Below are 52993 nucleotides of genomic sequence, written 5' to 3' on the forward strand. Positions count from 1 at the left end.
ATTCGCTCTCTAGAAACCGAGGTATCTTCCAAATGTAATCTGATAGAGCCTCAAACTCCGACTGAGCCTCTAATGAAAGAGCATGAAGAAGGCCCGACCCCTCGTTCCAATAAGCGGAGTGCTCGCTTCTCATCGATGGCAACCGTTCTAGACGTAAATGCCGGTCGTCCGGTCTTCTAGGAGCGCTTCAAGGACATAGATCGTGTCGTGATCTGGCTCACCGTCGAAACTTTTTAAGGTATGCAACGCGCTAGCCGCAACCATCTTTACTTGTGACAAGCGGCCCGGAACACCATTGGCAATGTTCTGAAGAGCTAATGCAGCGTGATAGAATACGAATGGTGCTTCCTCGGTGAAGCGCCGTGCCAGCCATCCCAAATCCGCCTTCTCAGGTTGAATTTGCATCATGGCAATTGCTGCAAGGCGGCTGCCAGCCGATCCTGAAGACATATAATTCACGATATACTTCGACATCGCGGGGCCCAGGATTCTCATCCTGACCAATATCTGCGTCAGAGTTCGAGTGCGCTCTAAGCTGGGGGGCATAATACGTCTGACTGTATCGTACTCAACGCAAAGTCTATCTAGCTGAGAGGCTAGGTTTTGCTCGCCAATCTCTTCAATGTCCTCTGCAATCTGTTCAGCGACTATAATCTCGCTTGGGCTAATGGTGCCCTTTGCATCCTCGCCACTTGTCGCCTGATTGGCCAGCTTTTCCAGCTGCGCCTCAAATTCTAAAACTTTCACAGACTTCATGCGATCAATGAGGCCGGGTAATTTTGCGATTACAGACCGAAGTTCCTTTCTGAATAGCCACACACCAAGAAACACTGCCGCAGGCCACGCGAAGGATGCGACCAGAGCCGCGACGGCCGTGATCAGAGAAGCGATTTAGGTGAGGTCCATAATGCTACGCTAGGCGAGTGGGACTTATCTAACAACCGGAAATGGTGTCGCCGCCCTCACACTTTCACCTCCACCACCCCGCCGCCGGCCCTGAACTTCGCGCTCATCTCCGCCATGCCGGCTTCGGCCTCCGTCAGGGAACCGCCCGCGTCGTTCTGGGCCTGGGCGTCGCGGCGGATGTCCTGGCTGATCTTCATGCTGCAGAACTTGGGGCCGCACATGGAGCAGAAGTGGGCGGTCTTGTGGGCCTCCTTGGGCAGGGTGGCGTCGTGGTATTTGCGGGCGGTTTCGGGGTCGAGACCCAGGTTGAACTGATCCTCCCAGCGGAACTCGAACCGGGCGCGTGACAGGGCGTCGTCGTGCAGGCGGGCGGCGGGGTGGCCCTTGGCCAGGTCGGCGGCGTGGGCGGCGATCTTGTAGGTGATGACGCCGTCCTTGACGTCCTGACGATCCGGCAGGCCCAGGTGCTCCTTGGGCGTGACGTAGCAGAGCATGGCCGTGCCGAACCAGCCGATCATGGCCGCGCCGATCGCGGATGTGATGTGGTCATAGCCCGGCGCGATGTCGGTGGTCAGCGGGCCAAGCGTATAGAAGGGCGCCTCGTGGCAGTGCTTCAGCTGCTCGTCCATGTTCTGTTTGATCTTGTGCATCGGCACATGGCCGGGGCCCTCGATCATGACCTGGCAGCCCTTGGCCCAGGCGATCTTGGTCAGTTCGCCCAGGGTGCGCAGCTCGGCGAACTGGGCCTCGTCATTGGCGTCGGCGATGGAGCCGGGGCGCAGGCCGTCGCCCAGGCTGAAGCTGACATCATAGGCGCGCATGATGTCGCAGATGTCCTCGAAATGCTCGTAGAGGAAGCTCTCCTTGTGGTGGGCCAGGCACCACTTGGCCATGATGGAGCCGCCTCTGCTGACGATGCCCGTCACCCGCTTGGCCGTCATCGGCACGAAGGGCAGGCGCACGCCCGCGTGGATGGTGAAATAGTCCACGCCCTGTTCGGCCTGTTCGATCAGGGTGTCGCGGAACACCTCCCACGTCAGATCCTCGGCGACGCCGTTCACCTTCTCCAGCGCCTGATAGATGGGCACGGTGCCGATGGGGACGGAACTGTTGCGGATGATCCAGTCGCGGATGTTGTGGATGTTGCGGCCCGTCGACAGGTCCATGACGTTGTCGGCGCCCCAGCGGGTGGCCCAGACCAGCTTGTCGACCTCGTCGTCGACGGAGGAGAGGACGGCGGAGTTGCCGATGTTGGCGTTGATCTTCACCAGGAAGTTGCGGCCGATGATCATCGGCTCGACCTCGGGGTGGTTGATGTTGTGCGGGATGATGGCGCGGCCGCGCGCGATCTCCTGCCGCACAAACTCGGGCGTCACGAAGTCGGGGATGGCGGCGCCGAAGTCCTCCCCGTCGCGGATGCAGGGGCTGTTCTGCTCGCGGCGCAGGTTCTCGCGGATGGCGACATATTCCATCTCGGGGGTGATGACGCCGGCCTTGGCGTATTCATACTGGGTGACCGGGCGGCCCGCGACGCCCTTGAAGACGCGGTGGTGGGAGGTGTCGAAGCGCGGGGCCAGGTGGCGGCCCGACGCATGGCCGTTGTCCTCGGGCTTGACCTCGCGCGGATTGGCGACGGGGGCGATGTCGCCGCGATCCAGCTGCCAGCTGGATTTGACGTGAGGCAGGCCGCGCTTGATGTCGATGGTCACGGTCGGGTCGGTGTAGGGGCCCGATGAATCATAGATGGTCACCGGCGGCTCGTTGGCGGATGCGTGGACGGCGACCTCGCGGAAGGGGACGCGGATGTCGGGATAGAGTTCGCCGGCGACATAGACCTTGCGGCTGCCGGCCCGTTCGCCGGTCGGGATGGTTCCGGTCTCGCGCATGACCTCCTCGCGCGCGTCCTTGAGAGCGAGGTCGACGTTGGGCTCTTCAGGCAGGGCGGGCGGGGTGACTTGGATGTTCATGACGGCCTCAAACGGTTTGAGGTCCGCCGACGTCGGGCGCGAGGGTCCTGTAGCGTCAGGACCGATAGCGTTACTCATCCCTTCGCCGGCATGACCCGGATCAGGTTCGACGGGTCAGAGGAGAAACCTCTATCTCAGCCGCTCGATTGCGACCCCCCGGAGAACGCCTGCAGGCTAACCCGCGCCGCAGCGGATGTCGAGTTGTCCGAAACCGCACATAAGTCCTTGTAGGCGCGGTGGATTTATTGGGCTATGCGCAAAGCTTGGGCCGGATGCCGGCGTCGGCGGAGTGAAACGAGGATATGAGCCTGAACCTGGAACGCATCCTCTACACCAGCCGCGCGCGCGGCAACGCCGACAGCCTGCTGATGCAGGTGGACATCCTGGCCACGTCGCAGCGGAACAATGCGCGCGACGACCTGACCGGCGCGCTGCTGATCCACGACGGACGGTTCCTGCAGGTGCTGGAGGGCGCAGCGCAGGATCTGGACCGGCTGATGACGCGGCTGGCGGGCGATCCGCGTCATGACGAGGTGGTGGTGATCGAGCGCAAGCCGATCCCGGCGCGCGGCTTTTCCGGCTGGGCCATGGCAAGCGTGCGCGTGACCCCGGCGCTGGAAGAGACGCTGCGGGCCACGGTGGACGGCGCCGGCGCGCCCCAGCAGACGGTCGAGCGGATGCAGGACGCGGTACTGGCCCAGGCGGCCTGACGTTCTACAGTAGGATGCAGTGCGCCTTGCGCAGAGTATCTCGCGTTTCGGCGGGAAGGTTGTGCGGCAATAGCGTCGTTTCCTGTCGAATGAGCCGTAGGGCTGCGTCGACGCTAGGGCGATACCAAATCAGATAGCCGCACTCGTCCTGAACCGCCCGCGAAGCGACGTAATCCACCGCGCCGTAATGGCCGAATGGCGCGTTGGGAGGATTGGAATACCAAGTCAGTCGACCGATCCGGCGTTCGGTGACGGCGCCGGCGGAAGCCTGAAATCGCTTCTGCTGCTCACTCCAATCTGACAGCGTAGCGCCACCAGTCATCGCATCATCAGCGGTGGCGAAGGCGTCAGAATATCGGCCCTCGTCCAAGGCTGAGAAGTAGTTCGTTGTCAGCGCTTCAAGCTGATCATTCAGGGCTAGAGCTTCCTCGTCGGTTAGAGCCGGTGCCGGCAGGGGCTCAGCAGCCACAGCCGGCAAAGGTCCGCAAATGACATCTTGAACCAGAGTCATCTTGTCACTCTGTTTGGCAGAGCTTTGACGTTCCGGCATCCGCTGATCGAGCGTGAAAGTATAATGATCGAAATAGAACCCCTTTGCCCCGCAGAGATTGGCAGCGCCGGGTCGAAGGCGTTCAGCTAAACGGAGCGGATCAGTTTCATCTGAGGCGGTGATCGTCATGCGCCAACGGCCAACACCGTCCGGCTCCACCTTCACTGCGTCCGGTGCAGCAAGAAGCAAGAAAACAACAAAAGCCAGCAATCGACGCCCTCCCGCAGCACGAAGGTAGAGGGGGGAATTGCGTCAGGTGAGTCAAGGCGCCGACCAGCCCTTGACCGAGACGGCCGCCGCGCGCGGATCGGCGTCGAAGCGGAGGTAGGCCTTGGCGTGGCCGTGGCCGGGGACGTAGTCCAGGCTGGCGGTCGCGGTCTGGTCGCCCAGAACCCCTTCGATATCCACTGCGGCGGCGGTGTCGTCGCCGTCGTTCTGAACCCGGACGGTCGCGACCTGGCCTGCGGCGGTGACGTCCACGGCGACGATGCGGGCGCTGAGCGCGGGCGAGGCTGTGGGCTGGAGCGCCTCCCACACCACGATGCCGATGGCGGTCAGGGTGATGACGGCGCCGAGCAAGGCCATGCCCCATTGCAACAGAGGGCGGGTCGATGCGGCGGGCTTCTTCTTCGTGGGCATGGGGTCAGACCAACAGACGGGCGGCGGCGGCGCCGATGGCGGCGGGGAAGCCCAGGACGACCATGGTCTGGACCACGCCGGCGACGGCATGGCCGTCGGTGCGGCCGAACAGGAACAGGGTGAACAGGCTGACGGCTAGGGCGATGGCGTAGCCGGGCAGGGTGAAATGCAGGAAGGCCTTGATCGGATGATCGGCCTCTTCCTGACCGGCGAAGCCCGCCTTGAAGACGATCAGGTGGAGCAGAAGGATGGAGACGGCGATCAGGGCCAGGATGTGGGCGGGCGTCGCCTTGTAGGCGATCAGGATCATCTCTTCGGTCGGGGCGACGTTCAGGGCGAAGAAAAGGGCGCCGGCCGCCATCAGGAACAGTTCGCCGAAATAGGAAGCCTGATCCTCGTCGGTGTCGCCTCCGCCGTCGCCGCTGAGCTGACGCCGGGCCAGAAGCGCGCCCATGGCGCCGGGAATGGCCTGAAGCGCGACCATGCCCAGGCCCTCGCGCGGCGGCGCGTCCCATTCGACGACGCCGAACAGGATCAGCAGCACCGAGGCGGTAATGAAGCCGACGGCCAGGGCCACGGCGGTGTCCAACGCATCGTTGATCGGCCCGCGCCGTTTGGAGAAGCCGGCGTAATAGGCCAGGCCGTAAAGCAGCGGCAGGCCGGCGACGATGAAGGTCAGCAGCCGCCAGCGGTCCATGATCACGCCTTGCGCCCACATCTCCATCGTCATCAACAGCGGAATGTTGAACACCAGGGCGCCGGCGAAGGCGCGGCCCAGATCGCGGACATAGGCGCGCTCGCGTTGCAGATCCAAAGGGGGCGCGGCGGCCGTCATGCGGCGGCAACGCTTGGGCGCCGGCTTTGGCTCCGGACCGCTTGTCGAACGGCGTTCAGGCGGCGTTCATTCGCAGCCAAGCTTGGTGTCAGCTCTAGGGAGAGGGAACGATGAAACAGATCAAGACGACCGCCGTGATCGCGGTTCTGGCGTGCGCGGGCTTGGCGGCCTGCGCCTCGGTGGAGGTCGGCGGCGCGCCGATGGCCCTGTCGCCCGCCATGGCCGAGCAGGCGCGGATCGGCGTCGTCACAACCACGACCGGCTGGCTGGACGCCGAGGATGACTTCGCCGACACCTTCAACGACGAGGTGCTGAACGAAATGGGGCTGTGCGCCGGCGGCCGGCATCGGCTGAACCTGAGCATCCATGTCGAGGCGCTGAGCCGGGCGCCGCGCCTGGCCATTCTGGCCGGCGATCGCGCCGAACACCGGATGCGGGCGACGGCGGAACTGCGCGATCCGGCGCAGGGTGGTCAGGTGGTCGGGCGTTATCCGCTGGTCGTGACGGTGGATGCGGGCGCCGGGGTGCTGGACGCCTTGATGGATCGCCAGGCGGTCACGTCCCACGCCTTCGCCCAGGCCCTGTGCGACGCCGCCTTCGTCGCGCCGACGCGTGTGGCCGAGGCCGGCGCGCCGGGCTGAGGTCGAGGGCGGAGCGTAGGGGCCGCCAGCTTGGGTCTGGCGCTTTTGAATGTCACGGGCGCGGGCTATCAAGACGGCGAACAGGAAACCGTCCCATGCATCTCGCCCGTTTCGCCCATATCCGCTTGGCCCATCTGCCGACGCCGCTGGAGCCGCTGCCCCGCCTGTCGGAAGAGTTGGGCCTGGATCTGTGGATCAAGCGCGACGACTGCACCGGCCTGGCCGGCGGCGGCAACAAGACCCGCAAGCTGGAGTTCCTGCTGGGCGCGGCGTTCGAAGAGGACGCCGACACGCTGGTGACGCAAGGGGCGGTGCAATCGAACCATGTGCGCCAGACGGCGGCGGCGGCGGCGGCCCACGGTCTGGCGTGCGAGATCATTCTGGAAGAGCGGACGGGGTCCAAGGCGACGGACTATGTCGGCAACGGCAATGTGCTGCTGGACCGGCTGTTCGGCGCGACCCTGCGCACCGTGCCGGGCGGGACGGACATGGTCGCCGAGCTGGAGAAGACGGCGGCCGAGGTGCGGGCGCGGGGCGGCAAGCCCTATGTCATTCCCGGCGGCGGATCGAACCCTACGGGGGCTTTGGGCTATGTCGATTGCGCGCGCGAGATCGTGGTCCAGGCCGATGATTTGGATCTGGAGGTCCACCGCATCGTGACGGCGACTGGCAGCGCGGGCACCCATGCGGGCCTGGTCGCCGGGCTGGCGGTCATGGGGGCGGACATTCCCGTACTGGGCATCGGAGTGCGGGCGCCCAAGGAAAAGCAGGAGGCGAACGTCTTCAAACTGGCCGAGGAGACGGCCGCCCTGCTGGGCCAGACGGGACGGGTGACGCGCGAGCAGGTGATCGCCGACTGCGACTATGTGGGCGAAGGCTATGGCCTGATCGACCAGGGGGTGATCGACGCCCTGACCCTGGCCGCGCGTCTGGACGGGATCGTGCTGGACCCGGTCTATTCCGGCAAGGCGATGAAGGGGCTGATCGCCCTGGCGCGCGCCGGCCGGTTCAAGGGTGAGACGGTGGTGTTCCTGCACACTGGTGGAGCGCAGGGGCTGTTCGGCTATCAGACCGAGATCGAAGGGGCGCTGTAGAGGCCGCGCGTCATGGACCCGCGCGAGGCGACGCTGGCGCTGCTGGCCGCCCGGGCCGAGGACGCCACCGTCTGCCCCAGCGAGGTCGCGCGGGTGGTCGCGGGCGAGGGCGGCGCGTGGCGCGAGGCGATGCCACAGGTTCACGCCGCGGTGGACGCCCTTGTGAACGAGGGCGCGGTGCGACTGAGCTGGAAGGGGCGGCCGCTGGCGATGCGTGCGGGGCCCTATCGGATCGCGCGGGGCGTTGGCTGACGCGGTATCCGAAGGTTGTGTTTTCCCGGAATGCCGATAACGGATGTCTATGGTTGAGCTTTCCAGATATTTCGCGCGACTACACCCCACGGTCCTTACCGCCGTTCTTATCGCTGCGATGGTCGTGCAGATTGTGCTGTCAGGGCTGCACGTAACCCCACTGATACGGGCGATTGTGACGGCCTTGCCGATCGCCGCCACCTGCCTTTGGTGCTGGTCGATTTTCAGGGTGGCGAAAGCCTGCGGAGCGCCTGGTGCTGGGGTGACCTGGGGATGGTTGTTTGCCGTCCCCCCGATGATGCCGATTATTGCGATATTGGCCGGTTGGTCGATGCAGAACAGCCCCGCCGCCTTGGCGTTCTTTATCGTATTTTTTGTCGCCCTCTGGTTTGCCGCTCAGGCGCTGGAAAACGCTGACGCCCTCAACGGCCAAGCATCGGCGGGACAGATCGTTGTGACAATGTTCCTCATGTTCTTTGCTCTGATCGGTGTTTGGATTTTGAGACCGAAGATCCAGCGATTGGAAGCAAGGATGGCAACTTCCGCCGACTAGCCTTTGTCGCCGACGGTTTGGGCGAGATCAGGTGATCAAATGACAGTGCGCGAGATCGAACCTGTCCCGCCGGCGCTGTCTTTGGCGGCGGTGTTTCTGCGGTTCTTGCGGTTCGGGCTGCTGGCGTTTGGCGGGCCGGTGGCGCAGATCGCGATGATCCGGCGCGAGCTGGTCGATCAGGACCGTTGGATGTCCAGCGCGCGGTTCAACCGGCTGCTGGCGGTGTTGCAGGTCCTGCCGGGGCCGGAGGCGCACGAGTTGTGCGTGCACATGGGCATGCGGGCGCGGGGGCGGATCGGCGGCCTGCTGGCGGGCCTGGGGTTCATGCTGCCCGGGCTGGTCCTGATGCTGGGGATCGGCTGGGCCTATGTGGCGCTGTCGCCGGTCGTGGGCCTGCTGGCCGGGGCGTTCCTGGGGGTTCAGGCGGCGGTGGTCGCCGTGATCGTGCGCGCCGTCTGCAAGATCGGATCGCATATCCTGGAGGATCGCTGGCTGTGGGCCGTCGCCGTCGTCGGCTTTGTGGCGACCCTGGCCGGGGCGGCGTTCTGGATCGTGCTAGCGGCGGGCGGGGCGGCCTATGTGCTGGTCCGGGCCGGGCGGGTCGGCCTGGCCGTCGGGGTCGTGGTGCTGGCGGTCGTTGCAGCCTTGGCGATGCACGGGCTGGGGGACGGCGGGCCGGTCTTGGGACAGGCGTCGGGGCAGGGGGGCGACGCGGGCGCAGCCGCGATGTTCTGGACGGGGCTGAAGGCGGGGCTGCTGACGTTCGGCGGCGCCTATACCGCCATTCCCTATGTGCGCGCCGATACGGTGGGGCGCGGGCTGATCGACGATGGGGCGTTTCTGGACGGGATCGCCTTTGCGGGGGTGATCCCGGCGCCGCTGGTGATCTTTTGCACTTTCGTCGGCTTCGTGGTCGCGGGCTGGGGCGGGGCGCTGGCGATGACGGCCGGGGTGTTCGCGCCGGCCTTCGCCTTTTCGATGATCTTATATGAGCGGCTGGAGGCGGTGGTCGAGGACCGGCGGCTGCACGATCTTCTGGCCGGGGTGGCCGCCGCCGTCGTGGGGATCATCGCCGCGACCAGCGTGGAGCTGGGCTGGGCGACCTTGCAGCGGGCGCCGTCGATGGCGGCGGCTGCAGCGATCTTTGCGGGCGCCCTGGCGGTGGCGTGGGCCTGGAAGAGCCGCTACGCCGTGCCGGCAGTTCTGGCCGCCGCGGCGGTCGTGGGATGGGGCGTGATGCGATGAGCAAGATCCTGGGCGTGATCGGCGGCATGGGACCGGCGGCGACGGTGGCGTTCCTGGCGCGGGTGCAGGCGCTGACGTCGGCGGACGGCGACGCCGATCACATCCGGGTGGTGATGGACCTGAACCCCCAGGTTCCCGATCGCAACACGCGGCCGGGCGAGGCCGAGGTCGTGCTGGGACAGATGGCCGAGGGGCTGGCGGCGGCGGGGGCCGAGGTGATCGCCATGCCCTGCAACACCGCCCACGCCCAGGCGGGCGGGATCCGCGCGGCGTGTGAGGCGAAGGGCCTGGGCTTCATCGACATGATCGCGGCGACGGCGGATGCGGCGGCGGCGTCAGGCGCCAAGCGGATCGGCGTGCTGGCGACGCCGGGGGGCGAGCGGCTTTACACGCAGGCGCTGGCGGCGCGCGGGCTCGATACGGTGCTGCTGGAGGGCGCGGACCGCGAGGCCTTCATGGGCCTGGTCTATGGGGTCAAGCGCGGCGATGTCGGCGAGACGGCGCGGGCAGGGATGTCGCGGCTGGCTCATGCCCTGGCGGATGCGGGCGCGCACGGGCTGATCGCCGGCTGCACCGAGGTGCCGCTGCTGCTGAGCGCCGAAGACGCCGCCGCGCCCCTAACGGATTCGGCCGAGGTGTTGGCCCAAGCGTGCGTGGAGGCGTGTCGGGTGTGATGCGCGGTTGCGGCTTGCTCCGCGCGGCCGGCCTGCCTAGTCATGGGCGGTGTCTATTCAGTCCCTGATCATCGATTGCGACCCCGGCGTGGACGACGCCGTGGCGCTGTTTCTGGCCTTCGCCGCGCCCGAGCTGGAGCTGCTGGCCGTCACCACGGTCGGGGGCAATGTTCCCGGCGCCAAGACCCAGCGCAATGCGCGCATCATCCGCCAGATCGCCGGGCGCGAGGACGTGCCGGTGTTCGGCGGGGCGGAGCGGCCGCTGAAACGTCCGCCGGCGGGCGCGGGCGCGTTTCACGGGGTCGAGGGTCTGGGCGATCTGGAGCCGTTCGAACCGACGGGGATCGTCGGCGACGGGCCGGCCGCCAACGCCATCGTCGATCTGGTGATGAGCCGGCCTGAAGGCTCGGTCTCCATCGCCGTCCTGGGGCCGATGACCAATCTGGCGCTGGCGATGCGGCGTGAGCGGCGCCTGGCCGAACGGCTGGGGCCGGTGGTCGTCATGGGCGGGGCGCGGTCGGAAGGCGGCAATGTCACCGCATCGGCCGAGTTCAACATCTGGGCCGATCCGGATGCGGCGGCGGTGGTGTTCGGATCGGGGTGTCAGGTCGTCGCCTTCGGCCTGGACGCGACCCATCAGGTGCGCGCGACCGAGGCCCGGATCGTGGCGATAGAGGCCATCGACAGCGAGGCCGCGCGGGCGGCGGCGTCGACGCTGCGGTTCTCGCAGCGGGTGGAGCGCGAGATCGTGGGGTGGGATGCTGCCCCGTTGCATGACCCGTGTCCCATCGCCTGGCTGATCAAGCCCGACCTGTTCGAGACGAAGCCTTGCCGGATCGAGGTGGAGACGGGTTCGGACCTGACGCGCGGGCATACGGCGGTGGAGTTCCGGATCGATCCGGCGACGGCGCGGCACCGCTGGGCGGTCGCGGCGGACGCGCAAGGGGTGTTCGATCTGATCGTCGCCAAGCTGAAGGCTCAGGCGCTGGAGGCCGCCGCATGAGGGTGACCGTCGTCGGCTCGATCAACCTGGATCTGGTGGCCACCGCGCCCCAACTGCCGGCGCCGGGTGAGACGGTGACCGGGGCGACCCTGGCGCGGCATCCCGGCGGCAAGGGCGCCAACCAGGCGCTGGCGGCCGAGAAACTGGGGGCCGAGGCCAGCCTGATCGGGCGGGTCGGCAATGACGCCATGGCCGGCGAGGCCCTGGCCCTGATGGAGGATCTGGGCGTCGATCTGGCCGGGGTGGAGGTGGATGTTGCGGCCCCGACGGGCGTCGCCCTGATCGCCGTCGATCCGACCGGCGAGAACCAGATCGTGGTCGCGGCCGGCGCCAACCACATGGTCACCCCTGAACAGCTGCCGCAGCGGATCGAGGGCGCGCTGATCGTACAGCTGGAGCTGCCGATCGAGACGGTCGAGGCGGCGGTGGGCCGGGCGACGGGCTTCGTCTGCGCCAATCTGGCGCCCGCCGCGCCGGTGTCGGAACTGCTGCTGCGCCGCGCCGACCTGATCGTCGTCAACGAGACCGAGGCGGCCTTCTATGGCGACGGCCTGCACCGGGGCGGGGGACGGGTCGTCGTCACCAAGGGCGCCCGAGGCGCGGCCATGTACCAACGCGGCGTCGAAATGGCCTGGGCGACCCCGCCGGCCGTCGAGGCGGTCGATGCGACGGGCGCGGGCGACGCCTTCGTCGCCGCCATCACGGTGGCTTTGCTGGAAGGCATGGACCCGGCCGAGGCGCTGCGCTTCGCCTGCGCCGCCGGAGCCTTCGCGGCGACCCGCCCGGGCGCGCAGCCCTCAGCGCCGGAGCGGGATCAGGTCGAGGCGCTGCTGGCGGGGTAGCGACGCGGTCTGCGCCTCTTCATCGTGGTCAGACCCCTGGCGGCGGACCGGTGGGCGTGGGGAAGGCGAGCGGCGCGACGGCGGCGCCGGGAGAACCGGCCGTGACGGTCTGGTAAAGCTGAAGGCCGAGCGGCGACCAGGTGAGGGCTTCGGTCGCCGCGATCATGGCGATCTGAACCCCCAGACCCCAGAACCAGGCGGGGTGGATCCGGCGGGTCTTCGCAAGATCGATGATCATGCCGATGACTGGAAACGCCAGGGTGACGAGCGTGGTCGCCTCCCAGGCCCAAGGGATCAGCAAGGGCATGGGCAAAAGCCGACCGACGGCCGGCCCCAGCAGGATCGCCATGGCGGAATAGTGCAGGCGGCGGTGCCAGTCCGTTGACCGACGAAGCCACACCGCCGCGACGGTGAGGCCGACGAAGGTCGCGAGCGAGAGGGGATCGAAGACCAGAAACTGCAAGGGTCGGAAGAAGAAGGGCACGTCGCCCCGACGCACCATGGCCTCGGTGACCAGCCAGCCCAGGATCAGCATGGGCGCCAGCCATGCGGCCGCCAGCCAGCCCAGCGGTCGGTGCCAACGCAGCTGGCCCGTGGCGATCAACAGATTCTGAACCAGGAAGATGACGACCCAGCCCATGGAGACCACGGCGTGGGCGTGCACCAGCAGCGGAGCCTCGAAGCTGGAGCGGCCCATGGCCAGCTGAAGCGAAAAGCCCGCCACGACGACAAGCGCCATGACGACGGCCAGCCCCGGAAAGACGCGGTCCGGAGTGCGGTCGGCCCCGCCCATCCTGTTCGCACTCACCATGACACACCCCCCGATGTTTCCGGCGAAACTTAACGCCGAAGCCCGAAAGCGGCAATCTGGAATATCAGCGATATGTCTAGGATCGACTGGGCCAGGCGCAGGCGTCGCCGCGCCAATGTGACACTGTAACGCCGAAACGGGTTGTCGGCGGTGGAAAGGCGGGGTTAGGTCTGGGGTTCGGGATTTGTGGGGACTTCAGACGATGATGATGCGTGGACGTGGGGTTGGGCTGGTTCTGGCGGCGGTGCTGCTGAGCGGCGTGGCGGGTGGGGCGTTGGCCCAGAATGCGGGGGCCCAGAATGCGGCGTCGGCTGCGGGGCCGATGGTCTATCAGCAGCCGCCGGCGCCGATCGCGGACATCCTGGACGCCAAGCCGACGCCGTCGTCGATGTTGAGCCCGGATCGGCGGACGCTGGTTCTGATGGATCGGTCCAACCTGCCCAGCATCAAGGCCCTGGCCGAGCCGATGCTGCGGCTGGCGGGGACGCGGATCAATCCCAGGAACAACGGCGCGGCCGAAAGCCGGGTGGCGTGGCTGACGGGTCTGAGCCTGCAGGCGGTGGACGGGGGGCAACCTCGCGTCGTGGCCCTGCCCGACGGCGCGCGGTTCACGGCGCCGCGGTTCTCGCCGGACGCCAAGTCGCTGGCCTTCGTGCTGGACCGGCCGACGGGGCTGGAGCTGTGGGTGGTGGACGTGGCCTCGGCGCGGGCGCGCAAGCTGACCGATCCGGTGGTCAATATGACCGGCGGGACGGGTTATGAGTGGCTGCCCGACAGTTCGGGCCTGCTGGTCGAGGCGGTGCCGGCGGGACGCGGTCCGGCGCCGGACGTGACGGCGGCGCCCACGGGGCCGAACATCGAGGAGACGGCCGGGCGGGTCGCGCCGGTGCGGACCTATCAGGACCTGTTGTCGAACCCCGGCGACGAGGCCCTGTTCGACCATTATTTCACCAGCCAGCTGACGCTGGTTCCGCTGAACGGCCGTGCACGGACGATCGGGGCGCCGGCGGTCTATCTGGACGCGTCGGTGTCGCCGGACGGCCAATACATCCTGCATGAGATCGCCAAGCGGCCCTATTCCTATGCGGTGCCGGACGACCTGTTCCCGACCGAGATCGTGGTGACGGATCTGAACGGTCGCGTGGTGCGCACGGTCGCCGACCTGCCGCTGAGGGACGATGTGCCGACCGCCTTCGACGCCGTGGCGCCGGGGCCGCGCGCGGTCGAGTGGCGGGCCGATGCGCCGACGACCCTGACCTGGGTCGAGGCGCTGGACGGCGGCGACATCCGCCGCGAGGCCGAGTTCCGGGACCGGGTCTTCATGCAGGCCGCGCCGTTCACGAGCGAGCCCGTCAAGCTGATCGACCTGAAGGAACGGTATGGCGGCGTCGTCTGGGGCCGGGACGACCTGGCCATCGTCAACAGCCGCTGGTTCAACACCCGGCACGAGACGCGGTTCGTGGTCGATCCGTCCAACCCCGGCGAGGGCCGGGTGCTGCTGGAGCGGAACTATCAGGCGCGCTACGACAATCCGGGCCAGCCGGTGACCCAGCCGAATGCGCAGGGCCGTTCGGTGATCCGCTTCGATCCGCAGGGGCGCATCCTGATGTCAGGCGCCGGGGCCACGCCGCAGGGTGAGTTCCCCTTCCTGGCCGCGATGGACCCGGCGACGGGACGCAGCGAACGGCTGTGGACCTCGGCCAATACGGACTACGAGGCCGTGGTCGGCTTCCTGGATGCGGACGGCAAGCGGGTGGTGACGCAGCGCGAGACGCGGCTGGATCCGCCCAACCTGCAGATCCGCGACTTGACGACGGGCCAGACGACGCGGCTGACCAACTTCCCCGATCCGGCGCCGCAGCTGGCCGAGGCGACGCGGCAACTGGTGACCTATGAGCGGGCCGACGGGGTCAAGCTGTCGGGGACGCTGTATCTGCCGGCCGGTTACGACAAGGACCGCGACGGGCCGCTGCCGATGCTGATGTGGGCCTATCCCGCCGAGTTCACCGATGCGGCGGTGGCGGGCCAGACGGTGGACGTACAGAACAGGTTCGTACGGCCCGGCGGGTCCAGCCATCTGTTCCTGCTGACCCAGGGCTATGCGATCTTCGACAACCCCTCCATGCCCATCATCGGCAAGGACGGGGCCGAGCCGAACGACACCTATGTCGAGCAGTTGGTCGCCGATGCGAAGGCCGCGGTCGACGCCGTGGTCGGCATGGGCGTGGCGGACCGCGACCGGATCGCCGTCGGCGGCCACAGCTACGGCGCCTTCATGACCGCGAACCTGCTGGCGCACAGCGATCTGTTCCGCACCGGGATCGCGCGGTCGGGGGCCTATAACCGCACCCTGACGCCGTTCGGCTTCCAGTCCGAGCAGCGCAACTACTGGGAGGCGACCGAGGTCTATACCGAGATGTCGCCCTTCACCTATGCGAACAAGCTGAACGAGCCGATCCTGCTGATCCACGGCGAGGCGGACGACAACTCGGGCACCTTCCCGGTCCAGTCCGAGCGCTTCTATGCGGCGCTGAAGGGGCTGGGGGCGACGGCGCGTTACGTCACCCTGCCGCTGGAGGCGCATGGATACCGCGCGCGGGAATCGGTGGGCCACACCCTGTGGGAGATGACCCGCTGGCTGGACCAGTATGTGAAGAACGCCCCGCCGAAGCCGGCGGCGAACTGAGACGCCGCTCTGTCGTCTTTCCGGGGCCGCGCAGCGGAACCCGGAACCCAGGGACGCCGGTCTGATGCCTAGCGCGTCGATGAGCGAAGATGTGGTCCTGGGTTCCGGGTTCGTCCTGCGGACGCCCCGGAATGACGGCTTTAGGGTTTCGGCGCCGCGGCTTCGGCCGCCGCATTGATTGCCGCCAGACGCGCGTCCTGTTGCGACTGAGGCGGGACGGCCAAGGCGGTGCGCAGGCTGTCTGGGATCAGGGCGCGGTCATAGGGTTCGAGCGTGGCGGGCGCGTCGTTCGTCTTGCGGGTCTGGGTGCCGTAAATCTGAGGTTTGCCGGTCGTCTGCAGATAGCGGTCCAGGGTGGCGGCGGCGATCCAAGAGCCGTCCGCGCCGCGAGCCGTGGCGGCGACCGCGAGCGTATGGGCCAGCAGATAATCCTCGGGCGTGGAGCCGTGCTGGAACACGAAGGCGGCGGCGCGATAGTCCTCGCCGGTGCTAAGCGCGCCGGCGTCCAGCAGGGCGCGGGTCTGGACCCGGCGCGCGGCGTCGGCGGCCAGCATCTCGTTGACAAAGGCGCGGTCGCGGAATTTTTCGGGCGCGACCTGACGCACGGCCTGATCGGCGGCGAAGATGGCGGCCATCTCGGCGTTGTTTTGAGGCGAGGTCTCCTGCGCCAGGGCCGGAACGGCGAAGGCGAGGACGACGGCCGACATCGCGGCGGCGCAGGACAGGCGAGACGGGCGCATGGGAGATCTCCGCTGAAGCTTGAGCGGACATTGGTCTGCGGATTTGCGGCCGAAACCGGGCGGCGGGATTACAGTGTCGTCACGGTCGTACGATCAGCCGGACGACCTCGCCGGCGTGGAGGCGGTCGAAGCCGGTGTTGATGTCATCCAGGGGAATGACGCCGCTCATCAGGCGATCCACCGGCAGGCGGCCCTGGCGATACAGGGCGACGTAGCGGGGGATGTCGCGGCTGGGGACGCAGGTGCCGATGTAGGAACCCTTCAACGTGCGCTCCTCGCCGACCAGGGAGACGACATTGACGGCAAGGGCCGCATCGGGCGGCGGCAGGCCGGCAGTGACGGTGGTTCCGCCGCGCCGGGTCATCTTCCACGCCGCCTCCAGCGCCCGGACCGAGCCGGCCATTTCGAAGGCGAAGTCGGCGCCGCCGTTCGTCAGGGCGCGGACCTGATCGACCGCATCGGGGTCAGCGGCGTTGATGGTTTCGACCGCGCCGAGGGTGCGGGCCAGGGCCAGCTTGTCCTCGGAGAGGTCAACGGCGACGACGGGGCTGGCGCCGGAGGCCAGGGCGCCGAGCACGCTGGCCAGGCCCACGCCGCCCAGGCCGATGACGACGACGCTCTGGCCCGCCTTGACGCCGGCGGTGTTCACAACGGCCCCGACGCCGGTCAGGACGGCGCAGCCGAACAGGGCCGCCTCCTCGAACGACAGGTCGGGATCGATCTTGACCAGGGAGCGGCGCGAGACGACGGCCCGCTCGGCGAAGGCGGAGCAGCCGAGGTGGTGGTTGACCGGCTCGCCCTCGCGGAAGATGCGGCGGGCGCCGGACAGAAGCTCGCCCCGGCCGTTGGCGGCGGCGCCGGGCTCGCACAGGGCGGGACGGCCGCCGGCGCACGGGTTGCAATGGCCGCACGACGGCATGAAGACCATGACGACGTGATCGCCGACGACGAGATCGGTGACGCCGTCCCCCAGCGCCTCGACCACGCCCGCCGCCTCGTGCCCCAGGGCCATGGGCAGGGGACGGGGGCGGTCGCCGTTGATGACCGACAGGTCCGAGTGGCACAGGCCCGCCGCCTTGATCGCGACCAGCACCTCGCCGGGGCCGGGCGGGTCCAGCGTGACGGTCTGGACCGACAGGGGGCGGCTATCGGCGTAGGGGCGGGCGGCGCCCCTGTCGGACAGGACGGCGGCGCGAGTCGTGAGGATCATGTGGTCAAGCCTTCGTCATCAACGACCTACCGATAGGCGCTTGACCTAACGTCGTCCAAGCTAGAGCGTCGGGATCGAGAGCGACGGTTCGCGTCGCCGAGGGAGACGACGATGCCGAAACGAGACGAGGGCGCGCTGGCGCAACGGGCGACCTACAAGGCCTTTCACATGGTCTCCACCCGCTGGGCCGACAACGACCAGTACGGGCATATCAACAACGCCAAATTCTACGAGTTCGTGGACTCGGCGGTGAACGCCCACCTGCTGATCGCCAATGCGCTGGACGAGTCCATCGGCCTGGTGGTGGATTCGGGCTGTCGCTACACCTCGTCGCTGAAGTTCCCCGATGTGATCGAAGTCGGCATCAAGGTCGATGCGATCGGCACCTCCAGCGTCACCTACGGCTTTGCGGTCTTCAAGCGCAGCGTCGACGTGCCCGCCGCCATCGGCCATTTCGTCCACGTCTATGTCGACGCCGAAACCCGCCGGCCCAAGCCGTTGCCGGCGCGGCTGAGGAGCGTGGTGGAGAACCTACGCGCGGGGTGAGGACTTTCGCCCCTCGTCTGTACTACATCGCCTGTTTCCGTGATGCCTATACCTTCCGACCCCGCTGATCTTGATGACGCCTTCTATCTGAACGTCTCTGAGACGGATGTGGCGACGACCGGGGGTGATCCCCGCGCCAGCCTGGAGCTGATCGTGTCCATACGCATCGCCTTTGTGGCCCGGGCATGGATCACGCGCGCCAATGCGCTGTTTCGCGGTCGAGGCTATACGGCGGCCCAGCGCGCGCACCTGTATGTTCTAGCGTCCAAGCCCAAGGGGCTGACGCAGGCGGAGTTGGCGGCGATCCTGCGGATATCGGAGGCGTCGCTGTCACGCCGTATCAAGCTCTCGATCGAAGAAGGCTTGGTTTCGCGCCATCCGTTTTGCGGCGACGGACGGGCCAACCTGATCCGGCTGGAGCCCAAGGGGCTGGATGCGCTGAACGCCTCCGACCGCGTCGCGCGCGAAGACCGCACCCGACTGCTGGCGGGCGTCACCGATGAGGAACTGGCGATCACCGCCAAGGTCCTGAAGCTGCTGACGGATCGCGTCCCGCAGACGCCAGAACGGTCCGACGCCTGACGACATCGGACCGCCCTGAACGTCAGTCGCCCGCCAGGACCCAAGTGCGTTCGTTGGTAGGGTCGAAGACGAACCGGAACTTGCGCATCATGGGCAGGCCGATATTGGGGGTTCCGCCCTCGATGAAGCGCAGCTTGGGGCTGTCGACCACGGCGCCGCCGACCTTGACCGGGCCGTCGGCCTGAGCCTCGTACACGGGCTGGGTTCCGGCGGCCGAGGTCGCGATGCCGATCTTGCGCGGCTCGCCCTTCAGCTTGATCTGGCTGACCAGAGACAGCGGCAGGAGGAAGGCGCTGTCGTTGCCGGTGTCCAGGGTGGCCTCGACCGAGGCGCCCGGCAGATCGAGGGCGACGACCGGCAGTCGTTCGTCGTCGGAATAGGCGTGTCCGGGGCCCTCGGGACGCTGGGGCGCGTCGGGCGCCATGATGCGCAGCTCGCCTTTCGCCAGGTTCATCTCGACCAGTTTTCCGGGGAAGCTGTTGGGGCCGAAGATGCCGACTTCGTCCTCGTCCCTGAACTCGAAGACGGTGGCGGGGCCCTCGGTGATCGCATAGCCGCCCAGGGTCACGCCCTTCAGGCTGGTCGTATAGCCGGGCACCATCAGGCCCGTACTGCCGTCCCTGGACTGGGACGGCCCCACATTCGGCATGCCGATGTCGTCGGCGTAGGACTTGTAGATCAGATTGCCGTTGGTGCCGGTGTCGAAGACGACGGGCGCAGGATGGCCGCCGTTGATCCGCATCATCAGAAGCGCCCGGCCATCCGAGACATAGAGCGGAATGCGGGCCACAGCGGCCGCCGGCGCCGGAGAGGTCGCCTGAGGGGGCGCTTGAGAGAAGGGTGCGGCTTGCGCCGCAGCAAGGCCAGCCGATAGGCTGACCCCGGCCAGGCAGGACGCCGCCATGGCGCGTTTGAACAGGGACCGGATCATGCATTCCTCTATAGACGTCGATAGTCCGATTAGGACTATCGAGTCGGATCGGGTCAAATGAACAATCGGCAAGGAAGCCTGACGGAGCTGGAAGGCGCCATCCTGTCGGAAATCCACCATCGCGGAGCCTCGACCGCCTTCAAGGTCCGCAAGGCGTTCCAAGAGTCGATGTCTCTGGAATGGAGGGGCAGCGCCGGCGCCGTCTATCCGGCCATTCGACGATTGACGGATCGTGGCGTGATCGACGCGGCCGAGACGGGCTCGGGCCGGGGCACGGTCCTTCTGTCCCTGACGCCGCAGGGAGTCGCGGTGATGGAAGACTGGATCTGCGACGCCGAGCGCGCCGCCAGCGTCGGTCTGGATCCGTTCCGCCTGCGCTCAGGCATGTGGGACCGTCTGCCGCCTGTCCGAAAGGCTGAGGCCATGGCGGCCCTGAGGCGCACGGTGGAGGCGGAAATCGCCGCCTTGCGTCAGTATGTGGTGTCGCTGGACCCGATCGAGCGTCCCCGCATCGAACTGGCGATCAGCCTGCAGCTCAGCCGCCTGGACTGGCTGGACGGGCAACGCGCGTCATAGACCTCGCGCCCGCCCCTAGGCGTCGAGAATGACCTGGCCGTCTTCCTTGACGAAGGGCTTGGCGAGATGGTCGGGCAGCAGGTCCAGAACCGTCTCGGACGGGCGGCACAGTTTGACGCCCAGGGGCGAGAGGACGATGGGGCGGTTCATCAGGATCGGGTGCGCCGCGATGGCGTCCAGCAGCTGGTCGTCAGACAGGCTTGTGTCGTCCAGGTCGAGGTCGGCGTAGGGCGTGCCCTTTTCGCGCAGGATATCGCGCACCGATCCGCCCATACGTTCGACCAGTTGGGCCACCAGCGCGCGGCTGGGCGGGGTCTTCAGATACTCGATCACATGCGGTTCGATCCCGACGTGGCGGATCAGGGCCAGGGTGTTGCGCGACGTGCCGCAGGCGGGGTTGTGATAGATGACGACGTCCATTGGCCTCAGTCGCAGCAGGGGGCCAGTTCGGCCAGCAAGGGTTGGCAAAGCTCGGCGCGGCCCTGGCAGCAGTCCTTGAGCAGGAACAGCACGAGCTCGCCCAGTCGATCCAGATCGGCGCGGTAGATGATCGACCGGCTGCGCCTCTGGGACGCGATCAGTCCGGCGCGAGACAGCACGCCCAGATGCGCCGACATCGTATTGGTCGGAACGGCGAGCCGGTCCGCGATCTCTCCGGCCGGCAGGCCGTCCGGCGCATGGCGGACCAGCAGCCGGAAGGCGTCCAGTCGCGTGGATTGCGCCAGGGCGGCGAGCGCGAGAATGGCGGGTTCGGATTCCATTATTCCAAGATACTGGAAATATGGTGTCATGCAAGCTAGATGGGGCGCTGCGGTCGTCGGTCGACCGGGATGGAGCCGCCCATGATCGTCGCCTTTCTGATCTTCGCGGTCACCATCACCCTGGTGATCTGGCAGCCGAAGGGGCTGCAGATCGGCTGGAGCGCGATGGGCGGTGCGGCGGCGGCGCTGTTGCTGGGCGTCGTCACCCTGGCCGACATCCCCGTGGTCTGGGACATCGTCTGGAACGCCACGGCGACCTTCGTCGCGATCATCATCATCAGCCTGTTGCTGGACGAGGCGGGCTTCTTCGAATGGGCGGCGCTGCATGTCGGGCGATGGGGCGGCGGCCAAGGGCGCCGGCTGTTCGTCCTGTTCGTCCTGCTGGGCGCGGCGGTGTCGGCGGTCTTCGCCAACGACGGGGCGGCGCTGATCCTGACGCCCATCGTCATCGCCATGCTGCTGGCGCTCGGCTATGGCCCCAAGGCGACGCTGGCCTTCGTGATGGCGGCGGGCTTCATCGCCGACGCGGCCAGCCTGCCTCTGGTAGTGTCCAACCTGGTCAATATCGTCTCGGCCGACTTCTTCGACATCGGCTTCGACCGCTATGCGGCGGTCATGGCGCCGGTGAACCTGGCGAGCATCGCGGCGACGCTGATGGTGCTGTTTGTGGTCTTCGGGCGCGATATTCCCAAGGCCTATGACGTGGAGCGGTTAGCCGCGCCGTCCAGCGCGATCAAGGACCGCGCGACCTTCCTCTGGGGCTGGATCATCCTGGCGTTTCTGCTGGTCGGGTTTTTCGTGCTGGAGCCGCGAGGGGTGCCGGTGTCCGCCGTCGCCGCGACGGGGGCGGTCGTCCTGCTGGTCGTGGCGGGGCGCGGCGCGGTCATCAGCACGACGAAGGTGCTGCGCGAAGCGCCGTGGCAGGTCGTGATCTTCTCACTGGGAATGTATCTGGTCGTCTATGGGCTGGGCAACGCCGGTCTGACGCGCCAGATCGCCGGCCTGCTGGACGGATTCGCACAGGGCGGCGTCTGGGGCGCGGCCTTCGGAACCGGGTTCCTGACCGCCTTCCTGTCGGCCATCGCCAACAATATGCCCACGGTCCTGATCGGCGCCCTGTCGATCGACGCCTCGGGCGCGACCGGCGCAGCGAGGGAGGCGATGATCTACGCCAATGTCATCGGCAGCGACCTGGGGCCGAAGATGACGCCGATCGGCTCTTTGGCCACATTGCTGTGGCTGCACGTCCTGGCGCGGAAGGGCGTGAAGATCGGGTGGGGGTATTATTTCAAGGTGGGCGTGGTGCTCACCCTGCCTGTCCTGGGCGTCGCCCTGGCGGCCTTGGCCTTACGCTTGAGCGTCTAGGGCCTCAGTCGTCCAGACGGCCGATCAGGAACAGGGCGCCGACGGCGGTCAGGGCGCCCAGGGTGAAGGCGGTGACGATGGCGCCGGTGGCGACGGCGGTGGAGACGGTGACCGGGCGGGCTTCGTACCACTCGACAATGTCGGCCTCGTGTAGGTCCTCGTCCATATAGCCTTCGGCTTCATAGATGGTGTCGTCTGCGGTCATGGCTTTACGCTCCGTCTGTCTTGCCCGGATCAATACGCCCAAACGGTACAGGTTCCACCCCTGTCGCCCCCGATCGGCGTATCGTGACAGGATGCCGCTCTTCGTTTAGGAGGCGCGGCTCAGGTTCAGAACGCTCAAAGACGATCCCATGGCCGGCCACTCGAAATTCAAGAACATCATGCACCGCAAGGGGCGCGCCGATGCGCAGCGCTCCAAGCTGTTCTCCAAACTGTCGCGCGACATCACCGTGGCGGCCAAGTCGGGCCTGCCGGATCCGGCGGCGAACCCGCGCCTGCGCCTGGCGGTCAACAACGCCAAGGCCGAAAGCCTGCCCAAGGACGTGATCCAGCGCGCGATCAACAAGGCCGCCGGCGGCGACGTCGATACGATGGAAGAGGTCCGCTACGAGGGCCGGGGTCCGGGCGGCGTGGGCATCATCGTCGAAGCTTTGACCGACAACCGCAATCGGGCGGCGTCCAACATCGGGGCGGCCTTCAAGAAGAACGGCGGCGCGCTGAGCGAGATGAACTCGGTCGCCTTCATGTGGGATAAGGTCGGCAAGATCACCTACGCCGCCGAGGCCGGTTCGGAAGACGCCGTGATGGAGGCCGCCATCGAGGCCGGCGCCCAGGACGTCGAGAGCGACCTGGTCAAGCCCGACATCTACGAGGACGCGCCGGGCCACACGATCTGGACCGCCTTCGAGGACCTGAACGACGTCGCCGAGGCCATGTCAAAGGTGCTGGGCGATCCCAAGTCCACCGCCATCGTCTGGAAGCCGCAGTCCGAAGTGCCGGTGACCGGCGAGGCCGTCGGCACCCTGTTCAAGCTGCTGGACGCGCTGGACGCCGAGGACGACGTGTCGGCGGTCTATTCGAACGAGGACATCTCCGACGAGGACGCGGCCAAGTACGCGGGCTGATCCAGAACGCACGCGAGTCGTTCGCACGGAACCGGGTCGTGCGCCGGGCGTAACGAGGCTTCACCGTTACGCCTGGAGCCCTCTATGGACATCACCCAGCTGATCCTCGACGACCATGCCGAACAGCGTCGGCTGTTTGCGATCATCGAACAGATCGATCCCAAGGACACCGATGCGCTGAGCGCCGTCTGGTCGCGCTTGTCGGCGTTCCTGGATGTGCACGCCGAGGCCGAAGAGCGGTTCTTCTATCCCGAGCTGCTGAAGCAAGGCGAGGGCGCCAACGACGCCGAGGACGGCACGGTAGAGGGCGAGACCGAAGACGCCATCGAGGACCACAACAAGCTGCGCGACGCGGTCAAGGCGGTGGAAAAGCACAAGGTCGGCACCAAGGCCTGGTTCGACGCCGTGGGCGAGGCCAACGTCGTCAACTCCAAACACATGGGCGAGGAAGAGCGGCAGGGGCTGACCGACTTCCGCATGAACGCCGACGTCGAGACGCGCCATGAGCTGGCGGTCAAGTTCGCCGCCTTCGAGGCCGAGTACATCACCGGCGTCAAGCCGGTGAACAAGGACCCCGAGACCTATATCGAAAAGCACGGCTGAAGCGGTCGCTGCGACCACGATGTCGCAGCATCGTCCGTCCAAGGAACATCCGCGCTCGGCCCGTCGTTGAGCGCGGATGAATCTGGGTAGTCTGGAAGGCGCCGTCCTGCCGATCCTCGGCGCGGTGATCGCGGGCGGGGTCATCGGCTTCGAGCGCGAGTGGCGGGGGCGGGCGGCGGGCCTGAGAACGCACATCCTGGTCAGCCTGGCGTCAGCCCTACTGATGCTGGCGGCCATGTCGCAGGCCGATTGGGCGTTCCGCGCCCTGCCCGACGAGAACATCGTCACAGACCCGACGCGGATGGCGCACGGCGTGCTGACGGGGATCGGGTTCCTGTGCGCAGGCGTGATCTTCCGCACCGGGTTTTCGATCCACGGGCTGACCACGGCGGCGTCGCTGTGGATCACTTCGGCGATCGGCATTCTGTTCGGGGCAGGGCTCTATGCGCTGGGGACGGCGGCGACGGTGGTCACGGCGCTGATCCTGATCGGCTTGAGGCTGATCAACGGGCGTTTGCCCGCGCGCACGGTGGTGGACGCCGAAGTGTGCTGGGAACGGCGCGAGGCGTCGCCGGAGCCGGCGATCGAGGCGGCGCTGAAAGCCATAGACGCGGACGCGCGACACGACCGGTTCGAGCTGATCGATGGACAGACCATTCGACGGACCTGGCGATTGAAGGCCGCCGAGGAAGGCCAGCTGAAGCAGCTGGCGGAACAGCTGTGCGCCATACCGGGCGTGGTCGCCTACAGCCTGGACCCGCGCGACGACTGAAACCGTTCATTGCCCGATAACCCTCTTTGCGGCATGAGGGGAACGGATGGCGAACGAACCTGTCAGAATCATCGGCCTGGACCCCGGTCTGCGACGCACCGGATGGGGGGTCGTCGTGTCGGATGGCGCGCGCCTGAGGTGGGTGGCGCACGGGGTGGTGGCCCCGCCCGAGACCGCGCCGTTCAGCGAGCGTCTGCTGCATCTGTTCGAGGCCCTGGGGACGATCTGCGCCGACCACGGCTGCGAGGAGGCGGCGGTGGAAGAGGTGTTCGTCAATGTGAACCCGTCCTCGACGCTGAAGCTGGGTCATGCGCGGGCGGCGGTGATGCTGGCGCCGGCCAAGGCGGGCCTGACGGTGGCGGAATATTCGCCGAACCTGATCAAGAAGGCGGTGGTGGGCGCCGGCCATGCGGACAAGAGCCAGATCGCCTTCATGGTCAAACGGCTGCTGCCGACCGCGGGCGACGTGAAGGCGGATGCGGCCGACGCCCTGGCCGTCGCGATCACCCATGCGCAGCTCAGGAAGCGGTCCTTGCTGGAAGCGATGCACCGGGGGGCGGCATGAAGGCTGTGGATCAAGTCTCCTCCCCATCGGAGATGGGGAGGTGGCGCGGCGCGGCTTCGCGCCGTGACGGAGGGGTTCTTTCCGCAGGCTTGGTGGCTGTGGGGCGTCAAGAGCCCCTCCACCGCTTCGCGGTCCCCCTCCCCATCACGATGGGGAGGAGACAGTCGTGATCGGGCGGTTGAGAGGCGTGCTGGCCGAGGTCGGCGAGGCGGAATGCCTGATCGACTGCGCGGGCGTGGGCTATGTCGTGTCGTGCGGGGCGCGGACGCTGGGGCGGCTGCCGGCGCCGGGCGACGAGGCGACGGTGCATGTCCATTCCCAGTGGAGCGAGGATGCGGGGCCGCGCCTGTATGGATTTCTGACGCGCGACGAGCGGCGGGCCTTCACGACCCTGCTGGCCATTCAGGGCGTGGGGCCCAAGGCGGCGCTGGCGGTGCTGGACGTTCTGCCGCCCGGCGAACTGGCGTCGGCGGTGGCGCGCGAGGACAAGGCGGCGGTGGCGCGGGCCAACGGGGTGGGGCCGAAGCTGGCGTTGCGGATCGTGACCGAGCTGAAGGGCAAGCCCTTGGGCGATGTCGGTTTTGCGCCTGTCGCACCCGGCATGCACGTCGAGATCGCACCGCCCGTTCCGTCCATCACCGGCGAGGCCGTGTCGGCCCTGCTTGGACTGGGCGTCGCCGAGGTCAATGCGCGCCGGGCCGTGGATCAGGCTTTGATCCGTCTGGGCGAAGAGGCGGAGCTGTCGGCGGTGATCCGCGCGGCGCTGCAGGAGTTGGGCCGATGAGAGCCGCATCGACATGACCCGCGTCATCTCCCCCGAGGCCGAGACCGGCGAATCCTTCGACCGCGCGCTGCGGCCGCAGACGTTGTCGGAGTTCGTCGGCCAGTCGCAGGCCAAGGGCAATCTGAAGGTCTTCATCGATGCGGCGCGCGGGCGGGCGGAGGCGCTGGACCATGTGCTGCTGTTCGGACCGCCGGGACTGGGCAAGACGACGCTGGCGCAGATCGTGTCGCGCGAGCTGGGCGTGGGGTTCCGGGCGACCTCCGGGCCGATCCTGGCCAAGGCGGGCGATCTGGCGGCGATCCTGACCAACCTCGAGCCGCGCGACGTCCTGTTCATCGACGAGATCCATCGCTTAAGCCCCCAGGTCGAGGAGATCCTGTATCCGGCCATGGAGGATCATGTGCTGGACTTGATCATCGGCGAGGGGCCGTCGGCGCGTTCGGTGCGGATCGACCTGGCGCCGTTCACGCTGGTGGGGGCGACGACGCGGGCGGGCCTGTTGGCCACGCCGCTCAGGGACCGGTTCGGCATTCCGCTGCGACTGGAGTTCTACACCCCCGACGAACTGACGGCTGTGGTGCGCGGCACGGCGCGCAAAATGGGCGCAGCCATCGACGAGGCCGGCGCGCGCGAGATCGCGTCGCGGGCGCGGGGAACGCCTCGGATCGCCGGGCGCCTGCTGCGCCGGGTGCGGGATTTCGCCTCGGCCGAAGGGGCGGAGACGATCTCGAAACTGGTGGCGGCGCGGGCGCTGGCGCGGCTGGAGGTGGACGAGGCCGGTCTGGACAGCCTGGACCGGCGGTTCCTGAAGGCGTTGATCGAGAACTATGGCGGCGGGCCGGTCGGGATGGACACCTTGGCGGCCGCCATCGCCGAGGCGCGCGACGCGGTCGAGGACGTGATCGAACCCTATCTGCTGCAACAGGGCTTCATCATGCGCACCCCGCGCGGCCGCATGGCCTGCGCCAAGGCCTATGCGCATCTGGGCCTCAGCGCGCCGGCGCAACCCGCCGCCGGACCCGTGCCCGGCGACCTTTTTGAATGAAGGTCGCCTTCGATCCAGGCAAGGATGCGAGCAATCGCGAGAAGCACGGGCTGTCGCTTGAGCGGGCGAGCGAGATCGATCTTCGCGCCGCCCACATCCTCGCCGATGACCGCCAAGATTACGGTGAGCAACGATGGCGAGCCTATGGTATGCTGGATGGGCGGCTGCATATGCTGGCTTTCACCTTTCGAGACGGGACGTTGAGAGCCATCAGTCTGCGGCGCGCAAACGCCAAGGAGAGCAAACGCTATGGCTGATCCCAAACTCAGCCTTGATCCAAGCGATTACGAGGATGTCGAGATCGACGATCTGGACAATCCGGAATGGACCGATGAGGACTTCGCCAAGGCACAGCCTCTACGAGACGTGCTGCCCGACCTATATGCCCAATTCGACGCCGAGCGAGAGGTGGAGTTAAGACTACCCGCCGCCACCATCCGCGCCTTTGCTGACGAAGGGGAAGACTGGCGCGAGCGGATGGCGGATGCGCTGACGGAAGCGGCGCGCAAGAAGCACGCGGCGTAAACTGCAATAGGCGTTGCCAAGCGGGGCGGGCGGGGGTTTGCTGGGGGCGAACCGGAGCCGTCGTCCCATGATCCTGCGCACCCTGGCCGTGATGGCGTTTGCGGCCGGCCTGACCGGTCTGGCGCCGCCTGCGAGAGCAGCGGCCCCCGTCTTCACCGACAAGGCCTGTCCCAGTGATTGGCCGACGGGCCTGCGCGAGGTGCGGTGCGGGACCCTGACCGTGGACGAGGCGCGCGACGGCTCGGTCAGCGACCGGCGCATCGATATCGCGGTGGTCATCTTCAAGGCCAGCGCGCCCTACAAGGACGCCGCGGGCCAAGCGCTGCCGCCGATGGTGATGTTCCACGGCGGACCGGGCGGGGCCCTGACCCCGGGAGCGGGACGGATGCTGGCGGCGCTGCGTCGCAATCCGGAAGCCTTTGCGGTGGATCAGGACGTGATCCTGTTCGACCAGCGGGGCGGCGGCGCGAGCAACCCGTCGATGGACTGTCCGGGCGTCGAACTGACCGATGCGGGGCCGCCGTCCGACAAGGACCGCGACGGGCTGATCGCCTGTCTGAAGGGCTATCAGGCGCAAGGGATCGACCTGAACCAGTACAACGCCGCCGCCATCGCCGACGATGTGAAGGACATGGCCCAGGCCCTGGGTCTGGCCAAGATCGACCTGTGGGGCGGATCGTACGGGCCGCGCATCGAGGCGGCGGTGATCACCCACCAGCCCCAGATCGTGCGCGCCGCCGTGATGGACAGCCCCTGGCCGCCCGAGGGCAACTGGGCCGTCGGCACGCCCGAACAGGTCTCGGCGGCGGTGAAAATCATCCTGGCCAAATGCGCGGCCCAGGCGGCCTGCGCGGCGCAGCATCCGGACCTTCAGGCGCGGTTCGAGGCCGAGGCGCGCAAATGGCTGGCCGGGCCGGTGAAGGGCAAGGATGGGCGCACCTTCAAAGTCGACGACCTGTCGGCCTTTCTGATGGACACGACCTACAGCGCGACGGGGGTGCGCAGCCTGCCGGTCGATCTGGACAAGATCATCGCCGGCGACCTGACGCCGGTCGCAGAGATCGCCGAGGACCGCACCTATTATTTCGAGGGCCAGCACATGGCCCATCTGTGCAAGGAGGAACTGCCGTTCGAGTCCAAGGCGCGGCTGGCGGCCGGGGCGGCCGGTGATCCGGTCGCCGAGGTGCTGGTTCCGTCGCTGTCGCGGCTGTTCGACGTCTGCGCGGCGGTGGGTGAACGGCCGGCGCTGCCGATCGAGAATCTGCCCGTCCAGACCGACATCCCGACCCTGTTAGTCGCCGCCGAGATCGATCCAGGCTGCCCGCCGCCGCTGACCGAGGCCGCCGCCAAGGGCTATGCGAACAGCCAGGTGGTGATCGTGACCAATGCGACCCACGGCGTCATCAACGCCAGCCCCTGCACGCGCAAGATGGCGCGCGATTTCCTGCGTGATCCGTCCAAGCCGGTGGATCGGACCTGCCTGCCTGCCCCCGACACGCCGCTGGACTTCACCCTGGATGCGCCCGCCGCATGAGGGTGATGCGCCATCGCAGCCCGCTTCAGCAGCGTCTGATGATCGGGGCGGCGCTGGTTCTGGCCCTGTGCGCGGTCGGCGTCTGGGTGCTGATGCAGCCGTCGAACACCCCGTCGCCCGAGCCGGCCGACGCGCGGGTGATGCGCCAGATCCGCATCCAGGCGGGGCGCGGCGCCGAGCTGCGCTACGCCGAGAACGGCGAAAGGCGATCGGTATGCGGCTATGTCGGGCGCGCCGCCGGCGGGCCGGCGGTGGGCTTCGTCTCCATTCCCAACCGCATCCTGTTCAGCGACGATCCCTTGCCGACCGAGTTCCGCGAAATGCGCCAAAGCTACTGCCCTGGTTTCATGGCTGCGCCGAACCGCCGGCCGTGATCCGTCGTCGGTTGAATGGGCCAGCACTCGCTCTGATCGCACAGATCACGGCGACGGCGGCGATCAGCCTGCTGGCGATCCGGGCGGCCGGGGCGGGGACGGCCTCGGTTGCGGTCCAGGGCGTGGCGTTCCTGATCGGGGCTGTGGCGCTTTGGGCTGTGTCGCGGATGGCGCGGCCGGGCCGGGGCCCGAGGTTGATCTCGGCGGCGGCGATCCTGGTCGTCGCCGTCCTGATGCTGACGATGGGCGTGGAGATGCAGGGCGCGCATCGCTGGCTGGCGCTGGGGCCGGTTCTGATCCACCCCGCTTCGCTGCTGGGCGCCCCGCTGCTCTGGCTCGTGGCGCAGGATGCAGACGATATGTGGACGGCAGGCGTCGCGGCCCTGACGATCCTGACGTTCGGTCTCGGCTTCGACGGGGCCGCCAGCCTGGCCTTCGCGTTGGGGACGATCGGGCTGCTGACGGCGGCGAGAGGGTCGTGGAAGACGCTGGCGCCGCTGGCGGCCCTGTCCTGGATTTTGGCGCTCTGGAGCCTGACGCGTTCGCAGGCCCTGCCGCGCGTTCCCTATGTCGAGGATATCGTACCGACGGTCTGGGCCGTGTCGCCGCTCCTGGGCGTGGCGGCGGGGATGGCTCTGATTGTGCTTTCAGCCCCGTTGCTGTGGATGGGCTGGCGGGCGCGCGGTATCGGAGCCGCCGTCGGACTGGCCATGGCCGGATTCTGGATCGGTCTGTCGGCCGCCAATCTGCTGGGCGCCTATCCGGCGCCGGTGGTGGGATATGGCGCTTCGCCCGTGATCGGATGGCTTGTCGCGATCGGACTGGCTATGGCGACTGCACGACGCACGAGGTTTCAGTGACCGCAATCTCCGACCAACCCACCGCCGGCCGTTTCGAGGGGCGCGATCACCTGTTGCCGGTGCGCGTCTATTATGAGGACACTGATTTCACCGGCCTGGTCTATCACGCCAACTATGTCCGCTATTTCGAGCGGGGGCGGTCCGATTTCCTGCGCGCCATCGGGGTGGGGCACGCCGATCTGCTGGAAGAGGCCGAGCCGCTGGCCTTCGTGGTGTCGGAGTTGAACATCAAATATCTGAAACCGGCGCGGATCGACGACGCCCTGGTGGTGCGCACCGTTTACGAGCAGGTGAAGGGCGTGCGGCTGATCATCCGCCAGAGCGTGGAGCGGGCCGGCGAGGTGTTGTGCCGGGCCGAGGTGACGGCGGTTTGCATTCATTTGGACGGGCGGCCGCGACGGCCGTCGAAGGGTCTGGTCGAGAAGGTCACACCGTGGCTGGCGGCCGGCGGGACCGCCGACTAGGATCGCGCCAACGAGGGGAAACGTCATGGCCGCAGAAACCTACAAGATGTCCGCCAGCGCGGTGATCGTCACGATCCTGCTGTTCGTGCTGCTGATCGGCGGCGGGCTGGTGGGCTGTCCCTATTACAAGGTCTGGGAGCGCAAGATGGCGGGCCAGGCCGAGCTGCAATACCAGCAGGGCGCGCGCCAGGCCCTGATCGCGCAGGCCGCCGCCGAGGACGAGGCGGCGATCAAGCGCGCCGAGGCGGCGACGCGCCGGGTCCTGGGCTGGACCGATGCGGCCAAGCGCGGCTGCGCCGAACTGGGCCGGGCGGGCGATCGCCAGTGCGAGGAGCAGCTGCTGAAGGACGCCGCCACCTATTCCATCGCCAAGGAAGGCCACGAGGGCGTCATCATCAGCGTCGGCGCACCCGTGTCGGTCGCGGTCGATCCGAACGCGCGGCGGCCGGCGTCCGAGTAACCTGCTGTTAACCCTTATGACGCGCCTGTCAGATGACGGGCGGCCGGGCCGGGGCTAAACGGGCCGGACGCCACACAATGGTCACGTCCGCTCGGTCGAAGAGGGGACGTGACGATCTCGATTCCGCCCGGAGCGCCTGAATGACCACGCCTGTCGACGCCGCGATGATGAACCCGGTCGAGCTGTTCATGACCGCCGACTGGGTGGTCAAGAGCGTGATGATCGGGCTGGCGGCGGCCTCGATCTGGTCGTGGACGATCATCATCGACAAGGCGGTTCGGTTCACGGCGCTGAACAAGCGCGCCGACGAGTTCGAAAAGTCGGTTCAGTCCGGCCGGTCGCTGGAAGAGGTGGCGTCGCAGGCCGGACCCGAGCCGGACCACGCCCTGCCGCGCATGCTGGTGATCGCCCTGTCGGACTGGCGCGAGGCGCGTCAGCGCGGGGCGTTGAACGAGCATCAGGGCGACCTGCTGCTGGTGCGGATCGACAAGGCGATGAACAGCCTGATCTCGCGCGAGGGCCAGCGGATCGAGAACGGCCTGGGCGTGCTGTCGGTCGTGGCCACGGCCTCGCCCTTCATCGGCCTGTTCGGCACCGTGTGGGGCATCATGAATGCGTTCGGGCGGATCGCGGCGGCAGGCAACACCAATCTGACGACGGTGGCGCCGGCCATCGCCGAAGCCTTGTTCGCCACCGCCATCGGCCTGGCGGCGGCCATCCCGGCCTATATCGCCTACAACAAGTTCTCGATCGACGCGGGCAAGTTCGTCGGCCGGCTGGAGGCGTTCGCCGACGATCTGCAGGCCGCCGTGGCGCGCCGACTGGGCAGCCCGTCGGCCCCGCCGCCTCCGCCCCCGCCGTCAAGCGACCTCAGCCTGAAGCGGGGCGTCTGAGCCATGGCCCTGGGCGGTGGTGCGAGCGGCGGCGGGCGCCGGGGACGCAGGGGGCGTAAGGGGCCTCTGACCGAGATCAACGTCACGCCTCTGGTGGACGTGATGCTGGTGCTGCTGATCATCTTCATGATCTCGGCGCCGCTGCTGACGGTGGGCGTGCCCGTCGAACTGCCCAAGACCGAGGCCAGCGCGGTCGAGATCAAGTCCGAACCCCTGTCCGTCAGCATCGACCGGCAGGGCGCGATCTTCGTCGGCGACAGCGAGACGGCGTTCGACGCCCTGTCCACGCGCCTGTTGACCGAGGCGGGCGGCGCCGACAAGGCGGCCGAGCGGCCGGTGTTCGTGCGGGCCGACGGGCGCGCGCCCTATCAGGCGGTGGCGCGGGTGATGGCGCGGTTGAGCGCCTCGGGCTTCACCAAGCTGAACCTGATCACCGACACGGCGCCGGAGGCCTGAATCCTTTGCGTCGGCCGAGCCCCGCCATCCTCGGATCGCTCGCCCTGCATGCCGGGGTGGTCGCGCTCGCCTTCGTGATGGTGTCGCACAGGACGGACGAGGACGAGACGCCGCTGGTCGCCTCGGTGCCGGTGACCATCGTCTCGGAGGAGGTGATCCAGGCGGCGCCGGCGGACAATCCGCAGCCCGAACCCTCGCCCGACGACGCCGCGACCGCCCCGGTGCAGCAGCCCGATCCCGTGCCGCCGACGCCCGAGCCGACGCCGCCGCAACCCCAGCCGCGCCCGACCCCGACACCGCCGCGGCCCACGCCGCCGCGCCCGGCCCCGACGCCCACGCCGACGCCGAAGCCCACGCCGACCCCGACGCCGCCGCGTCCGACGCCTCGACCCCAGCCGCCGACGCCGGCGCCGCCGACCAAGGCCCAGCCGACCCCGCGCCCGGCGACGCCCGCACCCGCCCGCCCCGCGCCCCAGCGCACCGAGCCGAGCCTGGATCTGGACGCCCTGGCCGGACCGACGCGCCCAACCAACAATCGCGGCCGACCGGCGACGGGGCAGCAGGGGGCTGGCGCGGCGTCCCAGGCCACGGGCCCGCAGATCACGGCCATCTTCAATCAAGTCTATCCGAACTGGATCCTGCCCTGCGACATCCCCGGCGCGGACCAGCTGCGCATCCAGGTCGAGCTGACCCTGTCGGCCGATGGGCGGATCACGCGCGGGCCCAGCCTGATCAACGCCCAGTCGTCGAACGTCTATCGCGCCGCCGCCGACGGCGCCCTGCGCGCCCTGCGCCAGACCGCGCCCTTCGACGTGCCGCAGGGCTTCCCCGGCGGGGTCTATCGCCCGACCTTCAACACCGAAAGGGCGTGCCGCAATCGCTGAGCGTCAGGCCGTTATGAGATGTAGGGCCGCCTTGCCGCCCTTCACCGCGTCGGGCGCCAGGCGTCGGTCGAACGTGGCCAGCCGCCCGCCGTTCGATACGGCTAAGGCCAGCAGATAGGTATCCGTCAACTGGCCCGAGGTGAGCAGGCGATCCTGCGCGATCAAACGGTCGCTCAGCAGACTGATGTCGTCGGGCCAGAACACATGGCCGGGTTGGCTCAGCAAGGAATGAAGCGCGGGCAACACCTGCGCAGGCGCGCCCGGCGAGTTTGGATACTTCGGATTGCTGAGGATTCGAAGCGCGCCGTTTTCGGTCAGCGGGCAGGTCGCCCAACCAGCCTGATGCTCATTTGCGAACCAGGCGTGGGCGGTGAGATGCTCGGTATGGGCTGGATCGATCAATGCGATCAGGACGCTGACGTCCAAAAGCGCGATCAAGGCAGCTCATCGCGCAGAGCGTTGATCTGTTCGGTCGTCACCACAGCGCCCTTGCGGTGCGGCAGGAGACGAATGCCGTTGCGGAACTCGGGCGACGTGTCCGGCCTGGCCTGTGTGATCGAGCGGCGCGCGAGATCGGAAATGACTTCGCCCACAGAGGTTCGGGTCTGAACCGCGATGGCCCGTGCGGCGTTCAGCACGTCGTCGTCGATGGCGAGTGTAGTGCGCATGGCTGTAAGATAATGCATCACGCATCACGCATCAATGATCGCTCCCGTCCCGAATGTCGCCCCATTCCCCGTGAAGCTGGCGAAAGTCGAACGGCCCGGCGATAAGGGGCGGCGATCCTTCGAGACTTATGGGAGCATCTGATGCGTCTGAACCTTCTTCTGGCCTCCGTGGCGGCTGTCGCGATGGCGGCGCCCCTGACCACCGCCGCCCAGACGCCGCAGCAGAACCAGCCGGTCGAGGTCGAGATCGATCAGGGCGTGCTGCGCCCGCTTCAGATCGCGGTTGTGCCGTTCGCCGGAACGCACGGGTCGGACATCTCCAATGTGGTCAGCGCCAATCTGAAGCGGTCGGGCTTCTTCGAGCCGCTGAACCCGTCCAGCTTCATCGAGGCGGGGCTGACCCTGGCCAATGCGCCGAACTTCCCCCAGTGGACCCAGATCGGGGCGCAGGCGGTGCTGTACGGCGGGGTGACGACGCGCGGCGACGGGCGGCTGGACGTGGGCTTCCGCCTGTATGACCCCTACCGCCAGTGCCAGCTGGTCAGCTATCAGTTCACCGCGACCCAGGAGCAATGGCGCCGGATCGCGCACAAGATTTCCGACGTCATCTATCAGCGCATGACCGGCGAGGCGGGCTTCTTCGATAGCCGCGTGATCTTCGTGTCCGAGGAGGGCACGCAGCTGAACCGGATCAACCGCCTGACCATCGCCGATCAGGACGGGTTCAACCCGACCTATCTGACGCAGGGCGACGAGGTGATCATGTCGCCGCGCTTCTCGCTGTCGCAGCCAGACGAGATCACCTATGTGGCGCTGGGCAAGGACTACAGCCGCATATACCTGTATAATCTGACGACCGGCCGGCGCGAGAGCCTGGGCGAGTTCGACGGTCAGGTGCTGGCTCCGCGCTTCTCCAACGACGGCAACAAGATTGCGTTTTCGATCATCCGGGGCGGCAATACCGACGTCTATGTGATGGACCTGCGCAGCCGCCAGATCACGCGCCTGACCAGCGACCCGGGCATCGACACCTCGCCGTCGTTCAGTCCGGACGGCAGCCAGATCGTCTTCACCTCGGACCGTTCGGGTTCGGCGCGGCTGTATGTCATGCGGTCGGACGGATCGGGCCAACGACCGATCTCGCGCGGCGGCGGCATCTATACGGCCCCGTCCTGGAGCCCGACCGGCAATCTGATCGCCTTCACCAAACAGGGTGGCGGCCGGTTCTCGACCGGGGTGATGAACGCCGACGGCTCGGGCGAGCGCATCCTGTCCTCCAGCTATTTCGAGGAGGGGCCGAACTGGGCGCCGAATGGCCGCTACGTGATGTTCGCGCGCCAGACGCCGGGCGGCGACACGCGTCTGTGGACCGTGGACCTGTCGGGGCGCGTGGTGTCGCAGGCGGGCTATAACGGACGCGGGACCGACCCTGCCTGGTCGCCGCTGCTGGACCGTGGCCCGAGCAATCTGGGCGTAAACCAGGGCGCCGACAGCTGCCCCGCCTAAACGCCGCACCGACACCGTCGGAGCCTTAAAGCTCAACTGTGCGTTATCGCCTCTAGCGTCGAAAAATCGACCGAGGCAGACAGTAAAGCCAAGCTTGAGGCCCGCCCCTTGCCAGAAACGATACGTCAGGAGACGACCCCATGAAGACTTCCCGCATTCTCAAACTGGCGATCGTCGGCTGCGCCGTCGCAGCCATGGCCGCCTGCACCAGAAAGCCCCCGGTCGAGACCGGCGTGCCCGGTCCGAACGACGGCACGACGCAACCGACGGGTCCGGCCTATCCGACCGCGCCGACCGGTCCGGTGACCGGCGGGAACATGGGCTCGGCCGCGCCGGGCACCGAACAGGACTTCGTCGTCAACGTCGGCGACCGCATCTATTTCGACCTGGACTCCTATGAGGTCCGTCCTGAGGCCATGCCGCGCCTGGACGCCCAGGCTCAGTGGCTGCAACGCTATCCGTCGGTGACGATCCGCATCGAAGGCAACGCCGACGAACGCGGCACGCGCGAATACAATCTGGCGCTGGGCGCCCGCCGTGCGGAATCGGTGCGCACCTATCTGATCAACCGGGGCATTCCGGCGGGCCGGATCGACACCATCAGCTTCGGCAAGGAGCGGCCGATCGCGGAAGGTTCGAACGAGGACGCCTTCGCCCGCAACCGCAACGCCCACACCGCCATCGTCTCGGGCGCGCCGCGCTGACGACCGGCTGATCGGCTGATTTGAAGGAGGCGCCGGCCGCAGGGTCGGCGCCTCTTTTCGTTTCGGCGCTTGTCCTGACGCCGGGCGGGCGGCAGATAAGTCGCCACAGGGATCGGGGGATCAGCGAATGGATATCGAAGGGGCGGGCGCGGTCGTCACGAGCGGCCTGGTGGCGGGCGCGATCGAAAAGCCGACGGGCAAGGCCGGCGAGGATCACGCCCATGGCGTCTGTTCCGACTGCGGGGCGGAAACGAGCGGGAACTTCTGCGCAAACTGCGGCCAGCCGACGCACGTCCATCGCAGCCTGCTGCATCTGGGCGAAGAGCTGCTGCACGGGGTCATGCATTTCGACGCCCGCATCTGGCGCACCCTGCCGCTGCTGTGGCTGAACCCCGGCCGGCTGACGCGCGAGTGGGTCGAAGGCAAACGCACGCGCTACGTCTCGCCGCTGGCGATCTTCCTGTTCACCCTGTTCGTGATGTTCTTCGCGCTCAGCTTCATGCCGCACCCGGAATCCAAGTCCGGCGAGGCGGCGGAGATGAGCGAACGGATCGCGTCTCAGCGCGTCGGCTTGGCCGAGGCCGAAAAGGCCCTGGTCCAGATGCGGGCCGAAAGCGGCGCCCAGCCGGACCCGACGATGCAGATGGCGATCAACGCCGGACAGAAGCTGGTCGACGACCGCCGCGCGGCCCTGGCCCGGCTGGAGATCGAGCAGCGCGACGGCCGCGCCGACGGTCTGAAGCCCGGCAGCTGGCAGGCCAGCATCAAGGACATGGCGACCGGCGAGAGCGGCGAGACCAAGCTGAAGGTCATGGGCAAGGACGCCGAGAAGGAAGGCCACGGCATCGGCGCCACGGTGCTGAAGAAGCTGCAGAACCCGGACCTGGCGCTCTATAAGTTGCAGCAGACGATGTACAAGTTCGCCTTCCTGCTGGTGCCCTTGTCCATCCCGTTCGTGGCCCTGCTGTTCCTGTGGAAGCGCGGCTTCACCCTGTACGACCACGGGGTGTTCGTTCTGTATTCGCTGACCTTCATGGCCATGCTGCTGATGCTGATGGTGGTGTCGGCGACGATCGCCGGGTGGTTGGGCGGCATCGTCATTCCGCTGGGGCTGCTGGCCGTGCCCGTGCATGTGTTCGCCCAGATGAAGGGCGCCTATTCGCTGTCCTGGTTCTCGGCCCTGTGGCGGACGATCGCGCTGTTGGTGTTCTGCAACATCGTGGTCGGCCTGTTCGTCACAGCCATCGTCTATCTGGGTCTCGGCCACTAGCTCGGCCTTGCGGCGGCCCCAAATCGGTGAAAGCTAGACGCATGACCAAGCTCTCGATTTCTCGCGTTCATCTCCTCGCCGCCGCCGCCCTTGGCGTCCTACTGATCGGGGGCGGCGCGGTCGCCCAGCAGGCCCAGCCCAACATCATGGAGCGGACCGAGTGGGACAATCGCCGCCTGGACCAGCTGGACCGCAATGTGCGGCGGCTCGAGCGCGCCCTGACCCAGAGAAACGCCGCCGGCCAACCCGTGCTGGTCGAGCCGGACCCCGAGGTGGTGACGCTGCAGGGGCAGTTCGCCCTGATGGACCGCCGCCTGGGCGACCTGGAGGCCACGGTGCGCCGGATCAACGGCGACAACGAGCGTCTGACCTTCCAGCTGGACGAGGCCACCCGCGAGAACGAGACGCTGAAGACGCGTCTGGCGGACGCCGAGGGCCGGTTGCAGAAGCTGGAGACGCAGGCCGAGCTCAATGCGCCGATCGAGGCGACCTCGCCGACCGGCGATGCGACCCGCGACCTGGCGGCGGCGGTGGCCCTGTTGGCGACCGACAAGCCGCGCGGCGAGCGGGCGCTGGAAACGGTGATCGCGGCCTGGCCCGATACGCCGCAGTCGCGTGAGGCCAACTCGCGCCTGGGCGACCTGCGGGTGGCGGCGAACGACAAGGCTGGGGCGGTGCCCTATTACGCCGCCGCGCTGAAGGACTGGCCGCGCATCGGCTGGGCGGCGGATACGACGCTGAAACTGGCCGACGCCCTGTTCGCGACGCAGAGGAAGCCGCAAGGGTGCGCGGCCCTGGCTGAATTCACACGTCGCTATGCGCCCGCCGCCTCGGACCCGCAAAAGGCGCGGGCGGCCCAGCTGAAGACGACGGGTTCCTGCGCCTGACGCCCAGCCCAGCGATTGGGGACGATCTGACGGCGCGGGTCTTCGCGCGGCTGGATGCGCGACTGACGCGGGACACGGAGCGGCCGCTGGCGCTGGCCCTGTCGGGGGGCGGGGATTCCATCGCCCTGTTGCGGCTGACGACGCACTGGGCGCGGGCGTGTGGACGCTCGGTGGTGGCCCTGACCGTCGATCATCGGCTGAATGCGGACAGCGGCCGCTGGACCGACTTTGCGGGCCGGGCGGCGCGGAACGCCGGGGCCGACTGGCGCGGATTGGGCTGGGACGGGGACAAGCCCGCGACCGGTCTGACGGCGGCGGCGCGGGCGGCGCGCCATGGACTGATTGCGGATGCGGCGCGCGAGGCGGGGGCGTCGGTCGTCCTGTTCGCCCACACCGCCGACGACATCGCCGAGGCCGATCTGATGCGGAGCGAAGGCTCGACGCTGGGACGGGTGCGCGAATGGTCGCCGTCGCCGGCCTGGCCCGAGGGTCGCGGCCTGATGCTGTTGCGGCCGCTACTGGGCGAGCGGCGGGCGGGCTTGCGCGACTGGCTGGCGGGGCAGGGGGCCGACTGGATCGAGGACCCCGCCAACGCCGATCCCCGCTTCGGCCGCAGCCGGGCGCGGCACGCGCTGGCGGGCGCGACGCCCCGGTTGATCGATCAGGCGCCGTTGAAAACCGGGGCGCGGCCGATGATCGAGGGCGAGGCCATTGTGCGTGTGGACCGCGACGTGGGCGCGCGGGCGCTGGCGGCGGCCCTGGTCTGTGTCGGCGGCGGATTGACGCCGCCCCGGGGTGCGCGGTTGGACGCCCTGATGGCGCGGCTGAAGGCGGGTGAGGATTTCGCGGCGACCCTGTGCGGGGCGCGCATCGAGGCTGTCGGCGCGACGGCGCGGCTGATGCGCGAGGCCGGCGAGCTGCGCAGACGAGACATTTCGCCGCTGGCGCTGACGCCCGGCGTCGAGGCGGTTTGGGATGGCCGGTTCGTCTTCTGCGCCGATCGTCCCGGCTGGTCTGTGGTTCCGGCGCGGGGGCGGTTGGCCAGCCTGTCGGACGCCGACAGGGCCGAGATCAATCGGCTGCCGGCGGCGACGCGAGGGGCCTGGCCTGTGTTGATCAGGGACGACGCGGTGGCCCCGGTTCTTGCAGGCGAAGGGGTCGAACGGCGCGGCCTTGTTACGGAACGGCTCAGGCTGGCGCTGGACGAAACGACGCACGAAGACGACCTGATTTCCGCCACCCGATAGCGTAACGCTGATTAAGCCCCTATTTTCCCAGACAGACACATCCAGACCGTCGATCCCACCCGGGTCGCGGACGACCGAGGACCTCAATGAACCTGCGTAATCTGGCGATCACCGGCGTGATCATTCTGGCGTTGCTGGCGGGCTATGCGGCGCTGTCGCAGGGCGGCGCCATGAACGGCGTGACGGGCCAGCCGGCCGGCAAGCCCGAGGCCATCAGCTATTCCCAGCTGGTGCAGCGCGTGAACGCGGGTGAGGTCAAACAGGTGACCATCCGCCTGGACAAGGTGAACGGCGAGCTGAAGAACGGCGAACGCTTCACCTCCACCACCGTCTATCCAAACGAACAGCTGGTGGCCCAGATGCTGGCCGCCAACGTCGAGATCGACGCCAAGTCGGGCGGCCAGTCGATCTGGATGAGCCTGCTGCTGGGCATCCTGCCGATCGCGCTGCTGATCGGGGTGTGGATCTTCTTCATGCGCCAGATGCAGGGCGGGGCGAAGGGCGCCATGGGCTTCGGCAAATCCAAGGCCAAGCTGCTGACCGAGCACAAGGGACGCAAGACCTTCGACGACGTCGCCGGCGTGGACGAGGCCAAGGACGAACTGCAGGAGGTGGTCGACTTCCTGAAGGATCCGGGCAAGTTCCAGCGTCTGGGCGGCAAGATTCCCAAGGGGGCCCTGCTGGTCGGCCCTCCCGGCACCGGCAAGACGCTGCTGGCGCGCGCGGTCGCGGGCGAGGCGGGCGTGCCCTTCTTCTCGATCTCGGGTTCGGACTTCGTCGAGATGTTCGTCGGCGTCGGCGCCAGCCGCGTGCGCGACATGTTCGAACAGGCCAAGAAGAATGCGCCCTGCATCATCTTCATCGACGAGATCGACGCCGTCGGTCGTCATCGCGGCGCGGGTCTCGGCGGCGGCAATGACGAGCGCGAACAGACGCTGAACCAGCTGCTGGTCGAGATGGACGGCTTCGAGGCGTCCGAGAACATCATCCTGATCGCCGCGACCAACCGTCCCGACGTGCTGGACCCGGCGCTGCTGCGTCCAGGCCGTTTCGACCGCCAGGTGGTGGTGCCCAACCCCGACGTCTCGGGCCGCGAACGCATCCTGCGCGTCCACATGAAGGATGTGCCCCTGGCCGCCGACGTCAACGTCAAGACGATCGCGCGCGGCACGCCCGGCTTCTCGGGCGCCGACCTGGCCAATCTGGTCAACGAGGCGGCCCTGACGGCGGCGCGCAAGGACCGTCGCATGGTCACCCACCGCGACTTCGAAGACGCCAAGGACAAGGTGCTGATGGGCTCCGAACGTCGCTCCATGGCGATGAACGAGGAAGAAAAGCGCCTGACCGCCTATCACGAGGCCGGTCACGCCATCGTCGCCATGAACGTCAAGATGGCCGACCCGGTGCACAAGGCGACCATCGTCCCGCGCGGCCGGGCGCTGGGCATGGTGATGCAGTTGCCGGAAGGCGACCGCTATTCGATGAAATATCAGCAGATGATCGACCGGATCGCCATCATGGCGGGCGGCCGCGTCGCCGAGGAACTGATCTTCGGGCCGGAAAACATCACCTCGGGCGCCAGCTCGGATATCGAACAGGCGACCAAGCTGGCCCGCGCCATGGTCACCCGCTGGGGCTTCTCCGATAAGCTGGGCACGGTGGCCTACGGCGAGAACCAGGAAGAGGTCTTCCTGGGCCACTCGGTCGCCCGCAGCCAGAACATCTCCGAAGAGACGGCGCGCACCATCGACGAGGAAGTCCGTCGCCTGGTGACCTCGGGCTGGGACGAGGCGCGCACCATCCTGACCACCAAGGCCGAGGATCACGAGAAGCTGTCTCAGGCCCTGCTGGAATACGAGACCCTGTCGGGTGAGGAGATCAAGGACCTGCTGGAGAAGGGCGTCGCGCCGAACCGTGACGAGAACAACTTCCCCAACGCCGGGCCTTCGGTCTCGGTGCCTGTGACGCCGGTGTCGGACGGCACGGACATCGAGGTCCCGGTCGCCGCCCCGGCCGCGACCAGCGTGCCGACGGTTCACTGAGCCCAGGCCTGATCTGAAGACGAACCCGCCGGGAGAGCGATCTCCCGGCGGGTTTTTCTTTGGGCATCCTATAGCGACACTCTGAGAAGGTTGCTGTTTGAGGGAGAAAGGTAACGACAGGCGTGATGATGCAGTCTGCTCTCGACAGGCCTTGGCTTTTCGGTTGGAATGCTCGCAAATGTTGAGGGGTGAACAACTTGCAGTGGGTTGTAGATGTAGCGCGGATCGCAGCGCCGATTGCTGTCGGCTTTGCCACCGGCTACCTAGCCGCAGAACGTAATGACAAGCGCTCTGAGCGCAGCGTCGAGGCAGCACTCTTCGCCGCAGGTGCGTTGAAGAAAGTTTGCATCAATCTAGCGAACACAGCCTCGGCGTCGCCAAGTTGGGTTCAATCCATTGCCCAAGCCTATACCCAAGATCGCGGTATCGACGTCATCAGAAGCGTTCTTACTCATGTGCGAGCCGTGGACTTGCCTGAATCTATAGCTATCGATTCGCTCGCGACCACCAACTTGCTGCTGGCGCGAGCAGAACGCATCCTGACTGCGGCTTCGGGCTCGTCAGTCTCTGCCCCTAGCTTCGCTTCTGACTTGTTGGATATCGCCAAGGAATTGGATCAGCAGATTGCGCTGTATGACTCTGTGATGAACCAACTGACCCGTTCCATGTGGCGCAAAATGCTTTCGCGCCTTGATCCGCGACGCTGGCGTCACAAGAGACGTATGTAATCGCTCATTTCACCATGGCGATCTCGGCGGAGAAGCTAGCAGTGCCTCACCCCCCATTCTTATCCCGCCTGATGGCCGCAAGGCCTTCGCCGCCTATCTGGAAGCGCTGGGCGGCCTGATCGGGCGCTAGTCGCCGCCAGGGATTTCCGGATCCTCGACCATGACCGGCGTCAGGCTGCGCGCGGCGCCGGAGGGGTCGGTCCAGGCGATGGTGTGGCCCTCGATCAGGCCGATCAGACCCGCACCGACATGCGACAGGACCGAAACCTTGCCCGCATCGATGTCGGCGTCTGCGGGCAGGACGATCTGGATGCGGCGCGGATCGGACGCGCGGCCGTCGATATAGTGCAGCCAACGGTTCAGGGGGACGGCGCCCTTGGGAAGGTCGCCCGGTTCGCAGATGACGGCGCGCTCCAGTTCCTCCTGAAGCATTCCCGCCACGCCGTCGCCGGGCATGTCGCCGACCAGGCGCGACAGGGCGTCGTGGTCCTGGGCGCTGAGGAAGATGTCCGGGCGGACGGGCAGAGTGGATTTGGTCATGGCGGGCTCGCAGACGGCATGGGACGCCGCACGCGCGTGGCGTCGTGCGGCGACGAGAAGGATTGGGTTCATATCGATGCCCGGAACGGGGCGAAGGGCGCGCGGCCGTTCCGGGTCAGTCGCCTGCGACGAGGCGTCCCGCGTGGGAAAGGCGTCGAGCCTGGCTGACGAAATGCGCGTTCACGGTTACAGGCTGGTCCCATGGCCCATGAAAGTCAAACCGCGCGGACGGCCGCCTTGTCGCAGGTGATGGGCATCGTCAATGTGACGCCCGACAGCTTTTCTGACGGGGGGCGATGGGCCTCGACCGAAGGCGCGATTGATCAGGCCATGCGGCTGGTCGCGGACGGGGCCGATGTGCTGGACATCGGCGGGGAGAGCACCCGGCCGGGGGCCGAGCCGGTGGGCGAGGCCGAGGAGATCGACCGGGTCGCGCCGGTCATCGCCGGCGTCCGCGCGCGCTGGGGCGGGGCGATCAGCATCGATACGATGAAGCCCGCCGTCGCCCGCGCCGCCGTCGCAGCCGGGGCGACGATGTGGAACGACGTGACGGCGCTGAGCCATGCGCCCGACAGTGCGGCGGTCGCGGCCGAACTGGGTTGCGACGTGGTGCTGATGCACATGCGGGGCGAACCCCGGACGATGCAGGCGGACCCGCGCTATGACGACGTGGTGGGTGAAGTGCGCGACTATCTGCACGGGCGGGCTGAGGCGGCGATGGCGGCGGGCGTGGCGCGCGAGCGGATCTGGCTGGATCCCGGCATCGGTTTCGGCAAGACGCTGGCGCACAATATGGCGCTGACGGCGCGGCTGCGGGCGCTGGTCGATCTGGGCTTTCCGGTGCTGTACGCCGCCAGCCGCAAGCGCACGATCCAAGCTATCGATCCGACCGCGATCGCGGCCGACGACCGGCTGGGCGGGTCGCTGGCCTTGGCGCTGGAAGGCGCGCGGCGAGGGGCGCGGATGGTGCGGGTCCACGACGTGCGCGAGACGGTGCAGGCGCTGAAGGTCCAGGCGGCGGTGACGGCGGCGGATTGAAGGCCCGCGACGGACGGTCGCAGCCGGTGTAGAGGGCAGGTCTGCAACAGCCCTGATCTGCCCATGCCCCTGACCGCCTACATCGCCCCCATCGTCATGTTGTGCCTGTCGAACGTCTTTATGACCTTCGCCTGGTACGGCCATCTGAAGTTCGATCACAAGCCGCTGTGGATCCTGGTCATGGCCAGCTGGGGCATCGCCTTCTTCGAATACTGGCTGGCGGTGCCGGCCAACCGGATCGGCATCCAGGTCTATTCGCCGGCCGAGCTGAAGACGATGCAGGAGGTGATCACCCTGTTGGTCTTCGCCGGGTTCTCGGTGCTGTATCTGGGCGAGAAGCTGACGGTGAACCATCTGGTCGGCTTCGCCTTCATCGGCCTGGGGGCCTTCTTCATCTTCAAGGGGCCGCTGGGCGCCTGATCGCGGCTTGCTCCGGACCGCGGCCTGTTCCATCTGGTCGCCATGTCCTGGGTGATGTCGATCAATCCGTGGGCGACGCTGGTCGTCGCCGGTCTGCTGGAGGTCCTGTGGGCCTCGGGCCTCAAGAATGTGGGCGTCAGCCGGCCGTGGACCTCGCTGGGGGTTCTGATCGCGCTGGCGGGTAGCATGATGCTGTTGTGGGTCGCCACGCAGAAGCTGCCGATCGGCACGGCCTATGCAGTGTGGACCGGCATCGGGGCGGTGGGCGCGGCGGTGGTCGGCATCCTCGTTTATGGCGAGCCGGCGACGGCGGTCAGGGCCGTGTGCATCCTGCTGATCGTGGCGGGCATTGTCGGGCTGAAACTGTTTTCGGGAGCGGCGGCATGAGCGCGCTTCATCAAGGACGCGTCTTGATCCTGGCAGGGTCGGACTCGGGCGGCGGCGCGGGCATCCAGGCCGACATCAAGGCCGTGACGATGATGGGCGGGTTCGCCGCCACCGCGATCACGGCCATCACGGTGCAGAACACCCTGGGGGTCCACGGGGTCCATCCGCTGCCGCTCGATCTGATCGCAGCACAGGCGCGGGCGGTGCTGGAGGACATCGGGACCGATGCGGTCAAAACCGGCATGCTGGGCTCGGTCGAGGTGGTCGAGACGGTCGCGGCCCTGCTGGACGAAGCGGACGCCCCGGCGGTGGTCGACCCGGTCATGGTGGCCAAGGGCGGGCACCCGCTGTTGCCGGATGCGGCGGTCGAGGCGGTGAAGCGCCTGATGATCCCGCGCGCGGCCCTGCTGACGCCCAATGCGCCCGAGGCCGAGGCCCTGACGGGCTTTGCGGTCCACGAGCTGGACGGCCAGAGGCGGGCGGGCGAGGCGCTGCTGGCCATGGGGGCGCGGGCGGTGCTGATGAAGGGCGGGCATGTGTCGGGGCCGACGGTGATCGACCTGCTGATGACCGCAGACGGCGAGACGGTGCTGGAGGCTGAACGGGTCGACACCCGCCACACCCACGGCACCGGCTGCACCCTGGCCAGCGCCTGTGCAGCCGGGCTGGCGATGGGGCGGCCGCTGGAGGTCGCGGTGGCGGAGGCCTGGGCCTATGTCGGCGAGGCGATCCGCCGGGCGCCGGGCCTGGGCGGCGGACACGGGCCGCTGGACCACGGCTGGCCGGTGCGGGGATGAGCGAGCTGGAGGCGGAACTGGCCGCCATCGTGCGCGCCGACGCTGGCCTGATGTACGTCCTGACGACCGTCCGGGCGCTGGACCTGCCCGACTGGCGGCTGGTGTCGGGGGCGGTCTATCAGGCCGTGTGGAACGCCAGGACGGGGCGGCCGGCGGGCTATGGGGTCAAGGACTACGACCTGGCCTATTTCGACGCGTCGGACCTGTCCTACGAGGCTGAGGACGTCGTCATCAAACGCGTCGCCGCCGCCTTCGACGAACCGTTCCGCAGCCAAGTCGAGGTCCGCAACCAGGCGCGGGTGCACCTGTGGTTCAAGAACCGGTTCGGCGAACCCTATGCGCCGTTGCATTCGACGGATGAGGCGCTGGGGCGGTTCGTGGCGCCGACCTTTGCGGTCGGGGTGCGGCTGGAGGCGGACGACAGCCTCAGCATCGCCGGGCCTTTCGGGCTGGAGGATGTGTTCGCCCTGACGATCCGACCCAACCCAAGCCGGCCGGTGGCCAAGGGCTGGGCCAAGGCCGTCGACAGCGCGCGGGCGCGCTGGCCCGAGCTGACGGTGATCGAACCCTAGAAGGGCCCGTGCTTGCCGTTCGAGGAGAACTCGGGCGGGGCGGCCTTGTGGACATATTGTTCGGCGACCAGCCAGGCCTTGAAGGGGCGCAGGCAGCCCAGGCACAGGGCGACCAGGATCGGCAGGGTCACGACCAGATGCACCCATATCGGCGGGTGGACGGTGAAGTCGAACACCATCAGCAGGATCATCCCCACCACCCCGACCGCCGTCATGACGAAGAAGGCCGGGCCGTCCGCCGGATCGGCGAAGGCGTAGCTGAGCCCACACTCCGGACATTCCGTCTGTAGCGTCAGGTAGCCTTTGAACAGCGGTCCCTTGCCACAGCGGGGGCAGCGACAGGCCAGGCCGGTCTTCAGGGTGCTGAGGCGCGGATAATCGGTCATGGGACGACTATGGGCGCTTAATACGGCGCTGTCGCGTGGACCGGTTGTCCTAACGCCATCCATCATCACGGTGAACGGCGGTTAACCGCGATTAAAGGCCTTGTGCGGCATGGGTCGGGAGATATGTCCGGGGCCTCGCCGACAAAGCGCATCCTGAAGACGACCGTGGCCGCCGCCACGGCCGGCGCCGTCGTGTTCGCGCCGATGGCGCCGCTGGCCCAGGAAGTCGGGCGGTCGCGCGATCCGCTGTCCATCAATATCGGCGCAAACGCCGAGTTCACGCGGGTTGAGTTCGGCGGCGTGATCGGGGTGCGCTCGCGCATCAGCCGCGAGGGCGACAAGGTCGTCGTTCGGCTGGGGACCACCGCCGCGCCCGACGTCTCGCGATTGAAGGTCGATCCGCCGGCCGGGGTGAAGTCGGTCGAGACGCGGCCGAGCCGGGGCGCGGGCGGCACGGACCTGATCCTGACGCTGGAACAGGGTGCGGATGCGCGCTCGGGCGTAGCGGACGGGGCGGTGTGGCTGAACCTCTATGCGCCCGGCAAGGCGCCGGAGGGCGGGGACGCCGCCGCGCCGCAGACGACCAAGGCCGTGGTGCCGGTGCGGGCCGAGACGGCCGGCGGCAAGACGGTCCTGACCTTCGACTGGGGCGCGCCGGTGGGGGCGGCCGTCTTCCGCCGTGGCGATGCCGTATGGGTCGTGTTCGACACCGCCGCCCGCATGGATATGAGCGGCGCCAAGGCGCTGGGATCGGCCAAGAACGCCCAGTGGGCGGCCGGGCCGGGCTATACAGCTCTGAGGATCGCCGAACCCGAAGGGCTGGGCGTCTCGGCGCAGGGGCAGGGCGGGACCTGGACCGTGACCCTGGGCGGCCCAGACGGTGCGGCGGGCGGGGTCGAGGTTGGCCGGTCCGACGACGGCGCGCCGGTGCTGGTGGCGCAGATGGCCGGGGCGACCAAGGCAGTCTGGCTGACCGATCCGCTGGTCGGGGACCGGTTCGCGGCGGTGACGGCCCTGGCGCCCGGCAAGGGTTACGCCGGCGGACGGCGCACGGTCGATCTGAGCCTGATCCCGACGGCGCAGGGTCTGGCCGTGGAGACGGCGGCTGACGACCTGAAGATCGAGGCGGAGGGCGATCTGGTGACGCTGAGCCGGCCCAAGGGGCTGGCGCTGTCGTCGCCGGCGGCCGGGCTGGAGACGGGCGACCACAATGCGGAAGCGCCCAAGCGGGCGGCCTATCCGGCGCTGATCGACGAGACCTGGGCCGCGACGGGCGAGGCGGGATTCTCGGACCGCTATCGCCGGCTGCAAGACGCAGCGGGGCTGGAGACGATCGCGGCGGCGGACAATCCGCGCGCGCCGATCGAGGCGCGGATAGCGCTGGCGCGGTTCCTGGTCGGGTCGGGCCTGAACTATGAGGCCATCGGGGTGCTGAACGCCCTGATCGCCAAGGCGCCCAATCTGCAAGGCGAGCCCGAAGTGCGCGGCCTGCGCGGCGTGGCGCGCGTCGGCGTCGGGCGGCTGGAGGAGGCCCAGGTCGATTTCGCGGGCGCCGCCCTGGCAAACGATCCGGCGACCAAGGTCTGGCTGGGCTACATCGCTTCGGAGATGGGCGACTGGGAGGGGGCGCGTCGCAACTTCGCCGCCGGCGCCCCGGCCATCGACAGCTTCCCCAAGGAATGGCGCGCCCGGTTCGGCGCGGCCCACGCCATGGCCGCGATCCAGTTGAACGATCTCGCCGCCGCCCAGCAGCTGTTGGCCTATGTGTTCAGCCAGGATGCGCCGGCGGTCGATCAACTGACCGCGCGGCTGGTGCAGGCCCGGATGTTCGAGCTGAACGGCGACAAGAACCGGGCGCTGGCGGTCTACAAGGCCGTGGCGCGCGCGCCGCTGGACGGGATCGCGACGCCGGCGAAACTGGGCGCCATCGGCCTGGAGCTGGACAAGGGCGCGATCACGCCGGATCAGGCGACGGCCCAGCTGGAACAGCTGAAATGGCGCTGGCGCGGGGATGCGACCGAGATGGCGGTCGTGCGCAAACTGTCGGGCATCTATCTGCAGCAGGGGCGATATCGCGAGGCGCTGGACGCCCTGCGCGGCGCGGGCAAGCGGATGGCCGGCGTGCCGGGCGCAGCCGAGGTGCAGGCGGATCAGGCCAACGCCTTCCGCGCCCTGTTCCTGGACGGGGCGGCGGACGGTTTGCAGCCGGTGCAGGCGCTGGCGCTGTTCTATGACTTCCGCGAACTGACCCCGATCGGGGCGGACGGCGACGAGATGGTGCGGCGTCTGTCGCGCCGGCTTATCGACGTGGACCTGCTGGATCAGGCCGCCGAGCTGCTGAAGCATCAGGTGGACGAGCGTCTGGACGGGGTGGCCAAGGCCCAGGTCGCGACCAATCTGGCCACCGTCTATCTGATGGACCGCCAGCCGGAGAAGGCGTTGCAGGCCATCTGGGGCTCGCGCACCACCCTGCTGCCCAATGCGATGAACAGCGAGCGCCGGGCGCTGGAGGCGCGCGCCCTCATGGATCTGGGCCGGTTCGACCATGCGCTGGAGGTGCTGGACCGGGATCAGTCGAACCCGGCGCGCGAGGTGCGGGCTGACATCTTCTGGAAGCAGCAGAAGTGGGGCGAGGCGGCGCCGATCTATGAGGCGCGGCTGGGCGATCGCTACAAGACCGCGACCACGCCGCTGACGCCGGCCGAGGAAAGCTGGCTGATCCGGGCGGGCGTCGGCTATTCGCTGGCGGGCGATAGGGCCGCGCTGCAGCGGCTGAGCGGGCGCTTTGGGCCGATGGTTCCCGGCGCGCGTTCGGCGGCGGCGCTGCGGGTCGCGCTGGACGACAATCTGTCGGGCGTGGCGGGAACGGGCGACTTCGCCAATCTGTCCAGCCAGGCCGACACCTTCGTCGGCTGGGTCAACAGCGCCAAACAGGCGTTCAGAAAAGAAGCTGACGCGAAGAGCGCCGCCTGAAATTGAAACGGGCGGAGATCGCATCGCGACCCCCGCCCGTCGAGCATTGCCGGTCCTGCATCGCAGGACCGAAAAGGCTTAGCCGTTGACGGCGTCCTTCAGCGGCTTGGAGACGCGGAAGCGCACGGCCTTGGAGGCGGCGATCTTGATGGTCGCGCCGGTAGCCGGGTTGCGGCCTTCGCGCTCAGCGCGGTCGGCGGTGTCGAAGACGCCCAGGTTCGAGATGCGGATGTCGCCGCCCGACTTCAGGGTCGAGTGGATGTTTTCGACGATCGCGGTCAGCACCTTGCCGGCGTCGGCCTGCGAAACACCAGCGTCTTTGGCGACGGCGGCGATCAGTTCGGCTTGAGTGGTCATAAGAAGCGTTTCCAGTGTTAGTCGCCCGATTCCGAGCGAGGACCGGGGGATCAACACGGATTTCCATACGCTTTGCAAGCGCCGATGACGCTTAAAGCCATATGGGGCGGGGGATTATCCGGTACCGGACGCCCGCTGGAAGCTTTCGACCAGGCTTCCGGCGACCAGTCGCCAGCCGTCCACCAGCACGAAGAAGATCAACTTGAAGGGGAGGGAAACCACCACCGGAGGGAGCATCATCATGCCCATGGACATCAGCACGCTGGCCACCACCAGATCGATCACAAGGAACGGAACGAAAAGGAGAAATCCGATCTCGAACGCCTTCTTCAGCTCGCTGATCATGAAGGCCGGGGTGACCACACGCAGGGGCAGGTCCTGGACGTTCTGGGGCGGGTCGATCTTCGACAGCCGGGTGAACAGGGCGAGGTCCCCGCGGTCCACCTGGGCCAGCATGAAGGTTTTTACGGGTTCGGACGCCTGATCGAAGGCCTGGGGCAATTCAATCTGCTGATCCATCAGCGGACGGATGCCCGAATCATAGGCGTCCTGCCAGGTCGGGGCCATGACGATGGCGCTGAGGAACAGCGACAAGGACACCAGGACGGCGTTCGGCGGCGACTGTTGAAGGCCCAGCGCCGTGCGCAGCAGCGACAGGACCACGATGATCCGCACGAAGCTGGTCGTCATGATGACGATCGACGGCGCCAAGGAGAGGACGGTCATCAGACCGACCAGCTGGACCACGCGCTGGGTCAGGCCGGCGCCGGTGCCCAGATCGATGTTGAGGGCCGAGCCGCTTTGCGCCGCCTGCTGGGCCAGGGCCGCGACAGGCCAGGCCAGGCAGACCAGAGTGGTGAACAGCGACAGCAGGGCCGCGCGTTTCAGCTCGGCGCCGGTCGGCTTGACGAAGACGGCGGGCTTCACTGGCCGCCTCCCACTTTGCCGAGAGGGGGCTGACGCGGTTCGATCAGTTCACGGCCTTCGCCCAGCAGGATCAGCCGCTCCTCGTCGTCGACGCGGACCAGAACGAGGCGACGGGCGGGGTCCAGCACCAGGGTCTCGACGACCTGAAGCCGGCGCTCGCCGCGCTCCGCATTCAGCCGAGCCAGGATTTGCGGCGCATAGCGGCGCGCAGCCCAGGCCGCGATCCCGATCAGGCCGAGGGTGAAGGCCAGGCCGAAGACCGCCCGGGCGAGATCGAGGAAATTCATGACGCTGCAAAGGCCCCGCGCAGTCCGCGCTTGAGCGTGATCGTTTCTGGAGGAACCGCTACGGCGGTTCCGGCAGAAGCGTGAATCACGCTCTCGCATAAATCTGGAGCCTGATTCACGGCATCGTCGGAATCGCGAAGCGATTCCTCCTCAATCGATCAGGCTCTAGACCCTGAATGTTAACCAGCACGGTTAACGACCCGTTGAGATAACCCCCTATTAACCATCCAGGCGGCATTTTCTGCCCATCGCGCGCATTCGCGTCGCACGGGAGACCGCCATGGGCGTCGCCGACATACCGCTGCTGGGGCAGATCAAGGGCCGGCTGGGCTGGCTGGACGCGCGCCAGCGGGTCATCGCCGAGAACGTCGCCAACGCCGATACGCCGGGCTTCGTCGGGCGCGACCTGAAACAGCCGACCGACTTCGCCGCCGCCATGCGCTCGGGCGGGGGGCTGCAGATGGTGCGCACCAATGCGGCCCATATCGCGCCGGCCGGTTCGCCGGTGCGGTTCGCTCCGACCAAGGCCCCCGATTCGGAGACCACGCTGGACGGCAACTCGGTGGTGGTCGAAGAGCAGATGCTGAAGATGGCCGAGAGCCGCATGGCGTATGACGCCGCCATTGGCTTCTACCAGAAATCCATGTCGATGATCCGCATGGCCGCCAAGCGGCCGGGCGCCTGAGCCGATGGCCGAGAAGGACTGACCCATGCCTGATCCCATCCCCCCTTCGAACAGCGCCATGGCGGTGGCGGCCTCGGCCCTGAAGGCGCAGCAGTCGCGCATGCGCGTGATCGCCGAGAACATCGCCAACGCCCAGTCGACGGCGCGCACGCCGGGCGGCGAACCCTATCGCCGCCAGATCCCGGTCTTCCAGGCGCGCGAAGTCGATGGTGCGACCGGCGTCACCCTGGCCGAGGTCCGGCCCGACCAGGGCGACTTCAAGATGGACTATGACCCGTCGCACCCGGCTGCGAACGCGCAAGGCTATGTAATGCGGCCCAATGTCGACACCCTGGTCGAGGCGATGGACATGCGCGAGGCGCAGCGCGCCTATGAGGCCAATCTGAACGTCATCGAGACGGCGCGGTCGATGGACAGCCGCACCCTCGACATCATCAAACGCTGAGGGCTAGGCCATGAACCCGATGATGGCCGCCAAGGCCTATGCCGCCGTCCAAGGCGGCGCCATGCCGACCGGACTTTCAGGCGCAGCCCAGGCGCCCGGCGTCGGGGACGGCGGCTTCGCCGACCTGGTCAAGAACGCCATGACCGACATGACCCAGCAGTCGCGCGCGGCCGAAACCCAGATGACCCGCTCGGTTCAGGGCCAGGGCAATCTGATCGACGTGGTCACGGCGCTGAGCTCGGCCGAGGCGTCCCTGGAAACGGTGATCTCGGTCCGCGATCAGGTGATTTCCGCCTATAAGGAAATCATGGCGATGCCGATCTGACGGCAGGTCAGAAATAACGTTCGCCGATCCGCAGGGTGTCGCCGGGCGAAACACGCGCATCGGCGGTCAGCGGCTGGGCCTCTTCGACCTGTGATCCGGCGCGACGCACGAAGACGCGGCGCGTGTTGGCGCGATAGGTGAAGCCCTGGGCCGTCGCCACGGCGTTCAACACCGTCAGGTCCGGGAGATAGGGGTATTCACCTGGCCGATTGACCTCGCCCAGGATGTAGATCGGCCGATAGGTCAGGACCTGGGCGGTGACGCGCGGCTGGTTCAGATAGCCCTGGCTCAAGGCTTGAGCGACGGCGTCCTGAAGCTGGGCGCCTGTCAGGCCGGC

At 67.8% G+C, this 52993-nt stretch carries 66 protein-coding genes and 1 riboswitch (1 of these 67 cut by a window edge); of the genes, 46 read left to right on the forward strand and 20 right to left on the reverse strand.

Translation table 11 applies throughout. The annotated features are described in order from the left end of the window. Positions 1-147 precede the first annotated feature (147 nt). Both BVE01S_RS09200 and thiC read right to left on the reverse strand, forming a co-directional pair. On the reverse strand, positions 148-756 hold the full coding sequence (locus BVE01S_RS09200; RefSeq protein WP_066626740.1) for a hypothetical protein: 609 nt from the start codon (positions 754-756) through the stop codon (positions 148-150). 206 nt (positions 757-962) lie between these two features. Next, positions 963-2792, reverse strand: a complete 1830-nt coding sequence (gene thiC, locus BVE01S_RS09205; RefSeq protein WP_084375372.1) for a phosphomethylpyrimidine synthase ThiC — start codon at positions 2790-2792, stop codon at positions 963-965. A 140-nt stretch (positions 2793-2932) separates the two neighbouring features. Beyond that, positions 2933-3042, reverse strand: a riboswitch (TPP riboswitch). 133 nt (positions 3043-3175) lie between these two features. Between thiC and BVE01S_RS09210 the strand changes: the two genes are divergently transcribed. Next, positions 3176-3583: a BLUF domain-containing protein gene (locus BVE01S_RS09210; protein ID WP_066626745.1), complete on the forward strand. Its 408-nt coding sequence runs from the start codon at positions 3176-3178 to the stop codon at positions 3581-3583. A 4-nt stretch (positions 3584-3587) separates the two neighbouring features. On the opposite strand, the gene BVE01S_RS09215 is transcribed toward BVE01S_RS09210, so the two are convergent. The 3 genes from BVE01S_RS09215 to BVE01S_RS09225 are packed head-to-tail and all read right to left on the reverse strand — an operon-like array spanning position 3588 to position 5607. Further along, positions 3588-4343, reverse strand: a complete 756-nt coding sequence (locus BVE01S_RS09215; RefSeq protein ID WP_146112031.1) for a DUF4019 domain-containing protein — start codon at positions 4341-4343, stop codon at positions 3588-3590. Positions 4344-4394: 51 nt separating this feature from the next. Beyond that, positions 4395-4772, reverse strand: a complete 378-nt coding sequence (locus tag BVE01S_RS09220; protein WP_066626749.1) for a hypothetical protein — start codon at positions 4770-4772, stop codon at positions 4395-4397. A 4-nt stretch (positions 4773-4776) separates the two neighbouring features. Then, a complete protein-coding gene (locus tag BVE01S_RS09225; RefSeq protein WP_066626751.1) occupies positions 4777-5607 on the reverse strand; it encodes a TIGR02587 family membrane protein in 831 nt (276 codons plus the stop codon). Positions 5608-5717: 110 nt separating this feature from the next. On the opposite strand from BVE01S_RS09225, the gene BVE01S_RS09230 reads away from it, so the two are divergent. The 8 genes from BVE01S_RS09230 (at position 5718) to BVE01S_RS09265 (ending at position 11911) form a co-directional block, all read left to right on the forward strand. Then, the gene (locus tag BVE01S_RS09230; protein ID WP_066626753.1) at positions 5718-6248 is read left to right on the forward strand and encodes a hypothetical protein; all 531 of its coding nucleotides are present in this window, start codon (positions 5718-5720) and stop codon (positions 6246-6248) included. Positions 6249-6343: 95 nt separating this feature from the next. Continuing rightward, positions 6344-7342: a D-cysteate sulfo-lyase gene (gene cuyA / locus BVE01S_RS09235; protein ID WP_066626755.1), complete on the forward strand. Its 999-nt coding sequence runs from the start codon at positions 6344-6346 to the stop codon at positions 7340-7342. A gap of 12 nt (positions 7343-7354) precedes the next feature. Next, on the forward strand, positions 7355-7594 hold the full coding sequence (locus BVE01S_RS09240) for a DUF3253 domain-containing protein (protein ID WP_066626757.1): 240 nt from the start codon (positions 7355-7357) through the stop codon (positions 7592-7594). Between the two features lie 49 nt (positions 7595-7643). Next, positions 7644-8147, forward strand: coding sequence for a hypothetical protein (locus BVE01S_RS09245; RefSeq protein ID WP_105625200.1), 504 nt, complete (start codon positions 7644-7646; stop codon positions 8145-8147). 39 nt (positions 8148-8186) lie between these two features. Next, positions 8187-9392, forward strand: a complete 1206-nt coding sequence (gene chrA / locus BVE01S_RS09250) for a chromate efflux transporter (RefSeq protein ID WP_066626760.1) — start codon at positions 8187-8189, stop codon at positions 9390-9392. Then, the gene (gene cuyB, locus BVE01S_RS09255; protein ID WP_066626762.1) at positions 9389-10066 is read left to right on the forward strand and encodes a cysteate racemase; all 678 of its coding nucleotides are present in this window, start codon (positions 9389-9391) and stop codon (positions 10064-10066) included. Before chrA ends, cuyB begins: the two co-directional genes overlap by 4 nt. 49 nt (positions 10067-10115) lie before the next feature. Then, positions 10116-11069 carry a nucleoside hydrolase gene (locus BVE01S_RS09260; RefSeq protein WP_066626767.1) on the forward strand — a complete coding sequence of 318 codons (954 nt, stop codon included), beginning with the start codon at positions 10116-10118 and terminating at the stop codon, positions 11067-11069. Then, on the forward strand, positions 11066-11911 hold the full coding sequence (locus BVE01S_RS09265; RefSeq protein ID WP_066626769.1) for a ribokinase: 846 nt from the start codon (positions 11066-11068) through the stop codon (positions 11909-11911). Before BVE01S_RS09260 ends, BVE01S_RS09265 begins: the two co-directional genes overlap by 4 nt. A 28-nt stretch (positions 11912-11939) precedes the next feature. Here the strand turns inward: BVE01S_RS09265 and BVE01S_RS09270 are convergent, their stop codons facing one another. Further along, positions 11940-12704, reverse strand: a complete 765-nt coding sequence (locus tag BVE01S_RS09270; RefSeq protein ID WP_205678466.1) for a hypothetical protein — start codon at positions 12702-12704, stop codon at positions 11940-11942. Positions 12705-12924: 220 nt separating this feature from the next. Between BVE01S_RS09270 and BVE01S_RS09275 the strand changes: the two genes are divergently transcribed. Continuing rightward, on the forward strand, positions 12925-15408 hold the full coding sequence (locus BVE01S_RS09275; protein WP_169802117.1) for a S9 family peptidase: 2484 nt from the start codon (positions 12925-12927) through the stop codon (positions 15406-15408). A 140-nt stretch (positions 15409-15548) separates the two neighbouring features. On the opposite strand, the gene BVE01S_RS09280 is transcribed toward BVE01S_RS09275, so the two are convergent. After that, the gene (locus tag BVE01S_RS09280; protein ID WP_066626771.1) at positions 15549-16148 is read right to left on the reverse strand and encodes a hypothetical protein; all 600 of its coding nucleotides are present in this window, start codon (positions 16146-16148) and stop codon (positions 15549-15551) included. A 79-nt stretch (positions 16149-16227) separates the two neighbouring features. Continuing rightward, positions 16228-17358: a zinc-dependent alcohol dehydrogenase family protein gene (locus tag BVE01S_RS09285; protein ID WP_066626773.1), complete on the reverse strand. Its 1131-nt coding sequence runs from the start codon at positions 17356-17358 to the stop codon at positions 16228-16230. A gap of 111 nt (positions 17359-17469) precedes the next feature. Here BVE01S_RS09285 and BVE01S_RS09290 point away from each other — a divergent pair, with 111 nt between their 5' ends. Both BVE01S_RS09290 and BVE01S_RS09295 read left to right on the forward strand, forming a co-directional pair. Beyond that, entirely contained in the window at positions 17470-17904 is a 435-nt protein-coding gene (locus tag BVE01S_RS09290; protein WP_055806518.1) for an acyl-CoA thioesterase, read from the forward strand. 42 nt (positions 17905-17946) lie between these two features. Beyond that, positions 17947-18486 (forward strand): MarR family winged helix-turn-helix transcriptional regulator, encoded by a 540-nt coding sequence (locus tag BVE01S_RS09295; protein WP_066626779.1) that lies wholly within the window; start codon positions 17947-17949, stop codon positions 18484-18486. 22 nt (positions 18487-18508) lie between these two features. On the opposite strand, the gene BVE01S_RS09300 is transcribed toward BVE01S_RS09295, so the two are convergent. After that, positions 18509-19417 carry a retropepsin-like aspartic protease gene (locus BVE01S_RS09300; protein WP_066626781.1) on the reverse strand — a complete coding sequence of 303 codons (909 nt, stop codon included), beginning with the start codon at positions 19415-19417 and terminating at the stop codon, positions 18509-18511. 57 nt (positions 19418-19474) lie between these two features. Between BVE01S_RS09300 and BVE01S_RS09305 the strand changes: the two genes are divergently transcribed. After that, the gene (locus BVE01S_RS09305; RefSeq protein WP_066626783.1) at positions 19475-19993 is read left to right on the forward strand and encodes a PadR family transcriptional regulator; all 519 of its coding nucleotides are present in this window, start codon (positions 19475-19477) and stop codon (positions 19991-19993) included. Between the two features lie 15 nt (positions 19994-20008). Here BVE01S_RS09305 and arsC read toward each other — a convergent pair whose 3' ends face one another. Both arsC and BVE01S_RS09315 read right to left on the reverse strand, forming a co-directional pair. Further along, positions 20009-20413 (reverse strand): arsenate reductase (glutaredoxin), encoded by a 405-nt coding sequence (arsC, locus tag BVE01S_RS09310; RefSeq protein WP_066626785.1) that lies wholly within the window; start codon positions 20411-20413, stop codon positions 20009-20011. A 5-nt stretch (positions 20414-20418) separates the two neighbouring features. Then, the gene (locus tag BVE01S_RS09315; RefSeq protein ID WP_066626787.1) at positions 20419-20754 is read right to left on the reverse strand and encodes an ArsR/SmtB family transcription factor; all 336 of its coding nucleotides are present in this window, start codon (positions 20752-20754) and stop codon (positions 20419-20421) included. A gap of 81 nt (positions 20755-20835) precedes the next feature. Here BVE01S_RS09315 and BVE01S_RS09320 point away from each other — a divergent pair, with 81 nt between their 5' ends. Then, complete coding sequence (locus tag BVE01S_RS09320; RefSeq protein WP_066626995.1) at positions 20836-22119, forward strand: arsenic transporter; 1284 nt, start codon at positions 20836-20838, stop codon at positions 22117-22119. 4 nt (positions 22120-22123) lie between these two features. Here the strand turns inward: BVE01S_RS09320 and BVE01S_RS09325 are convergent, their stop codons facing one another. Beyond that, entirely contained in the window at positions 22124-22324 is a 201-nt protein-coding gene (locus BVE01S_RS09325) for a hypothetical protein (protein WP_055753936.1), read from the reverse strand. A gap of 148 nt (positions 22325-22472) precedes the next feature. Between BVE01S_RS09325 and BVE01S_RS09330 the strand changes: the two genes are divergently transcribed. The 16 genes from BVE01S_RS09330 to tolA all read left to right on the forward strand — a co-directional run bounded on the left by BVE01S_RS09330 (position 22473) and on the right by tolA (position 33465). Continuing rightward, positions 22473-23246 (forward strand): YebC/PmpR family DNA-binding transcriptional regulator, encoded by a 774-nt coding sequence (locus BVE01S_RS09330; RefSeq protein WP_055753937.1) that lies wholly within the window; start codon positions 22473-22475, stop codon positions 23244-23246. A gap of 84 nt (positions 23247-23330) precedes the next feature. After that, positions 23331-23849, forward strand: a complete 519-nt coding sequence (locus BVE01S_RS09335; protein ID WP_055753938.1) for a hemerythrin domain-containing protein — start codon at positions 23331-23333, stop codon at positions 23847-23849. Between the two features lie 76 nt (positions 23850-23925). Beyond that, the gene (locus tag BVE01S_RS09340) at positions 23926-24621 is read left to right on the forward strand and encodes an MgtC/SapB family protein (RefSeq protein ID WP_066626790.1); all 696 of its coding nucleotides are present in this window, start codon (positions 23926-23928) and stop codon (positions 24619-24621) included. A gap of 46 nt (positions 24622-24667) precedes the next feature. After that, positions 24668-25186: a crossover junction endodeoxyribonuclease RuvC gene (gene ruvC, locus BVE01S_RS09345; RefSeq protein WP_055753940.1), complete on the forward strand. Its 519-nt coding sequence runs from the start codon at positions 24668-24670 to the stop codon at positions 25184-25186. Between the two features lie 166 nt (positions 25187-25352). Then, positions 25353-25970: a Holliday junction branch migration protein RuvA gene (gene ruvA / locus BVE01S_RS09350; protein WP_026108607.1), complete on the forward strand. Its 618-nt coding sequence runs from the start codon at positions 25353-25355 to the stop codon at positions 25968-25970. Between the two features lie 13 nt (positions 25971-25983). Then, positions 25984-27015, forward strand: a complete 1032-nt coding sequence (gene ruvB, locus BVE01S_RS09355; RefSeq protein ID WP_017506438.1) for a Holliday junction branch migration DNA helicase RuvB — start codon at positions 25984-25986, stop codon at positions 27013-27015. Further along, positions 27012-27272 (forward strand): BrnT family toxin, encoded by a 261-nt coding sequence (locus BVE01S_RS09360; protein WP_066626794.1) that lies wholly within the window; start codon positions 27012-27014, stop codon positions 27270-27272. The genes ruvB and BVE01S_RS09360 overlap by 4 nt, the downstream gene beginning before the upstream one ends. Then, entirely contained in the window at positions 27265-27540 is a 276-nt protein-coding gene (locus BVE01S_RS09365) for a BrnA antitoxin family protein (RefSeq protein WP_017506436.1), read from the forward strand. Before BVE01S_RS09360 ends, BVE01S_RS09365 begins: the two co-directional genes overlap by 8 nt. Positions 27541-27607: 67 nt before the next feature. Further along, positions 27608-29074 (forward strand): alpha/beta hydrolase, encoded by a 1467-nt coding sequence (locus BVE01S_RS09370; protein WP_066626795.1) that lies wholly within the window; start codon positions 27608-27610, stop codon positions 29072-29074. 5 nt (positions 29075-29079) lie between these two features. Beyond that, the gene (locus tag BVE01S_RS09375) at positions 29080-29448 is read left to right on the forward strand and encodes a hypothetical protein (protein WP_066626796.1); all 369 of its coding nucleotides are present in this window, start codon (positions 29080-29082) and stop codon (positions 29446-29448) included. Continuing rightward, positions 29445-30308, forward strand: a complete 864-nt coding sequence (locus tag BVE01S_RS09380) for a hypothetical protein (protein ID WP_066626798.1) — start codon at positions 29445-29447, stop codon at positions 30306-30308. Before BVE01S_RS09375 ends, BVE01S_RS09380 begins: the two co-directional genes overlap by 4 nt. A gap of 5 nt (positions 30309-30313) precedes the next feature. Next, a complete protein-coding gene (gene ybgC / locus BVE01S_RS09385; RefSeq protein WP_066626997.1) occupies positions 30314-30772 on the forward strand; it encodes a tol-pal system-associated acyl-CoA thioesterase in 459 nt (152 codons plus the stop codon). A 25-nt stretch (positions 30773-30797) separates the two neighbouring features. Next, positions 30798-31232 (forward strand): hypothetical protein, encoded by a 435-nt coding sequence (locus BVE01S_RS09390; RefSeq protein ID WP_066626800.1) that lies wholly within the window; start codon positions 30798-30800, stop codon positions 31230-31232. 140 nt (positions 31233-31372) lie between these two features. Then, positions 31373-32125 (forward strand): protein TolQ, encoded by a 753-nt coding sequence (tolQ, locus tag BVE01S_RS09395; protein WP_055753946.1) that lies wholly within the window; start codon positions 31373-31375, stop codon positions 32123-32125. Positions 32126-32128: 3 nt separating this feature from the next. Next, positions 32129-32581 (forward strand): ExbD/TolR family protein, encoded by a 453-nt coding sequence (locus BVE01S_RS09400; RefSeq protein WP_066626802.1) that lies wholly within the window; start codon positions 32129-32131, stop codon positions 32579-32581. 5 nt (positions 32582-32586) lie between these two features. Then, a complete protein-coding gene (gene tolA / locus BVE01S_RS17105; protein WP_066626803.1) occupies positions 32587-33465 on the forward strand; it encodes a cell envelope integrity protein TolA in 879 nt (292 codons plus the stop codon). 3 nt (positions 33466-33468) lie between these two features. On the opposite strand, the gene BVE01S_RS09410 is transcribed toward tolA, so the two are convergent. Together BVE01S_RS09410 and BVE01S_RS09415 are read right to left on the reverse strand one after the other, a co-directional pair. After that, a complete protein-coding gene (locus BVE01S_RS09410) occupies positions 33469-33903 on the reverse strand; it encodes a TA system VapC family ribonuclease toxin (RefSeq protein WP_066626804.1) in 435 nt (144 codons plus the stop codon). After that, a complete protein-coding gene (locus BVE01S_RS09415) occupies positions 33900-34133 on the reverse strand; it encodes a CopG family transcriptional regulator (RefSeq protein ID WP_066626808.1) in 234 nt (77 codons plus the stop codon). Before BVE01S_RS09415 ends, BVE01S_RS09410 begins: the two co-directional genes overlap by 4 nt. Positions 34134-34274: 141 nt before the next feature. On the opposite strand from BVE01S_RS09415, the gene tolB reads away from it, so the two are divergent. From tolB to BVE01S_RS09450, 7 genes are all read left to right on the forward strand, one after another. After that, positions 34275-35639: a Tol-Pal system beta propeller repeat protein TolB gene (gene tolB, locus BVE01S_RS09420; protein WP_066626809.1), complete on the forward strand. Its 1365-nt coding sequence runs from the start codon at positions 34275-34277 to the stop codon at positions 35637-35639. Positions 35640-35779: 140 nt separating this feature from the next. After that, positions 35780-36343 (forward strand): peptidoglycan-associated lipoprotein Pal, encoded by a 564-nt coding sequence (gene pal / locus BVE01S_RS09425; protein WP_066626810.1) that lies wholly within the window; start codon positions 35780-35782, stop codon positions 36341-36343. Positions 36344-36470: 127 nt separating this feature from the next. Then, the gene (locus BVE01S_RS09430) at positions 36471-37613 is read left to right on the forward strand and encodes a DUF3667 domain-containing protein (RefSeq protein ID WP_066626812.1); all 1143 of its coding nucleotides are present in this window, start codon (positions 36471-36473) and stop codon (positions 37611-37613) included. 41 nt (positions 37614-37654) lie between these two features. Continuing rightward, positions 37655-38500, forward strand: a complete 846-nt coding sequence (locus BVE01S_RS09435; protein ID WP_066554439.1) for a tol-pal system YbgF family protein — start codon at positions 37655-37657, stop codon at positions 38498-38500. A 62-nt stretch (positions 38501-38562) separates the two neighbouring features. Next, on the forward strand, positions 38563-39747 hold the full coding sequence (tilS, locus tag BVE01S_RS09440) for a tRNA lysidine(34) synthetase TilS (RefSeq protein ID WP_502691688.1): 1185 nt from the start codon (positions 38563-38565) through the stop codon (positions 39745-39747). Positions 39748-39833: 86 nt separating this feature from the next. Beyond that, entirely contained in the window at positions 39834-41789 is a 1956-nt protein-coding gene (gene ftsH, locus BVE01S_RS09445; RefSeq protein WP_055753954.1) for an ATP-dependent zinc metalloprotease FtsH, read from the forward strand. 188 nt (positions 41790-41977) lie between these two features. Continuing rightward, positions 41978-42517, forward strand: coding sequence for a hypothetical protein (locus BVE01S_RS09450; protein ID WP_146112032.1), 540 nt, complete (start codon positions 41978-41980; stop codon positions 42515-42517). A gap of 126 nt (positions 42518-42643) precedes the next feature. Here BVE01S_RS09450 and BVE01S_RS09455 read toward each other — a convergent pair whose 3' ends face one another. Further along, a complete protein-coding gene (locus tag BVE01S_RS09455) occupies positions 42644-43057 on the reverse strand; it encodes a GreA/GreB family elongation factor (RefSeq protein ID WP_066626999.1) in 414 nt (137 codons plus the stop codon). A 201-nt stretch (positions 43058-43258) separates the two neighbouring features. Between BVE01S_RS09455 and folP the strand changes: the two genes are divergently transcribed. From folP to BVE01S_RS09480, 5 genes are all read left to right on the forward strand, one after another. Continuing rightward, the gene (gene folP / locus BVE01S_RS09460) at positions 43259-44095 is read left to right on the forward strand and encodes a dihydropteroate synthase (protein WP_066626815.1); all 837 of its coding nucleotides are present in this window, start codon (positions 43259-43261) and stop codon (positions 44093-44095) included. A gap of 63 nt (positions 44096-44158) precedes the next feature. Next, on the forward strand, positions 44159-44515 hold the full coding sequence (locus BVE01S_RS09465) for a DMT family protein (RefSeq protein WP_066626816.1): 357 nt from the start codon (positions 44159-44161) through the stop codon (positions 44513-44515). 42 nt (positions 44516-44557) lie between these two features. Then, entirely contained in the window at positions 44558-44902 is a 345-nt protein-coding gene (locus tag BVE01S_RS09470; protein WP_066626817.1) for a DMT family transporter, read from the forward strand. Beyond that, positions 44899-45699: a bifunctional hydroxymethylpyrimidine kinase/phosphomethylpyrimidine kinase gene (gene thiD, locus BVE01S_RS09475; RefSeq protein WP_066626818.1), complete on the forward strand. Its 801-nt coding sequence runs from the start codon at positions 44899-44901 to the stop codon at positions 45697-45699. Before BVE01S_RS09470 ends, thiD begins: the two co-directional genes overlap by 4 nt. Further along, the gene (locus BVE01S_RS09480; protein ID WP_066626819.1) at positions 45696-46271 is read left to right on the forward strand and encodes a nucleotidyltransferase family protein; all 576 of its coding nucleotides are present in this window, start codon (positions 45696-45698) and stop codon (positions 46269-46271) included. Before thiD ends, BVE01S_RS09480 begins: the two co-directional genes overlap by 4 nt. Here the strand turns inward: BVE01S_RS09480 and BVE01S_RS09485 are convergent. Beyond that, positions 46268-46657: a DUF983 domain-containing protein gene (locus BVE01S_RS09485; protein ID WP_055753964.1), complete on the reverse strand. Its 390-nt coding sequence runs from the start codon at positions 46655-46657 to the stop codon at positions 46268-46270. The two genes, BVE01S_RS09480 and BVE01S_RS09485, sit on opposite strands and share 4 nt — an antisense overlap. A gap of 123 nt (positions 46658-46780) precedes the next feature. Here BVE01S_RS09485 and BVE01S_RS09490 point away from each other — a divergent pair, with 123 nt between their 5' ends. After that, the gene (locus BVE01S_RS09490) at positions 46781-49630 is read left to right on the forward strand and encodes a tetratricopeptide repeat protein (RefSeq protein WP_066626821.1); all 2850 of its coding nucleotides are present in this window, start codon (positions 46781-46783) and stop codon (positions 49628-49630) included. 78 nt (positions 49631-49708) lie between these two features. Here BVE01S_RS09490 and BVE01S_RS09495 read toward each other — a convergent pair whose 3' ends face one another. From BVE01S_RS09495 to BVE01S_RS09505, 3 genes are all read right to left on the reverse strand, one after another. Further along, positions 49709-49987 carry an HU family DNA-binding protein gene (locus tag BVE01S_RS09495; protein ID WP_017506838.1) on the reverse strand — a complete coding sequence of 93 codons (279 nt, stop codon included), beginning with the start codon at positions 49985-49987 and terminating at the stop codon, positions 49709-49711. 114 nt (positions 49988-50101) lie between these two features. Next, a complete protein-coding gene (gene fliP / locus BVE01S_RS09500; protein WP_039244769.1) occupies positions 50102-50914 on the reverse strand; it encodes a flagellar type III secretion system pore protein FliP in 813 nt (270 codons plus the stop codon). Continuing rightward, on the reverse strand, positions 50911-51201 hold the full coding sequence (locus tag BVE01S_RS09505; RefSeq protein ID WP_017506836.1) for a FliO/MopB family protein: 291 nt from the start codon (positions 51199-51201) through the stop codon (positions 50911-50913). Before BVE01S_RS09505 ends, fliP begins: the two co-directional genes overlap by 4 nt. 280 nt (positions 51202-51481) lie before the next feature. Here BVE01S_RS09505 and flgB point away from each other — a divergent pair, with 280 nt between their 5' ends. Genes flgB through fliE form a run of 3 tightly spaced genes read left to right on the forward strand, consistent with a single transcriptional unit; the run spans position 51482 to position 52656 of the window. After that, positions 51482-51886, forward strand: coding sequence for a flagellar basal body rod protein FlgB (gene flgB / locus BVE01S_RS09510; RefSeq protein WP_017506835.1), 405 nt, complete (start codon positions 51482-51484; stop codon positions 51884-51886). A 25-nt stretch (positions 51887-51911) separates the two neighbouring features. Continuing rightward, on the forward strand, positions 51912-52331 hold the full coding sequence (gene flgC / locus BVE01S_RS09515) for a flagellar basal body rod protein FlgC (RefSeq protein ID WP_369796239.1): 420 nt from the start codon (positions 51912-51914) through the stop codon (positions 52329-52331). A gap of 10 nt (positions 52332-52341) precedes the next feature. Next, the gene (fliE, locus tag BVE01S_RS09520) at positions 52342-52656 is read left to right on the forward strand and encodes a flagellar hook-basal body complex protein FliE (protein ID WP_066626823.1); all 315 of its coding nucleotides are present in this window, start codon (positions 52342-52344) and stop codon (positions 52654-52656) included. A gap of 7 nt (positions 52657-52663) precedes the next feature. Here fliE and BVE01S_RS16560 read toward each other — a convergent pair whose 3' ends face one another. Then, positions 52664-52993, reverse strand: the 3' portion of a protein-coding gene (locus BVE01S_RS16560) for a polysaccharide biosynthesis/export family protein (RefSeq protein ID WP_084375367.1). 213 nt of this gene lie beyond the right edge of the window; only the last 330 of its 543 coding nucleotides appear in the window; its start codon lies off the right edge, out of view — the gene reads right to left on this strand; its stop codon occupies positions 52664-52666.

This window comes from Brevundimonas vesicularis NBRC 12165 (assembly GCF_001592205.1).
Lineage (GTDB): Bacteria > Pseudomonadota > Alphaproteobacteria > Caulobacterales > Caulobacteraceae > Brevundimonas > Brevundimonas vesicularis.

Coding starts and splice junctions, on each gene's coding strand:
- BVE01S_RS09200 (WP_066626740.1), bottom strand. CDS start 756: ATGAAGTCTGTGAAAGTTTTAGAATTTGAGGCGCAGCTGGAAAAGCTG.
- thiC (WP_084375372.1), bottom strand. CDS start 2,792: ATGCGCGAGACCGGAACCATCCCGACCGGCGAACGGGCCGGCAGCCGC.
- BVE01S_RS09210 (WP_066626745.1), top strand. CDS start 3,176: ATGAGCCTGAACCTGGAACGCATCCTCTACACCAGCCGCGCGCGCGGC.
- BVE01S_RS09220 (WP_066626749.1), bottom strand. CDS start 4,772: ATGCCCACGAAGAAGAAGCCCGCCGCATCGACCCGCCCTCTGTTGCAA.
- BVE01S_RS09225 (WP_066626751.1), bottom strand. CDS start 5,607: ATGACGGCCGCCGCGCCCCCTTTGGATCTGCAACGCGAGCGCGCCTAT.
- BVE01S_RS09230 (WP_066626753.1), top strand. CDS start 5,718: ATGAAACAGATCAAGACGACCGCCGTGATCGCGGTTCTGGCGTGCGCG.
- cuyA (WP_066626755.1), top strand. CDS start 6,344: ATGCATCTCGCCCGTTTCGCCCATATCCGCTTGGCCCATCTGCCGACG.
- BVE01S_RS09240 (WP_066626757.1), top strand. CDS start 7,355: ATGGACCCGCGCGAGGCGACGCTGGCGCTGCTGGCCGCCCGGGCCGAG.
- BVE01S_RS09245 (WP_105625200.1), top strand. CDS start 7,644: ATGGTTGAGCTTTCCAGATATTTCGCGCGACTACACCCCACGGTCCTT.
- chrA (WP_066626760.1), top strand. CDS start 8,187: ATGACAGTGCGCGAGATCGAACCTGTCCCGCCGGCGCTGTCTTTGGCG.
- cuyB (WP_066626762.1), top strand. CDS start 9,389: ATGAGCAAGATCCTGGGCGTGATCGGCGGCATGGGACCGGCGGCGACG.
- BVE01S_RS09265 (WP_066626769.1), top strand. CDS start 11,066: ATGAGGGTGACCGTCGTCGGCTCGATCAACCTGGATCTGGTGGCCACC.
- BVE01S_RS09270 (WP_205678466.1), bottom strand. CDS start 12,704: ATGGGCGGGGCCGACCGCACTCCGGACCGCGTCTTTCCGGGGCTGGCC.
- BVE01S_RS09275 (WP_169802117.1), top strand. CDS start 12,925: ATGATGATGCGTGGACGTGGGGTTGGGCTGGTTCTGGCGGCGGTGCTG.
- BVE01S_RS09280 (WP_066626771.1), bottom strand. CDS start 16,148: ATGCGCCCGTCTCGCCTGTCCTGCGCCGCCGCGATGTCGGCCGTCGTC.
- BVE01S_RS09285 (WP_066626773.1), bottom strand. CDS start 17,358: ATGATCCTCACGACTCGCGCCGCCGTCCTGTCCGACAGGGGCGCCGCC.
- BVE01S_RS09290 (WP_055806518.1), top strand. CDS start 17,470: ATGCCGAAACGAGACGAGGGCGCGCTGGCGCAACGGGCGACCTACAAG.
- BVE01S_RS09295 (WP_066626779.1), top strand. CDS start 17,947: ATGCCTATACCTTCCGACCCCGCTGATCTTGATGACGCCTTCTATCTG.
- BVE01S_RS09300 (WP_066626781.1), bottom strand. CDS start 19,417: ATGATCCGGTCCCTGTTCAAACGCGCCATGGCGGCGTCCTGCCTGGCC.
- BVE01S_RS09305 (WP_066626783.1), top strand. CDS start 19,475: ATGAACAATCGGCAAGGAAGCCTGACGGAGCTGGAAGGCGCCATCCTG.
- arsC (WP_066626785.1), bottom strand. CDS start 20,413: ATGGACGTCGTCATCTATCACAACCCCGCCTGCGGCACGTCGCGCAAC.
- BVE01S_RS09315 (WP_066626787.1), bottom strand. CDS start 20,754: ATGGAATCCGAACCCGCCATTCTCGCGCTCGCCGCCCTGGCGCAATCC.
- BVE01S_RS09320 (WP_066626995.1), top strand. CDS start 20,836: ATGATCGTCGCCTTTCTGATCTTCGCGGTCACCATCACCCTGGTGATC.
- BVE01S_RS09325 (WP_055753936.1), bottom strand. CDS start 22,324: ATGACCGCAGACGACACCATCTATGAAGCCGAAGGCTATATGGACGAG.
- BVE01S_RS09330 (WP_055753937.1), top strand. CDS start 22,473: ATGGCCGGCCACTCGAAATTCAAGAACATCATGCACCGCAAGGGGCGC.
- BVE01S_RS09335 (WP_055753938.1), top strand. CDS start 23,331: ATGGACATCACCCAGCTGATCCTCGACGACCATGCCGAACAGCGTCGG.
- BVE01S_RS09340 (WP_066626790.1), top strand. CDS start 23,926: ATGAATCTGGGTAGTCTGGAAGGCGCCGTCCTGCCGATCCTCGGCGCG.
- ruvC (WP_055753940.1), top strand. CDS start 24,668: ATGGCGAACGAACCTGTCAGAATCATCGGCCTGGACCCCGGTCTGCGA.
- ruvB (WP_017506438.1), top strand. CDS start 25,984: ATGACCCGCGTCATCTCCCCCGAGGCCGAGACCGGCGAATCCTTCGAC.
- BVE01S_RS09360 (WP_066626794.1), top strand. CDS start 27,012: ATGAAGGTCGCCTTCGATCCAGGCAAGGATGCGAGCAATCGCGAGAAG.
- BVE01S_RS09365 (WP_017506436.1), top strand. CDS start 27,265: ATGGCTGATCCCAAACTCAGCCTTGATCCAAGCGATTACGAGGATGTC.
- BVE01S_RS09370 (WP_066626795.1), top strand. CDS start 27,608: ATGATCCTGCGCACCCTGGCCGTGATGGCGTTTGCGGCCGGCCTGACC.
- BVE01S_RS09375 (WP_066626796.1), top strand. CDS start 29,080: ATGCGCCATCGCAGCCCGCTTCAGCAGCGTCTGATGATCGGGGCGGCG.
- BVE01S_RS09390 (WP_066626800.1), top strand. CDS start 30,798: ATGGCCGCAGAAACCTACAAGATGTCCGCCAGCGCGGTGATCGTCACG.
- tolQ (WP_055753946.1), top strand. CDS start 31,373: ATGACCACGCCTGTCGACGCCGCGATGATGAACCCGGTCGAGCTGTTC.
- BVE01S_RS09400 (WP_066626802.1), top strand. CDS start 32,129: ATGGCCCTGGGCGGTGGTGCGAGCGGCGGCGGGCGCCGGGGACGCAGG.
- BVE01S_RS09415 (WP_066626808.1), bottom strand. CDS start 34,133: ATGCGCACTACACTCGCCATCGACGACGACGTGCTGAACGCCGCACGG.
- tolB (WP_066626809.1), top strand. CDS start 34,275: ATGCGTCTGAACCTTCTTCTGGCCTCCGTGGCGGCTGTCGCGATGGCG.
- pal (WP_066626810.1), top strand. CDS start 35,780: ATGAAGACTTCCCGCATTCTCAAACTGGCGATCGTCGGCTGCGCCGTC.
- BVE01S_RS09430 (WP_066626812.1), top strand. CDS start 36,471: ATGGATATCGAAGGGGCGGGCGCGGTCGTCACGAGCGGCCTGGTGGCG.
- BVE01S_RS09435 (WP_066554439.1), top strand. CDS start 37,655: ATGACCAAGCTCTCGATTTCTCGCGTTCATCTCCTCGCCGCCGCCGCC.
- ftsH (WP_055753954.1), top strand. CDS start 39,834: ATGAACCTGCGTAATCTGGCGATCACCGGCGTGATCATTCTGGCGTTG.
- BVE01S_RS09455 (WP_066626999.1), bottom strand. CDS start 43,057: ATGACCAAATCCACTCTGCCCGTCCGCCCGGACATCTTCCTCAGCGCC.
- folP (WP_066626815.1), top strand. CDS start 43,259: ATGGCCCATGAAAGTCAAACCGCGCGGACGGCCGCCTTGTCGCAGGTG.
- BVE01S_RS09465 (WP_066626816.1), top strand. CDS start 44,159: ATGCCCCTGACCGCCTACATCGCCCCCATCGTCATGTTGTGCCTGTCG.
- BVE01S_RS09470 (WP_066626817.1), top strand. CDS start 44,558: ATGTCCTGGGTGATGTCGATCAATCCGTGGGCGACGCTGGTCGTCGCC.
- thiD (WP_066626818.1), top strand. CDS start 44,899: ATGAGCGCGCTTCATCAAGGACGCGTCTTGATCCTGGCAGGGTCGGAC.
- BVE01S_RS09480 (WP_066626819.1), top strand. CDS start 45,696: ATGAGCGAGCTGGAGGCGGAACTGGCCGCCATCGTGCGCGCCGACGCT.
- BVE01S_RS09485 (WP_055753964.1), bottom strand. CDS start 46,657: ATGACCGATTATCCGCGCCTCAGCACCCTGAAGACCGGCCTGGCCTGT.
- BVE01S_RS09490 (WP_066626821.1), top strand. CDS start 46,781: ATGTCCGGGGCCTCGCCGACAAAGCGCATCCTGAAGACGACCGTGGCC.
- BVE01S_RS09495 (WP_017506838.1), bottom strand. CDS start 49,987: ATGACCACTCAAGCCGAACTGATCGCCGCCGTCGCCAAAGACGCTGGT.
- BVE01S_RS09505 (WP_017506836.1), bottom strand. CDS start 51,201: ATGAATTTCCTCGATCTCGCCCGGGCGGTCTTCGGCCTGGCCTTCACC.
- flgB (WP_017506835.1), top strand. CDS start 51,482: ATGGGCGTCGCCGACATACCGCTGCTGGGGCAGATCAAGGGCCGGCTG.
- flgC (WP_369796239.1), top strand. CDS start 51,912: ATGCCTGATCCCATCCCCCCTTCGAACAGCGCCATGGCGGTGGCGGCC.
- fliE (WP_066626823.1), top strand. CDS start 52,342: ATGAACCCGATGATGGCCGCCAAGGCCTATGCCGCCGTCCAAGGCGGC.